General features: G+C 72.2%; 24 protein-coding genes. 15 read left to right on the top strand and 9 right to left on the bottom strand.

Annotated features, from left to right (window positions below):
* The 6 genes from AC08OO_RS07440 to AC08OO_RS07465 all read left to right on the top strand — a co-directional run.
* Window positions 1-1806, top strand: a 1806-nt coding sequence (locus tag AC08OO_RS07440; RefSeq protein ID WP_476618359.1) for an SDR family NAD(P)-dependent oxidoreductase, incomplete at its 5' end; no start/stop codon positions are given.
* Window positions 1799-7003 (top strand): type I polyketide synthase, encoded by a 5205-nt coding sequence (locus AC08OO_RS07445; protein ID WP_476610604.1) that lies wholly within the window; start codon window positions 1799-1801, stop codon window positions 7001-7003. The genes AC08OO_RS07440 and AC08OO_RS07445, both read left to right, overlap by 8 nt.
* A complete protein-coding gene (locus AC08OO_RS07450; RefSeq protein ID WP_476610605.1) occupies window positions 7003-7383 on the top strand; it encodes an acyl carrier protein in 381 nt (126 codons plus the stop codon). Before AC08OO_RS07445 ends, AC08OO_RS07450 begins: the two co-directional genes overlap by 1 nt.
* Before the next feature lie 6 nt (window positions 7384-7389).
* Window positions 7390-8343: an alpha/beta fold hydrolase gene (locus AC08OO_RS07455; protein ID WP_476606427.1), complete on the top strand. Its 954-nt coding sequence runs from the start codon at window positions 7390-7392 to the stop codon at window positions 8341-8343.
* 10 nt (window positions 8344-8353) lie between these two features.
* The gene (locus AC08OO_RS07460; protein WP_476610606.1) at window positions 8354-9544 is read left to right on the top strand and encodes a glycosyltransferase; all 1191 of its coding nucleotides are present in this window, start codon (window positions 8354-8356) and stop codon (window positions 9542-9544) included.
* 61 nt (window positions 9545-9605) lie between these two features.
* Complete coding sequence (locus AC08OO_RS07465; RefSeq protein ID WP_476610607.1) at window positions 9606-11468, top strand: class I SAM-dependent methyltransferase; 1863 nt, start codon at window positions 9606-9608, stop codon at window positions 11466-11468.
* Between the two features lie 77 nt (window positions 11469-11545).
* Here AC08OO_RS07465 and AC08OO_RS07470 read toward each other — a convergent pair whose 3' ends face one another.
* The 3 genes from AC08OO_RS07470 to AC08OO_RS07480 all read right to left on the bottom strand — a co-directional run bounded on the left by AC08OO_RS07470 (window position 11546) and on the right by AC08OO_RS07480 (window position 18392).
* Entirely contained in the window at window positions 11546-12469 is a 924-nt protein-coding gene (locus AC08OO_RS07470; RefSeq protein ID WP_476610608.1) for a type IV toxin-antitoxin system AbiEi family antitoxin domain-containing protein, read from the bottom strand.
* Window positions 12470-12570: 101 nt separating this feature from the next.
* The gene (locus AC08OO_RS07475; protein ID WP_476610609.1) at window positions 12571-14865 is read right to left on the bottom strand and encodes a hypothetical protein; all 2295 of its coding nucleotides are present in this window, start codon (window positions 14863-14865) and stop codon (window positions 12571-12573) included.
* 254 nt (window positions 14866-15119) lie between these two features.
* Window positions 15120-18392, bottom strand: a complete 3273-nt coding sequence (locus tag AC08OO_RS07480; protein ID WP_476618360.1) for an ATP-binding protein — start codon at window positions 18390-18392, stop codon at window positions 15120-15122.
* Window positions 18393-19226: 834 nt separating this feature from the next.
* Between AC08OO_RS07480 and AC08OO_RS07485 the strand changes: the two genes are divergently transcribed.
* On the top strand, window positions 19227-19880 hold the full coding sequence (locus tag AC08OO_RS07485; RefSeq protein ID WP_476618361.1) for a hypothetical protein: 654 nt from the start codon (window positions 19227-19229) through the stop codon (window positions 19878-19880).
* Window positions 19881-19954: 74 nt separating this feature from the next.
* Here AC08OO_RS07485 and gnd read toward each other — a convergent pair whose 3' ends face one another.
* Window positions 19955-20983: a phosphogluconate dehydrogenase (NAD(+)-dependent, decarboxylating) gene (gene gnd / locus AC08OO_RS07490; RefSeq protein ID WP_476610328.1), complete on the bottom strand. Its 1029-nt coding sequence runs from the start codon at window positions 20981-20983 to the stop codon at window positions 19955-19957.
* A gap of 289 nt (window positions 20984-21272) precedes the next feature.
* Here gnd and AC08OO_RS07495 point away from each other — a divergent pair, with 289 nt between their 5' ends.
* Entirely contained in the window at window positions 21273-22772 is a 1500-nt protein-coding gene (locus AC08OO_RS07495; RefSeq protein ID WP_476610326.1) for a dihydrolipoyl dehydrogenase family protein, read from the top strand.
* 93 nt (window positions 22773-22865) lie between these two features.
* Here AC08OO_RS07495 and AC08OO_RS07500 read toward each other — a convergent pair whose 3' ends face one another.
* Window positions 22866-24653 carry a glycerol-3-phosphate dehydrogenase/oxidase gene (locus AC08OO_RS07500; RefSeq protein WP_476610325.1) on the bottom strand — a complete coding sequence of 596 codons (1788 nt, stop codon included), beginning with the start codon at window positions 24651-24653 and terminating at the stop codon, window positions 22866-22868.
* Between the two features lie 261 nt (window positions 24654-24914).
* On the opposite strand from AC08OO_RS07500, the gene AC08OO_RS07505 reads away from it, so the two are divergent.
* A complete protein-coding gene (locus AC08OO_RS07505; protein WP_476610324.1) occupies window positions 24915-26093 on the top strand; it encodes an acyl-CoA dehydrogenase family protein in 1179 nt (392 codons plus the stop codon).
* An 87-nt stretch (window positions 26094-26180) separates the two neighbouring features.
* Window positions 26181-27290: an acyl-CoA dehydrogenase family protein gene (locus AC08OO_RS07510; protein WP_476610323.1), complete on the top strand. Its 1110-nt coding sequence runs from the start codon at window positions 26181-26183 to the stop codon at window positions 27288-27290.
* 56 nt (window positions 27291-27346) lie between these two features.
* Here the strand turns inward: AC08OO_RS07510 and AC08OO_RS07515 are convergent, their stop codons facing one another.
* Both AC08OO_RS07515 and AC08OO_RS07520 read right to left on the bottom strand, forming a co-directional pair.
* Entirely contained in the window at window positions 27347-29032 is a 1686-nt protein-coding gene (locus AC08OO_RS07515; RefSeq protein ID WP_476610322.1) for a glycerol-3-phosphate dehydrogenase/oxidase, read from the bottom strand.
* Window positions 29029-29655 carry a TetR/AcrR family transcriptional regulator gene (locus tag AC08OO_RS07520; protein ID WP_476610321.1) on the bottom strand — a complete coding sequence of 209 codons (627 nt, stop codon included), beginning with the start codon at window positions 29653-29655 and terminating at the stop codon, window positions 29029-29031. The genes AC08OO_RS07515 and AC08OO_RS07520 overlap by 4 nt, the downstream gene beginning before the upstream one ends.
* 169 nt (window positions 29656-29824) lie before the next feature.
* Between AC08OO_RS07520 and AC08OO_RS07525 the strand changes: the two genes are divergently transcribed.
* The 5 genes from AC08OO_RS07525 to AC08OO_RS07545 all read left to right on the top strand — a co-directional run bounded on the left by AC08OO_RS07525 (window position 29825) and on the right by AC08OO_RS07545 (window position 37365).
* Window positions 29825-31462: an FAD-binding oxidoreductase gene (locus AC08OO_RS07525; RefSeq protein ID WP_476610320.1), complete on the top strand. Its 1638-nt coding sequence runs from the start codon at window positions 29825-29827 to the stop codon at window positions 31460-31462.
* A 55-nt stretch (window positions 31463-31517) separates the two neighbouring features.
* Window positions 31518-31673: a hypothetical protein gene (locus tag AC08OO_RS07530; RefSeq protein WP_476606958.1), complete on the top strand. Its 156-nt coding sequence runs from the start codon at window positions 31518-31520 to the stop codon at window positions 31671-31673.
* Between the two features lie 113 nt (window positions 31674-31786).
* Complete coding sequence (locus AC08OO_RS07535) at window positions 31787-32593, top strand: SDR family NAD(P)-dependent oxidoreductase (protein WP_476610319.1); 807 nt, start codon at window positions 31787-31789, stop codon at window positions 32591-32593.
* Window positions 32594-32829: 236 nt separating this feature from the next.
* A complete protein-coding gene (locus AC08OO_RS07540) occupies window positions 32830-33999 on the top strand; it encodes an LmeA family phospholipid-binding protein (RefSeq protein ID WP_476610318.1) in 1170 nt (389 codons plus the stop codon).
* Window positions 34000-34809: 810 nt separating this feature from the next.
* The gene (locus AC08OO_RS07545; protein WP_476610317.1) at window positions 34810-37365 is read left to right on the top strand and encodes an FHA domain-containing protein; all 2556 of its coding nucleotides are present in this window, start codon (window positions 34810-34812) and stop codon (window positions 37363-37365) included.
* 674 nt (window positions 37366-38039) lie between these two features.
* On the opposite strand, the gene AC08OO_RS07550 is transcribed toward AC08OO_RS07545, so the two are convergent.
* Together AC08OO_RS07550 and AC08OO_RS07555 are read right to left on the bottom strand one after the other, a co-directional pair.
* Window positions 38040-40289 (bottom strand): protein kinase domain-containing protein, encoded by a 2250-nt coding sequence (locus AC08OO_RS07550; RefSeq protein ID WP_476610316.1) that lies wholly within the window; start codon window positions 40287-40289, stop codon window positions 38040-38042.
* 616 nt (window positions 40290-40905) lie between these two features.
* Window positions 40906-41946, bottom strand: a complete 1041-nt coding sequence (locus AC08OO_RS07555) for an Acg family FMN-binding oxidoreductase (RefSeq protein ID WP_476610315.1) — start codon at window positions 41944-41946, stop codon at window positions 40906-40908.
* Between the last annotated feature and the right edge of the window lie 229 nt (window positions 41947-42175).

Genomic DNA, 42175 nt, shown 5'->3' on the forward strand with positions numbered 1-42175 from the left:
AGAACTGTCCGCGGCGTCGTCGACTGGATCGTCGCGTCGGTGGATCCGGATGCCGCCGGCGCGGCTGAACCAGCCGAGCCCGCCGGGCCCGGTCGGTCCGCCGGAGTCGCGAAGTCCGGGGGGGCCGGCTCGACAGCCGCGATCCCGCTACGGCGGTTCGTTGTCGAACCGGAGATCGTCCCCGTGCCCTCGACCCCGGAGCCGGTCGGATGTGCCGGGTCGCTGGCCGGGGCCCGCTTCCTTCTCGTCGAGGGCGGCCTCGGGGTCGGACTCGAGCTCGCCACGTTGCTGGAGCAGGCGGGTGCCGAGGCCCGCATCCTCGCTGCCGACGACCGGGGCCTGGTCGGTCAGGTTCGAGCCGGCGCCGGCGCGGACGGCCTGGTGTGGATCGCCTCGATCGATCCCGGTGCCGGCGACCACGCCGTTCTTCCTGCCGCGTTCGCGGCACTGCGGGCCGCGGCCCTCGGCGGCAGCCGGCGGATGCTCGTCGCGACCGGGCACGGCGGGCGCTTCGGTCGCCCGTCGCCCCACGGCACCGGAGCGCTCGCCCCGGGCGACGCCGGGGACGAGGGGATCCAGCTGACCCCGGGGATGGGCCTCGCCGGCCTGGTGCGCACGATCGCCTGGGAGGTTCCCGACATCGCGGTCCGCCTCGTCGACGTCGAACCGAAGGACGAACCGCGTCGGATCGCCGAGAGCCTGCTCGTCGAGCTGCTCACCCCCGGCGGGCCGTCCGTGGTGGGTTACCGTGACGGGGTCCGCGCGACCCCGCGGATCCGGCCGGTGGAGCTGGGCGTCGCGGGCGACGTCGGCGACGTGGGCGTCGCGGGCGACGTGGGCGACGTGGGCTATGCGGGCGAACTGCCCGCCGAGCTTGGTCCCTCCTCGGTGGTGCTGCTCACCGGTGGCGCGCGGGGTATCACGGCGGCCGTCGCAGTGGAGCTCGCCCGGCGCAGCGGCTGCGCCATCGAGCTGATCGGGCGCACCCCACCGCCCACCGGACCGGAGGATCCGGTGACGGCGGATGCGCTTGACGCCCCGGCGCTGCGCCGCGCGCTTGTCGCCACCGGCGTCCGCCGGCCGGCCGAGATCGAGTCCCAGGTGGTCCGGTTGCTCGCCGAGCGGGAGGTGCGCACCACGCTGGAGGTCCTTGGTCGGCTGGCCTCGTCGGTGCGTTACCACGCGATGGACGTGCGTGACGGCGCCGCCGTTGCCTCGGTCGTGGCCGACGTCTACGCCCGCCACGGTCGCCTCGACGGCGTGGTGCACGGCGCGGGCATCCTGGCGGACCGACTCCTGCGGGACAAGACGCCCGAGTCGTTCGACCAGGTGTACCGAACGAAGATCGACGGTGCCCGGGCGCTGCTGGCGGCGCTGCGGGACGATGTCGGCTTCGTCGCCCTGTTCGGGAGTGTCGCGGGCGTCTTCGGCAACCGCGGCCAGGTCGACTACGCCGCCGCGAACGACGCCCTGGACACGCTCGCCGCTGCCTGTGCGGGCCGCTTCGCCGGCCGGGTGGTCAGCGTCGACTGGGGTCCCTGGGGATCCGCGCGGGACTTCGTGGCACGGGCCGGCGGACCGGCCCCCGCGGTGGCCGGGGGCGCGGTGGCCGGGGGCGCGGTGGCCGGTGTGACCGGCGGTGGGATGGTCTCCCCGGAGCTTGCCCGGGAGTACGCGCGCCGTGGCATCGGCCTGATCGATCCCGCCGACGGGGTGGCCGCCCTGCTGCGGGAGCTGGCCGCTCCGGCGGGCACGCCCGCGCAGGTCGTCTACATGTGCGCCTCGGTGGAGTCGTTCGATGCCTGAGCCCGGTGCCGGGCCGGGGGGGCGGTCGGCGTCGGGATCCCGGTCCGCGCCCGGGGGCGGTGCCCCACCCATCGCCCTGGTCGGGATGGCGGCGCTGTTCCCCGGCGCCGGCGACCTCGGCACCTTCTGGGGCAACATCGTCGGGGGTGTCGACGCGATCCGGGAGGTGTCGCCGGAGCGTTTCGACGTTGACGACTACTTCCGCCCCGACCTGTTTCGCCCCGACCCGCCCCGCGGTGACCGTCCCGGTGCCGGACCGGGCGGTGTGGGCAGACCCGGCGGTGTGGGCAGACCCGGCGGTGCCAGCGACGCCTTCTACTGCCGGCGTGGCGGTTTCGTCGAGGAGTTCGCGTCGTTCGATCCGGCCGCGTTCGGCATCATGCCGCTGGCCGTCGACTGGGCCGAACCCGACCAGCTGCTGTCCCTGCGGCTCGCCGCCGAGGCGATCACGGACGCCGGCGGTCCCGAGCGGTTGGGGGACGCCGAGCGTGTCGGGGTGGTGCTCGGCCGCGGCGGCTACGTCGGTCCCGGGGTCGCCAAGCTCGAACAGCGGGTGCGCACCTCCCGCCAGATTGTCACGACGCTGCGCGAGATCCTGCCCGACCTGCCGGCCGAGGCCGTCGAACGGGTCCGGGAGGCGTTCGTCGCCCAGCTCGGACCGCAGCGCCCCGAGGCGTCCATCGGGCTGGTGCCGAACCTCGCAGCCTCCCGCATCGCCAACCGGCTCGACCTGCGCGGACCCGCCTACACCGTGGACGGGGCCTGCGCGTCATCGCTCATCGCCGTCGACATGGCGATGCGTGACCTCGGGTCCGGCCGGACCGACGCGATGATCGTCGGTGGCGCCCACATCGTGCACGAGGCGTCGTTCTGGAGCGTCTTCACCCTGCTGCGGGCGTTGTCCCCGAGTGAGATCATCCGTCCCTTCGACCGGCGGGCCGACGGCATCCTCATCGGCGAGGGCGTCGGCATGGTCGTCCTCAAGCGGCTTGCCGACGCCGAGCGCGACGGTGACCGGATCTACGCGGTGCTGCGGGGATCGGGCACGTCCAGTGACGGCCGGTCCGCCTCGCTGATGGCCCCGGCCGTCGAAGGCCAGACGCTCGCCGTCCGCCGGGCCTGGGCGGATGCCGGGCTCGACCCGACGGCGCCGGGTGCGATCGGCCTCGTCGAGGCGCACGGCACGGCCACCCCCACCGGAGACGCTGTGGAGCTCGCCACCCTCAGCCGGATCTTTGGCACCGCGTCGGGCGGACCGGCCGGGCCGGGTCGGGCGGACATCGGGATCGGTTCCGTCAAGTCCATGATCGGTCACGCGATGCCGGCCGCGGGCGCGGCCGCTCTGATCAAGACCGCGCTGGCGCTGCACCACCGGGTCCTGCCGCCCACGCTGCACTGCGACGAGCCGCATCCGGCGTTCGTGGGCAGCCGGTTCGCGCCGGTGCGCGCCGTCGTCGAGTGGGACGCCCCGGCCGGCGGCGGTCCCCGCCGAGCGGGGGTCAACGCCTTCGGGTTCGGCGGCATCAACGCCCATCTGGTGCTGGAGGAGGCGCCGGCACCCGCGGCGGTGACGGCGGCCCGTACGTTCGCAGCCCCGGCGGTGACCACGGTGGACCGGGCGGCCGACCCGGACGTCGGTCCGGACGCCGAACCGGTGCTGCTGCTCGCCGGGGCCGACGCGGCTGACCTGCTGGCCCAGCTCGACGTCCCGGACGCGGAACTGCTCGCCCGCGACGACGCCGCGACCCCGCCGACCGGTGGGCCGTGGCGGCTGGCCCTGGTCGCGCCGACCGCCCGTCGGCTGGCGCTCGCCCGCACCGTCGTCGAGCGCGGCACCCCCTGGCGGGGACGCAACGACCTGTGGTTCACCCCGGCAGGGATGTTCGCCCCCGCGCGGGCGGGTGGGGACTCCCCGGCGCAGACCGCTTTCCTGTTCTGCGGCTTGGAGGACAAGTTCACCCCGCGGATCGACGATGTCTGCGAACACTTCGGGCTGACGAAGCCGACCCTCGACGACACCGGGATGCTCGGCCGGCATGGCGTCGCGAGCGTTGAGGTCGGCCGGATCCTCGATGTGGCGCTGCGGCGGCTCGGGATCATCCCGGACCTCGTCGGCGGCCACAGCATCGGCGAGTGGAACGCGATGATCTCCTGCGGGCTGATCACCGACGAGTACACCGACGACTTCCTCGCCGGCTTCGACCCGACAGCCCTGGAGGTGCCGGGGGTCGTCTTCGGCGCGCTCGGCTGCGGCGCGCAGCGCGCGACGGAGGTCATCGCCGGGCTCGACGAGGTCGTCGTCTCCCACGACAACTGCCCGCATCAGTCGATCATCTGTGGGCGGGAGGACAGCGTGCGTACCACGCTGGACCGGCTGCGCCGCGACGGCGTGCTGGGCCAGATCCTGCCGTTCCGGTCGGGGTTCCACTCCCCGTTCCTCGAACCGTACCTGGATCCGATGCGGGCGCGGCTCGCCCGCACCACGTTCGTCGAGGCGAGCGTGCCGATCTGGTCGGCGACCACGGTGGCGCCCTACCCGAGCGACCACGACGCCATCCGCGCGCTCGCTCTTCGACATCTGGTCGAACCGGTACGCTTCCGCCAGCTCGTCGAGCGGCTGCGCGAGCGCGGGGTGCGTGCCTTCATCCAGGTCGGAGTGGGCAGCGTCGCGGGATTCGTCGACGACACCCTGCCCGGCAACGACCATCTCTCGTTGGTCACGAATACCGTGAAGCGTCCCGGGCTGGACCAGCTGCGGCGGGTCGCGGCGGCGATGTGGGCGGAAGGCGCCGCGCCCCGGATGGACCTGCTGCCCTGCCGGTCGCGACCCGCGCCGGCGGTGCCGCAGCCCCCCCGGGCGGCCAACGGACCGCACCGCGTCGGCGCCCCGGTGCGGTTGAGCCTCGGCACCCCCCTGATCCGCCTCGGCGGCGGGGCCGGCGACCTGCTCAACCCGGGCAGTGCCGATCGGACCCACCGGAACCCGCCGTCCTGGGCCGGAGGTGCCGTGCCGACGCATCCGGTGATTGCCGAGCTGCGGGCCGCGCTCGCCGAGGCGGACGCGGTGATGTCCACCGTGGTCGACCGCTGGTCGCAAGGGGCGACGCCGGCTCGGGTCCCCCCGCCCGGATCGGGGGGCAGGGCGATCCCGGGCGATGCGACCCCGGGCGGCGTACGGTCGGGCGGCGTGCGCGGTGGTGCTCGGTTCCGCGCCGACGATGGTCCCCGGGGCGGCGGCACGTCCGGCGGTGCCGGCGGAAACGGCGACGCGGGTTCGACGGGTGTCCCTCCTCGCCGCGGCGCGAGCACGGCCGACGGCGGGGCCGGTCGGGGCACGGGCGCCGATCGGACGTCCGCGGTGGGCTGGGTACCCGTGCCCCGTGACAGTCCCGAACCCGGGCCGCGGATGTTCCGGCGACGGCTGTCGCTGGCGTCGATGCCGCACATCGTCGACCACTGCTTCTACCGTCAGCCGCCGGGCTGGGCGGACATATCCGATCTGTTCCCGGTCGTGCCGATGACCGAGGTTCTCGAGCTCATGATCGGCGAGGCCGCCGCGCTGCTGCCGGGCCGGGTGCCGGTCGGTGTCCGAGAGGTCCGGGCGTTGCGCTGGCTCGCGATCGAGCCGGCGGTGGAGGTGTCCATTGCGCTCGCCCCCGCGGGGCCGGACGCGGTGCGGGTGACCGTGGACGGCTACGCCCGCGGCACGGTGCTGTTCGCGGCGGACCACCTGCCGTCGCCCGAGTCGACCGCGATCACCGCCGATCTGTCCGTGGGCCGGACGGGCCCGACGCTGCCCGTCGAGCGGCCCCCGCGGCATCGTGGCAGGGATCTCTACGGGGCCCGGTTCCTCTTCCACGGTCCCGGCTACCAGGGCATCCATCGGATCGAGGCGATCGCCCCGACCGGTATCCGGGGGCGTCTGCGGGTACCGCCGGCGTCTGGCGCCCTGCTCGACAACGTGGGCCAGCTCTTCGGCTACTGGGCGATGGAGCATCTGTCCGACGACTCCCTCCTGCTCCCGCAGTCCCTGGCCGACGTGCAGTTCCACGGCCCGGCGCCGGTGGAGGGCGACCTGGTGGACTGCGTCGTACGGATCCGGCAGGTGGCCGAGCGCACGGTGACCGCGGACATGGAGGTGCGGCGGGCCGACGGACGTGTCTGGGCGGTCATCACCGGGTGGACCGACCGCCGGTTCGCCAACGACGACGTGCTCTGGGCGATGGTGCGTGCGCCGGAGTTGAACACGGTGGCCCAGCCCTCCGGTGAGGGCTGGGTGGTCGCCGTGGACCGCTGGCCCGACGCGGCCTCGCGGGAACTGATCGTGCGCCACTACGCCGATGCCGCCGAGCGTGCCCGGCTCGCCGCGCTCAACCCCAGGGCGGCACGCGGCCGGCTGTTGGGACGGATCGCCGCCCAGGACGCAGTCCGGCGATGGCTGTGGGAACGGGGAGCGGGGCCCGTCTGGGGGATCGAGGTCGGGATCCGTAACGACGACGTGGGTGCCCCGGTCATCACCTCCCTGCCGGCGCGGCCGGGTGTCCCAGCGCTCGACCCCCCGGGGGTGTCGCTCGCCCACAAGCCGGAGCTCGCCGTGGCCTTGGTCGCCGCGGACGGGGAGGTTGGCATCGATCTTGAGCGGATCGTGTCCCGCGCCGCCGGGGTCGAGAAGGCGGCCCTGGCGCCCACCGAACTGCGCCTGCTCGACCGGGTCGCCGGCACCGATCCTCACCGGCGGGCCGTGTGGTTCACCCGGCTGTGGGCGGCGAAGGAGGCGGCGGCGAAGGCCGACGGAACGGGCCTCGCCGGCCGTCCACGTCGGTTCGTCGTGGACGGCCCCCATCCCTTCCCGGGGAAGGCCCATTCCCCGGGAAGGGATGGGCTCGCGTCCTCCCCGGTGGGGGGCACCCCGCCTGACCTGGTCCGGGTCACCGTCTACGGGGATGGTCCCGACGGGTCGGTGCCGGAACGGACCCGGTGGGTGGCCTTGCGTACGGTGGACGCCGCCGGCCGGATTCAGCCGGAACCGACCGGCCCGGCGCCCCGCGAGGGCGGGGTATCGCCGTCGCGGCGTCAGGACGCTGTGGGCGATGACGCCTCCACTGGAAGAGTCGATATCGCTACCGTCAGTTATGTAGTCGCCTGGACCTCCCCCGAGGTCGAGGCGCATGGTCTCCAGAGCCAGAAGGAGTGTTGATGATGTCTGCGCCGAGCACGACGAGGCAGGGTTCTCCCGGCCGGGATCCGGACGACCGCACCGACGCCGTCACGCGGGCCGAGGCCGAGGCCCGGATCCTCGGTGAGGTCACGGAGCTCCTGCGGGAGGTGATCGGGGAGGAGTACGTCGTGGACATGGAGATCACGATGGCCACCTCGTTCAATCAGGATCTCGAGCTGGAGAGCATCGAGTTCGTGGCGCTGGCCGACCGGCTGCGTGGGTGCTACGGCGAGGCGGTGGACTTCGTCGGCCTCCTTGCCGACATGGACGTCGACCAGGTGATCAACATGCGGGTCGGCGAGGTCGTCCGCTTCATCGTCGACAGCCTCCCGACGCTGGCGCCGGCGGGATCGGCCTGAAGGCCCGTGGCTGAGATCATCGCGAACGGGATCCGGCTGCACGTGCAGCGACTGGCGCCCAGGGGCGGAGCGTCCACGGACTCGCCGGTCGTCGTGATGGTGCACGGCATGGTGATGGACAACATCTCCAGCTTCTACTTCACGCTGGGCAACTGCCTCGCCGATGCCGGCTGCGACGTCATCTGCTACGACCTGCGCGGCCACGGGCGCAGCGAGCGGACCCGCAGCGGCTACGAGCTGGCGGACTCGATGGCCGATCTGCTCGGGCTGCTCGACGAGCTCGGGGTGGATCGCCCGGTGCACCTGGTGGGTAACAGTTACGGCGCCACGATGGCGCTGGCTTTCGGGCTGGAGTTCACCTCCCGGGTGGCGAGCCTGACGCTGATCGAGCCGCCGTTCCTGATCGAGGGTCTTGGCGAGGAGATGGCCCGATCGCTGACCCAGATCCTCGTCGCGATGACCGACGAGGAGGTCCAGGAGTGGTTGGACAACGGCGCCGGACGCGTGGCCAGCCGCGCCACCCGGGCCGCGCAGCGGCTGCTGCAGGAGACGACGATCGCCACCGACATGCTGGCGACTCCGCCGTTCTCCACCGAGGCGCTGGCCGCGCTGAACGTCCCGGTGCTCGCGGTGTACGGGGAGAACTCCGACATCATCGGGCAGGCTGCGGGCCTGGCCGCGCTGGTGCCCGAGTGCACCCTGATCGTCCTGGAGCACCACACGCACATGGTGCTGCGGGAGGCCGCGCACTACCTGCGGGACCTGATGCGATGGTGGTTGTTCCGCCGCCAGACGCCGCCGCCGCCCTACGTGCGCGCGAACGGCCGGCGCTTCGCCACCCCGGACTGGGTGACGCAGCGGGTGCCGCCGCCCGATCTCAACGCCGAGCGCCGGCCGGCCCCGATCTCGGCCGACGCGGCAGTTGCGGCCGGCGAGGGGCGTGAAGGGCGAGGGGCGTGAGGAGAGTCTGATGAGCCGCGCGCTGTTCGTGGTGCCGCCCCTGACCGGGCATGTCAACCCGGCGGTCGGGGTCGCCGCCGAGCTGGCCGCCCGTGGTCACGAGGTGGCGCTCGCCGGGTACGCGGGCGTCATCGGATCGTTGATCCCGCCGGAGCTGCCCCTGCTGGCGTTACCCGAGGCGGGCCTGGGCGAGAAGTGGTCCCGGATCCAGGACGCGTCTCGGGCGCTGCGGGGGCCGGCGTCGCTGAAGTTCCTGTGGGAGGACTTCCTGCTCCCGCTCGGCTCGATGATGGCCCCGGCGATCGACAGGATCATCGACGACTTCCAGCCCGACCTGCTCGTCATCGACCAGCAGGCGGTGGGCGCCGCGCTCGTCGCCCGTCGCCGGGGCCTGCGCTGGGCGACCCTCGCGGCGACCTCCGCCGAGTTCGACAATCCTTACGGGGTGCTCGCGGGCCTGGGGCAGTGGGTCGTCGACCGCCTGCGGGAGTTCCAGACCGGGCACGGAGTTCCGCCCGACGAGGCTGCCATCGGGGACCTGCGCTTCTCCGAGGCGTTGACCCTCGTCTTCTCCGTCCGGGAAATGCTGCACAATCCCGGGATCCCGGACTACGCGGTCTTCGTCGGCAGCGCGGTCGGGAAACGGGCCGGCGCGGGCGAGTTCCCCTGGGACTGGCTCGACCCGGCCCGCCGGGCGGTGCTCGTCTCCCTCGGCACGGTGACCCGGGAGGCCGGCGGTCGGTTTCTGCGGGCGGCGGCCGAGGGGCTGCTCGGCCTGCCCGAGCAGGTACAGGTGATCGTCGTCGCCACACCCGGGCTCGTCGACGACCTCGCCGCCGCGGCGCCCGACGACCTGCTGGTCGCGCCGTTCGTGCCGCAGGTCGCGTTACTTCCGCGGTTGTCGGCGGTGGTGTGCCACGCCGGCAACAACACCGTCTGTGAGTCGCTGTCACACGGGGTTCCGCTGGTGGTCGCCCCGGTTCGCGACGATCAGCCGATCATCGGCGAGCAGGTCGTCCGTAACGGGGCCGGGGTGCGCGTCAAGTTCGGCCGGGCCGGACCCACCGCCGTGCGTTCCGCGGTGACGGCCGTGCTGGACGATCCGTCGTACCGGGCCGCCGCCGCCCGGATGCGGGCCGCCTTCGCCGCGGCCGGCGGGGTGGCCGCCGCCGCCGATCACCTTGAGAAGCTGGCGGTCTGATGCTCGGTCTGGCGGTCCGGTGATCGGTCTCGTGGTCTGATGCTCGAACGGTTCTGACGTCGTGCTGACATGGTTGCCGATCCTGGTGTGTGCCGGTCTGGCGATCAACGGTGTGCGGCTGCGCGGTCGGCTGCGTCGTCTCGACACCCTGCCGGCCTCCGGTCGCCCGGTGGACCCCGCGCATGAGTTCCTCGTCGCGACCGGGGTCCGCCTCTCCGACAGCGGCCGACGGGCGGCCAGTTACCACGCCAGCCGGGACCGGCTCGACGTGCTCGACCTCGTCCCGGCGGACCTGACGGCCGAACGGGCGCTCGACCTCGCCCGGATGGTCGACACCCGCACCTACCGGGCCGACCGCTGCGTGCCCGGCCGCGGCGCCTTCCAAGCGCTGCTGGTCCACTCCGAGATTCTCCAGCGGGCTGGGATCACCCGCCGGGACGGTTTCGATCCGGTGGAGCTCGTCGACATCACCGAGCGGCTGAAGACCTTCGCCTCCGGCTCGACGGATCTGGCGGTGCTGCCGGGGCTGCGTGCCGCCCGGGACGACGCGGCGATGCGTGTCCGCGTCCAGCAGCGGGCCTACCGGTTCACCCGGCAGAACCAGCTCTTCCCGTTCGTACCCCAGATCGCCACCGCGATCGGCTTCCATGTGAACCAGCCGTTCGGCCTCGCGGCTATGGCGCTGTTCTGGTTCCAGCCGTTCTTCGTCTGCGCCGGCCGGGTGCCGCTGTCCCCGCGCGATCTCATTCGTTCCCCCATCGTGCGCATCCTCGGCGGGGTGCTGTTCGTGGTCGACTCCGTGCGGGCCGGCCGGGCGCAGGCCGTGAAGGCGGCTGAGGCGAAGGCCGCCGGGCTTCCTCCGGACCCGGTCAAGCATGCGGCCAGGCAGGAGACCGCCGCCAGCCGCGCCTCCTACTCCCAGGACGTCCAGGCCGGCCTCGACCGGTTCCTGCGCCACGACCGGGCCGACTGCCCCTGGTGCGGATCGGTCGAGCTCGCCACCCGGGTGGAGTCGCCGGACCTGCTCCTGCGCAAGCCCGGTTCCTTCCGGCTGGACGGCTGCGAGCGCTGCGGGCATGTCTTCCTCAACCCGTCGTTGAGTCCGGCCGGGCGCGAGTTCTACGACCGGGACCGCTACGACGGCCTGCGCACCGATGTCGCCGAGCAGGTCCTGGCCGCGATCGCCCGCGAGCGGCGCGAGCAGGCTGCCGCCGTCCGACCGTTCGTGGTGCCACGGACCTGGCTGGACGTGGGGACCCGGTACGGTCACTTCGCCAACGCGGCCCGCGAGGTGTGGCCGAGGACGGTGTTTGACGGGCTCGACACCTTTCCCGGCCTGGCCAAGGGCCTGGCGCGCGGCTGGATCGACCACGCCCACTACGGCCGTTTCTCCGACGTCGTCGACAGCCTCGCTGGCCGGTACGACGTCATCAGCATGTTCGACTACCTGGAACGCCGCGACGACCCGTCGGCGGAGCTCGACGCCGTCGCGAAGGCGTTGCCGCCTGGCGGGCACGTCGTCTGCGAGCTGGCCAACGCCGACTGCCGGCAGGCCCGCTGGCTCGGCCGGTTCTGGCCCGGCTGGGCGGTCCCCGAGCGCGCCCACTTCATCCCCGCGGAGAACCTGATCGCCGCGCTGGAGGACCGGGGGCTGCGGCCGGTCGCGGTGCGCTTCGCCGCGGCGCGCCGTCCCGGTGGGCTGACCGGCGCCCTGCTGCTCGCCGTGGCCATGATCGCGCCACGCCCCATGCCGTGGCTGCCCCGGCAGGCCGGCCCGGTCGGCGCGGCCGGCCGCGTCCTGGTGATGCTTGTGGCCAGCCCCCTACTGGGACTGGCCCGCCTCCTCGACCGCCTTGCCGGCCGGTACGCGCACGACGCCCGGCACGCCGGCACCTACCTGATGGTCGCCCGCAAGGAGCTCTGACCTCGGCGGACCGGTTGACCGGAATGTGCGGCGTGGCACAGGGATACGGGACGCGCCGAACGAATGTCCCGCGGAGCTCAGGAGGCCAGCGCCCGCGGAGTGCGCGGCACCGACGCCGACCAGCCGCGGTCACGCAGCGCCCCGCCTACGAGGGAAGCCACCTCGGCCGGGGCGTCCCGCGCCAGGCGTGCCGGCAGACGGATGAGGAGCTGGCCGGTCGGCTCGGCGACGACCGTCGGCCCAGGGACCGTCGCCTGGATCTCCACCCGCACGCGCCACGGCTCGTACCAGACGTCGAGGCGCGCCATCGGCTCGTCTGCGGGCCCGTTGACACTCGGGGTTCCTACCGGCAACCCCCACTGGGCCTCGATGCGACGGTACATGATCTCGGTGAGGTGCGGCGCGTCCCGGCCCAGGTCGTCCAACGTCTCAGTGATCAGCGTCCGGCGGCTGATCGGACCACGCCGGGCCAGCGCGATCCGCAGGCTCGCGACGGTGACGAAACGTTGACGGACAGCGTCAACGAGCAGGCCCTGCGCGTCCGCGCGGGTAGCCGCCCACTCGGCCATGTCGATGACGGACCGGGCGGGGGCCGTCCGCCGGGGCAGGCGGAGGGGATCGATCTCGGTGATGTCGAGCCGAGCGCTGTGCCGCAGAAGCACGCCCGGTGGCGCGGCGATCCGGCGTTCGGTGGGCAGGAGAACCGTCACCGGGCCGGTGCCGTAGCCGTCCAGACCCGCGAGCCCCGCCGCGCAGGCGCCCGCGAGCACCGCGTCCGGGCCGACGGCCTGCAGGGCCCCCCACAGCTCCTGCATCCTCGTCACGGGTGTGGCTGCTGTGATCAGCACGCCGCGGAAGGGTTGCTGCCAGCGACCGTCGTTCAACCGTCGGCGGATCTCGTCGCGGGTGATGCCGGCGTTGATCGCATCGCGTATCGTGATCACGCCGGCCTGCATGGTGGCGATCTCCTGCCAGGAGAGTCGGCCAGGGTTATGGGCCATGAGAAGACGATGACGGTTGTCCGTCTGTTGGGCCAGAACCTTTTTCGGGTTGTGGATAACTTTCGGCTGTCTCCTTCCTGACGGCCGCGTTCCGGACCGGGTCAGCCATGCCCCGGGTGGTGGTCCCCGATGCCGGGAACCCATCCCCGCGCCCCCGGGTGAGTGCTCTGGCCGCCGGGACCGCCGGAGCCGCTGGGACGCGCCTTGGGCGGGACGAGCCGGTAGATCTCCTCGTCGGCCGGCGGTTGTTGGCCGATGCCCGGAAACCCGACGGGCGGGGCAGGCTCGATCCGACGCTGTTCCTCCGCGCCGGTCCGCGCAGGGCCGGCCTGGTCCGTACCGGCCTGGATCATCCCGGCTCCGGCGGTTCCGACGTGGTGACCCGCCAGGGGCGTGGCGGCCGCGTCAGGTACGGACCAGCGGTCGGCCGCGGAGACCCCAGGCAGCAGGACGGTGCCCGGATTGCAGTCCCCCGGCACCACCCGTCCCGCCCCATCGACCGGGTTGACCAGCAGGAACGCGGTCGCCGGCAGGGTCTGGACGGTGGTCGGCTCCACGGTGAACTCGTATACCCGCTGGGAGGTCGTGCCGTCGGTTGTCGAGTCGCTCACCGACGAGTTTGTCGTGCGCTGCCAGGTCTGCGATCGCGACGCCGTCACCGACTCCTGCCATCCGGCGTTCTTCGACGTGTTCTGCAACCAGGGCAGCAGCCGGGTGCCGTCGTAGGTCCGGCCGGTTCCGCCGCTGGTGCCGGTCGTCTCCGAGGTGCCGTCCTGGTAACCGACGCTGTCGCTGTCGCCGGCCGTGAAACTGCGCCCCACCTGGGCCGTCATCTGAGACATGACGAAGCGGTAACCACGCCCGATAAATTCCGCCGCGGTCGCGGCGTCCTTACCGTTCCCCAATCGCATGATGATCGTCGAGCCTCCCTGGCTGCCCAGCACCCGTTCGGCGTCGTCGGCGAGCCGTTCGAAGAGCAGCACGAGCCGCACCCCGGCGAGCTCGGCGTGGCGGGTCAGCCCGGTCAGGACCGCTCGGCCGAGATGGTCCGCCCCGGCGACGACCAGCATGTCCCGGCCGGTCGGCCCGCCCCGCTGGCGGCAACGGAGCTGGTGGAGCACGGTCTGGACGAGGAGCCGGTCCGTGAGTTCCTTGCGGTGGGCGGACGAGTCCCGGCTCGACGTGGCGAGAACCCGCAGCCCGGGTACCGGCCACCAGGCCGTCAGTGGACGGGGCGCGCTGTCGACCCTGGTCGTCGGCACCCTGGTCGTCGACATATCGGCGGCGGCCGCCAACATATGGGCCTCGACCGTCGCGGCCGGTGCCGTCGCGGCCGTGGCTGGTGGTGGCGGGCTGAGCGCCTCCAGCGAGGAACGCAGGTAGCGCAGCTCGTCGGCGATCCGGTCACCGCGGCCGAACGCGTCCATGTGCGCGGTGAGCTCCCCGGCCTCGGCCGTCGACAGCGACGTGGCCGCGCTGCCGTCGTCGAGACCTTCGAGGACGCGCAGGCCCTCGGCGAGACGGCGAATGCTGAGCCGTTCGTACAGAACGACGGCGACGGTGGTGACCAGGTCCGCGTGCAGGGCGCGTCGGTGCGGATCATCGCCGCTCTCCTGGGACATGCCGAACGCGTTGGCGACGAGCTCGCCGGCCTCCCGCGGCCCGAGGCCGTCGAGGAGCGCCACCTCGTCGAGCTGGCGGGGCAGGTCCCAGGACTCCACCGGCCAGCGCGCCTGGCCGGCGAGGCGCGCCAACCCCCCGCCCACCGCCCGCTCGCTGAGATCGACGAGCAGGATGCCGGTGCCGCCGGTGAGCACCGAGCAGCCCGCGGTGGCCAGCAGGCTCGCCCATCCGTCGCCGGTTCCGCCGAACACGTCGATCCTGGGGGTCGCAGCGGGGGCCGAGACGGGATAGAAGACGGCGGTGGCCTCCCGGCGTCGCAGCTCGGCCCGGTCGTGCGCGTCGACCTCGGTCTGCCAGGACGTCAACGCCTGCAGGTGGCGGGTGTACCCGTCGGCCCGGGCCGACGCGGCCCGGGATCGCGTCCGGCCCAGCCGGTAGTGCAGGATCAGCGGAGGCAGGCACGCGACCACGGCGAGCGCGAGTCCCGCCGGGACGAAGAAGAACCCCCCCTCGCCCGCGAGCAGCATGCCGAACACCACGAAGGCCATCGGCAGGACGAGCCTGGTCAGCAGGGCGCGGACGGCATGGTTTCGCCGGGCCGTGAGCGCGGTCAGATCGGGCGATTCGGGCTCCTGCCAGACCGGTTGACGGTCGGCGAGCGGGCTCGGGGCCGATGGACCGGTGTCGACGAACTCCCAGCCCCAACGCTCCCGTGGAACGAAGAGCCCCTGGATCAGCCGGGCCTCAGTCGTGGTTAGCGTGCCCACCCCCATCGCCGACCCTCCGCCGTCCCACTCGCCTGCTCCCGCGTCGCAGCCCACCGTGCCGCTGCCCCGACGGCCGCAGCCCACCGTGCCGCTGCGACTCCCCGCTCCCGATCATCGTGCGCCTGGAAACGATCTCGGCACGCCCGGTGTCAGTACTGGGGCGTTACGTGGCCATTATGGCGCGTGGTGTCCACTCTGTCGCGTTCCGCCGTGCATGTCGGCCCCGCCGTAACGACCCGACGGTCGACGGGCCCGGGCGCTCAGTCCTGCGCTGTCCCGAACGCGGATGCTGTCCCGAACGCGGATGCTGTCCCGATGGACGGGCCGAGGGCGGTGGCCGCCGCGGTGGACTCCGGTGGGGCGCTCCCCGGTCCGCTCGGCGCGGGGCCGACGAGGTCGAAGATCTGAGCGGCCAGCTCGGCCAGTCCCTCGCCGGTGCATGCCTGGTGGAGCGCGTCCGACAGCGAGGTGGCATCCGCCGCGCCGGCGAGTTCCCGGACCGCCACGGTGAGGCCGCTGACCGTCGGATCACCGATGTTGACCTTCTCCCGGCCCGGAGCGTAGAAGGCACCGTTCTTCAGCCGGGTGAGCTGTTCGCCCACGGTCTCGCCCGGCAGGGTCAGGCCGCGCTCGCGCCAGGCCGCGGTGAGCGGATGCGGGCCCGCGCCGGCCCCCCGCCGGCGCACCGCGTCAACCAGCGCCTGCCGGACGTCCTGCCAGCGGTACATGCCCGCGGTCAGGTGCCGGGAGTCGACGGTGTTCGCAGCGTCTGCCGCGTCCGCCGGGGACGGCGGCAGGCCGAGGAGCCGGCGCAGCGTCGCGAGCAGGGCGGCGGTGAAGTCGTCCGGGTCGACGAAGGGGCGCAGCGCGGCGGCGCGGGCGTCCGTCGCCCGGTCGGCGGCATGGGCGAGCGCGCAGTCGAGGATGCGACCCGGCAACGCGGCGAGGGTGGTCCGCAGGGGTTCCGCCGGAGCGAACGGCGCGATCCCGAGCAGATGGGTGAAGCCCATGACCTGGTGCGCGGCCACCGCCTCGACCCACACCACCAGCAGGGGATCGCGGGCCGCGAGGGCGGACGTCTCCGTCTCCTCCAGGGTGCAGGCGGGGCCGGCGACGCAGGCCACGCCGCAGCCGAGGCTGCGCCGTCCGGCCAGGGGCACCCGGTCGTAGCGCGCGAGGCGCGCGCTCTCCCGGTCGTCTCCGGCGACCATCCGGGCCAGCACGGGACGGTCCATGCCGTCCGCGCTCACCGCCGCCACTCCCGCCGGCAGCGCGACGACCAGTTCGGACTGGTCGTCGCGCAGGTTCATTGTCGCGCCGACGGCTTCTCGGTCGTCGGCGGCCGGGAGCCGGTGCATCACCTTCAGTGCGGTGTTCTTGATAACGTCGGGAAGGATCTTCGCTGGGATCTGCTCCACGACAACAAGCCCCTCGCCGTAGGCGCGGATCTCCGCGAGCAGTGAGGCGAACAGGTCGACGGAGGCCGCGGCCGGGCCGTCGGTGACGTTCTTGAGCAGCCGGTGGGCCTCCTCGAGGACCAGGACGTGGCGCAGTCCGCCCGCGCCCGCGGTGGCGTACCGGACCCGCAGATGCTCCACGACGCGGATCAGGACGGCGCCGAGCAGGAACGCCTTGTCCTGGTCGTTGGTGATGTCCTCCAGCTCGAAGACGACGTTGCGCGCCAGCAGGGCGCCGATGTCGATCGGATGCCCGCCCTCGAAGAACCGACCGGGAGAACCCTCTCGCAGGCTACCGATGCGCACGTCGACAAAGCCCCGGACGTCCGCCGTGACCTCCACGCCGTAGCCGATGCTCTCGACCACCCTCGTCGCGGTGCGCTGCAGGTCCCCGAGGGTCGGATATCGCCTGCGCACGTCGACCTTCGGGTCCTCCTCCGGCCCGGTCACCCGGAATCTGGGCCGGTGCGCGGGCTCCGGCCGGTCCAGCACCAGGTTCCATCCCAGGTCCTGGTAACAGACCGTCAGTGCGCGGGCGAGTACCTGGGGGAACGGCTCGTGCGCCTCGAACGCCGCCAGGAACAGGGCCCGGACGAGATCGATGTGGCTCTGCAAGGGAAAGCCGGGCTCGGGTTCCAGCGGGTTCAGTGACGCCGGTGGAGCGTCGAGCCGGCCCGGCCTGATGACGAGCACCTCGGCGAGGCCGGCGAGCCGCCCGGCCATCCGGGCGTACTCGGCCTTGGCCGGCTCCAGGACCAGCCACGGAACGGGCGCCGGAGCACGGGTCAACGACTCCAGCAGCGACCGCACGGTCTGTGACTTCCCGGATCCGGTGGCGCCGCAGACGAAGGCGTGCCGGTTGAGCGTCGCGAGGGGAACCGAGAACGCGCCGGCCGGCATCCAGCCGGCGTCGAGCACGGCGCCGAGCCGAACGGCGCCGGGCGTTCCCCGGGGGTCCGCGGGACCGGACTGGTTCGGACCCTCGGGCGTTACGTCGAAGGCGTGCGGTGTGATCAGGGTGATGCCCGGCAGCTCACGGCCGGGCGGCCGGGCCAGCGCAGCCAGCAGCTCCGCGCTCGCCCGCGGCGAGGGCCGCGGTGAGCCGGCCAGCCCGCCGACCCCGGCTCCGACCCCGCCGAGGGCCCCCGCGAACGAGGTGACCGGGCCGGTCGGACGCAACGTGTAGGGCAGCCGGTCGAGATCGCTGGAGCTGCACAGCAGGGCGGCCAGCGAGACCGCGCCGGCCGGGGTCACCCCACCGACCAGGATCTCCACGTCCCACATGCCGCTCGACGCGCCCCGGCCCAGTTCCCGGTAGCGGGCCTCCGCGCGCTCCAGGTCGAGCCGGGCGCCCTGGTCGTTCTCCCGCCGGCGCAGCACGGGGATCGATCGCGCGAGGTCCGCCCGTTCCTCGGCGAGATGCTCGGGAGGCACCGGCCACGCGAGCACAAGCCAGGCAAACGGGCCGACGAGATGCGCGGCGTAGTCGTCGAACGATCCGCGGCGGGTGTCTGGCGGCCGGGCGTCGGTGCCGGGATCGGCGGCCCACAGGGCATCCGGGAGGCCTTCGCACCGCAGCCAGTAGGGGAAGCCGGCGAGCTGGGCGGGTACGGCGTCCGGTGGCAGCGCCACCGCTGTCGATCCCGGGGGGTACAGCAGCGGAACCGCGGTTGCGTCTGGTGTCGACGTGGCCGTTGCGAGCGACGTGGCCGCCGCGGTCGGGTCTGTCGCGGTCGGGTCTGTCGCGGTCGGGTCTGTCGCGGTCGGGTCTGTCGCGGTCGGGTCCGCTGGGAAGAAGGGCCGGCCGCCGACGAGGAACCGGATGTGCGCCTCACCCGGGCCCCGTAGCCAGGCGACGGCGATTCCCGGCCGGGCTGCTCCCGGCACCGGGTACGGGCCGCCGCGAGTCGACGCACCGGAGACGGTGGGTTCGTGGCCGGGCCCGAGCGAGGTCAACTGCGCGTGCGCGCCGACGAGGGCGGCGAAGAGCGCGGCCGGTACGGGATCGGGCCGGTCGGGTGTGTCGGGTCGCCGAGGGGCGGTGAGGATGCGGTGGAACCGGAAACCGGCGAGCACGATCGGAGGGGCCTATTCGTGCCGGCCGCGCTGGGAACGGCTGCCGGCCGCCCGTACCACCATGCGGGCTCCTCGTGGTCTTCGTCTCGTCTCTCCGTGAACATACTTCTGATCATCGGTGCCGATGTGGCAATCTATCACCCTCCGCTGGGCATTGGATCCGGATCGTGTCCATCGTTGCTCGAAGTATCCGAATTCCGAGATCGGGGAGGAGTGAGGGTCGAACATGGAGGCATGGACTGCTGTCTTCGATCGTCACGGTCCCGGGCGCATGGACTCCCGTCGCCGTGATCGCGGTCTGCGGGTGTCGTGGGCCGACGCACCGGCGGCTGCCGCGGGATACCTCCCCAGGTCGGGGTACCTCGCCGGGCTGGGCGACCTCGCCAGGCCGGCGTGAATGATACGTATTGTCATCGCCGGTGCATCATGGCCGCAGCCGGATGGCACGGGCGTGGCGGCAGCCGGGGGTGGCAAGGGTCACGGGGGTGGCAAGGGTCAACAGTGCGTCGCCGCCTCGCCCGTGGCGTCGTCCCGGAAGTCGGAGGCATGGCCGGTCATCGCAGGAATCGCCGCCGGACCGAGACGCGTACGAGCCCCCCGCGGGGTCGCTCGGTCGCGGTCGGTGCCGCCGCGGTGGGTGTGACGTTGGTCGTGGGGGCGGCCAGTGCACTTCATCTCAGCAGTCCCGCTTCGGACCCGGACTCCTCGCATGACCTGTCGGTGTCCGTACCGTCCGGGCCGAGGGGCGCAGCCCGGCTCGGACGCACATCCGGGCTCGGTCCCACCTCCGAAGCACGCCCGGCGGGCGTGGGTGGGCCGGTGAGGACGAGCCGGATGGCCGGCACCGGCGCGGACGGCAGGGCGGGGCCCGCCTCCGACCTCACCGCGATCCCCGGGGTCGGACCGGTGATGATGACGAAGATTCCGCAGGCCGCCCGGCAGGTGATCGTGGTGAGCGGCATCGACCGGAATGCGGACACCAACAACGTGACGCTGTGGGAACGGGCCGATCCCGGCTCCGCCTGGAAGACCTACGGAGCCCCGCTGATCGGCCGCAACGGCGCCGATGGCTGGACGTACGACCATCGGGAGGGCGATCTGCGCAGCCCGATCGGCGTGTTCGGTCTCACCGCCGCCGGTGGCAAGCTCGCCGATCCGGGCACCGGTCTGCCCTACGAGTATCGCCCGTCGTTCTACCGGGCGACGGGTCCGCGGGGCGAGCCGATGCCCGATGCGTTCAACTATGTGGTCGCCATCGACTACAACCGACTGCCCGGGTATCCGCCGTCGGACCCGACCCGTCCGCTGGGCCCGCAGATCGGCGGGGACATCTGGCTGCATGTCGACCACAGATCGCCGACGCGGGGCTGCATCGCGGTGGAACAGGACGCCCTCGTGGCCATTCTCCGTTGGCTGACCCCGATGGCCCATCCCATGATCGTTATGGGAGACGCGGCGGATCTCGGCGCCGACAACGTGCGCCCCTGAGCCCCTTTCCTTGCCTATCCAGAGAGATAAATCGAGCACAAAAGCCTCTGGATAGGCAAGGAAGCCGACGAGGCTCAGCCGGCCGGCTTCTCCGCGTGCTGTTCCGCGTGCCCACCGAACTGCTTGCGCATCGCCGACAACAGCTTGTCGGCGAACAGGCCCTCCCCGCGCGAACTGAACCGCTCGTAGAGGGACGCCGTCAGCACATGGGCGGGAACGCCCTCCTCCACGGCGGCCAGCACCGTCCAACGTCCTTCCCCGGAGTCGGACACCCGGCCGCTGAACTCGGTGAGTCCGGGATCCTCCTGCAGCGCGGCGGCGGTGAGGTCGAGCAGCCAGGAACTGACCACGCTGCCCCGCCGCCACACCTCGGCGATCGCGGTGGTGTCGAGGTCGTACTGGTAGTACTCCGGGTTGCCCAGCGGGGCGGTCTCGGCGTTGTGCTCGGCGGACGTCGTGCCGATGTTCGCCTTGTCGAGCACCGCGAACCCCTCGGCGAAGGCGGCCATCATGCCGTACTCGATGCCGTTGTGCACCATCTTGACGAAGTGACCGGCGCCGTTCGGGCCGCAGTACAGGTATCCCTTCTCGGCCTGGGTGATCTCGCCGGTCCGGCCCGGGGTCCGCGGGATGGTGCCGACGCCGGGTGCGATCGTCTCGAACAGCGGCTCCAGGCGGGCCACGACCCCCGGTTCGCCGCCGATCATCAGACAGAAGCCGCGTTCCAGTCCGAACACCCCCCCGGAGGTGCCGACGTCGACGTAGTGGATGCCCCGCTCGACGAGCGACGCGGCACGCAGGATGTCATCCCGGTAGTAGGAGTTGCCGCCGTCGATGATCACGTCGTCCGGCGCGAAGTGCTCGGCCAGGGCCGAGACGGTCTCACCGGTCAGCCCGGCGGGCACCATGATCCAGGCAGCCCGGGGTGGACGCAGGGCCGCGGCGAACTCGGCGAGGCTCCGCGTCTCCGTGGCGCCCTCCGCAGCCAGGGCCTTGACGGCCTCGGGGTTGACGTCGTAGACCACGCATTCGTGACCACCGCGGATCAGCCGGCGCACCAGGTTGGCACCCATCCGGCCGAGTCCGATCATCCCGAGCTGCATCTTCATCTCTCCGCTGGTTCGTCTCGATGGCCCGCTCCGGCGTGTCGCCGGGACGGGCCCGGCCCGGCGCTCCTGACGCCATTCTCCGTGCTGCATCCGTGCTTCCCCGTCCGTGGTGCACGTGCTTCTCGTCTCCGGGCCGGCGCCCGCGCCGGCCCGGCCACGGACCGTCCGGACCGGGACCCCGAAAGTTCCCGATGATCTTCGGTTGGCGTGGATCGAGCGGCAGATTGTGACGAGTAGCGACGGAGGGCTTGTGAGCGAGCCGGGTAGGGCAGGGGAGGCGGCCATGGATGCCGACGTGGACGTGATCGTGCTCGGCGCCGGGCCCGCGGGCGAGAACGTCGCCGGCCGCTGTGCCGACGCTGGTCTGTCCGTCATCGTCGTCGAACGCGAGCTCGTCGGCGGGGAGTGCAGCTACTGGGGCTGTATCCCGAGCAAGACCCTCTTGCGGCCGGGGGAGGTGCTGGCGGCGGCCCGCCGCGTTCCCGGCGCGGCGTCGGCGGTCACCGGACCCGTCGACGTCGCCGCGGCGTTCGCCCGGCGAGACTGGATGGTGGGCGACTACTCCGATTCCTCCCAGGTGCCCTGGCTGGTCGACAAGGGCGTCGAGTTGGTGCGCGGGACCGGGCGCCTGGCGGGGCCCGCCGGCCGGGTCGCGGTGACGCTGCTGGACGGCACCCGCCGGGTGCTGACCGCGTCCCGAGCCGTGGTCGTGGCCACCGGGACGCGGGCCACTGTTCCACCGATCCCCGGCCTCGCCGACGCCGAACCGTGGGACAACCGGACCGCGACCGGCGCGCGGAAGGTCCCGCACCGCCTCGTGGTGCTTGGCGGCGGCGCCGTGGGGGTGGAACTGGCCCAGGCCTTCCGCCGGCTCGGTAGCGCGGAGGTGACCTTGATCGAGGGGTCACCCCGGCTGCTCGTCCGGGAGGAGGAGTTCGTCGGCGAGCAGTTGCGGGCCGCCTTCGAGGCGGCCGGCATCACGGTGCGGCTCGGAAGCCGGGCGGTCGAGGTCCGCCGGGCCCGGACGGGACCGGACGGCCCGGCCGGGCCGGTGACCGTCACGGTGGAGTCGGCTGAGTCGGCTGAGTCGGCTGAGTCGGCTGAGTCGGGTGAGTCGGGTGAGTCGGGTGAGCGGCGGCCGCGCCGCGATGCCGTGGTCGCCGACGAGATTCTGGTCGCCGTCGGGCGCACCCCGGCGACCGGCGATCTGGGCCTGGAGACAGTGGGCCTGCAACCCGGGCGGTTCATCGAGGTCGACGACCGGCTCCGCGCGGTCGGCGTGGCGGGGGACTGGCTCTACGCGGTCGGCGACGTCTGCGGCCGCGCGCTGCTCACCCACATGGGCAAGTACCAGGCCCGGCTGGCGGCCGACGTCATCACTGGCCGCCGGGACCTCGCCGGCGCTCCCGTGCGCGGCCTGGCCGACCCGGCGGCCGTCCCGCGGGTGACCTTCACCGATCCGCAGGTCAGCGCGGTCGGACTGACCGAGCGGGCCGCGCGGGAGGCCGGGATCGCCGTGCGGGCCGTGAGCGTGCCGACCGGATCGGTGGCCGGCGCGTCGGTGCGGGGGGAGGAGATCACGGGCACGTCGAAGATCGTCGTGGACGAGGCCCGCCGGGTGCTCGTGGGAGCGACCTTCACCGGTCCGGACACCCAGGAGATGGTGCACGCGGCCACGATCGCGATCGTCGGAGAGGTGCCGTTGGAGCGGCTGTGGCACGCGGTCCCGTCGTTCCCGACAGTCAGCGAGGTCTGGCTGCGACTGTTGGAGGTATACGGATGACGTCGTTGCGTGGACGTCGTTGCGTGGACGTCGTTGCGCGGACCGCGGCACCGAACCGCCTGGGCGGGGCCGCGGATCGGGTTGGCCGAGCCTTCAGGGTGGTCCGCCGGTCGCAGCCGGGGCGCGGTGGTTCGTCCGGCCCAGCCGGCGCACGTCGGGCGCGCCGAGCCGGGCCGCGTCGGCGGTCGCGTCGTCGGCTTGCCGCTGCGAGGCACGTTCGGCCTCCACCCGGGCGAGGTAGTGCGCGACCTCGCGGGCGCGGGTCGCCTGGTCCCAGCCGAGCACGGGGGCGATGAGATCGGCCACGTGCTCGGCGGCCTCCACCCCCCGGTCGATGGTCTCGATCGAGACGCGGGTCCGCCGGGTGAGCACGTCCTCCAGGTGCAGCGCCCCCTCGTGGGAGGCCGCGTAAACCGCCTCCGCGGCCAGGTAGGTCGATGCCCCGCGCAGCGGCTGGGCGAGATCCGGCCGCGTCTCGATGAGGTCCAGAAGCTCCTCGGTGAGGGTGCCGTAGCGGTGCAGGAGGTGCTCGATCCAGCCGACGTGCAGCCCCGCGCGGCGGGCGAGGGTCTCCCGGGCGTTCCACAGCGCGGGGAACCCGTCCGCGCCGAGCAACGGGATCTTCTCGGTGCACGACGGCGGCACCGCCCGGTTCATGCCGTGCACGGCCGCGTCGACGGCGTCGGCGGCCATCACCCGGTAGGTCGTGTACTTCCCGCCGGCGACCATCGTCAGCCCGGAGAGGGGGCTGACCACGGCATGCTCGCGGGACAGCCGCGAGGTGTCCTCGGACTCCCCGGCGAGCAGCGGGCGCAGCCCGGCGTACACCCCGGTGATGTCCGCCGCCGTGAGCGGCGTGCGCAGCACCCGGTTGACCGTGCCGAGCAGGTAGTCGATGTCGGCGCTGCTGGCCGCCGGATGGGCGAGGTCGAGGCTCCAGTCGGTGTCGGTGGTGCCGATGATCCAGTGGCTGCCCCACGGGATGACGAACAGCACGCTCTTCTCGGTGCGCAGGATCAGGCCGGTGACGCCATGGATGCGGTCGCGGGGCACGACGATGTGCACTCCCTTGGAGGCCCGGACCGACAGCTGGCCACGCCCGCCTACCATCGCCTGGATCTCGTCGGTCCACACCCCGGCGGCGTTGATCGTCTGGCGGGCCCGCAGCTCGATCTCGGCGCCCGACTCGAGGTCACGCACCCGCACGCCGGCGACCCGGTCGCCCTCCCGCAGGAAGCCGGTGACCCGCGCGCTGGTCGCGATGAGCGCCCCGTAGCGAGCAGCGGTCCGCGCGACGAACACGGTGTGCCGTGCATCGTCGACCTGGCCGTCCCAGTACTGGATCGCGCCGACGAGGGCGTCCGGGCGCAGCGACGGGAACTCCCGCAGCGCAGCCTTGCGGGTCAGGTGCCGGTGATGGGGCATGGTGGCGTCGCCGCCCGGCCCGACGCGGGCCAGCCCCTGCCCGAGGGTGTCGTAGAGCAGCACGCCACTGCCGATGTAGGCACGTTCCCAACCGTGGCGGGTCAACGGCAGCAGGAACGGGATGGCCCGGACCAGATGGGGCGCGAGCGTGTCCAGCATGAGGGACCGCTCCCGCAGCGCCTCCCGGACCAGCGGGGCGTTGAGCTGCTCGAGATACCGCAGCCCGCCGTGGATGAGCTTGCTCGACCGGCTGGACGTGCCGGCGGCGAGGTCGCGCGCCTCGACCAGGGCGACGGACAGGCCCCGGGTCACCGCGTCCAGCGCCACCCCCGTACCGGTGACCCCGCCGCCGATCACGGCCACATCCACCGGATCCGCTCCCATCCGGCGCAGTGCCTCGGCGCGGCCGACCTGGTCGAGCCGGGCGGTCGGGGTTCCGTGTCTGGTCGGCGTCATCGCCAGTTGCTTCCTCTCCTGCGAACGTCCTCGCGTCCCGTCGCCGTGATCGCCCGGGACGCTCCGGCGGCTCGCCACCCATCGTGCCGGCTGTCGGTGTCCGGTGTCCGGCGCCCGGGCGCGGGATCGCTGAACGTCCATGAACGTCTGTGAACGTCCGGCCGGGGCGTGGTGGGATGCGAGTGCGACCGTCCCGGGATCCCGCGTAAGGCGACCAGATGGGCGACCAGACGGAGGTCAACACCAGATGGAGGTCAACGCATGGACCTGACCCACCCGCCGGCCGAGGAACGGTTCCGTGCCGAGTTGCGGGCCTGGCTCGCCGAGAACATCCCCGCCGCCTGGACGGAGCCCGGGTTCTGGGCCGGTGTGGGGGAGGCCGAGGGCTTCGACCTGCGGCGGGACTGGGAACGGCGCAAGGCGCTCGCGGGCTTCGCCGGGATCGACTGGCCGGTGGAGTACGGCGGCCGGGGCGGTACCCCGGGGATGCGGGCCATCTACGACCAGGAGACGCAGCTCGCCCGGGCGCCGCGCTCGGTCAACACGCTGGGCCTGGCCTTCCTCGCGCCGACGGTGATGACGGTCGGGACGCCCGAGCAGAAGCGCGACATCCTCGGGCCGATGCTGCGCAACGAGGTGATCTGGTGCCAGGGCTTCTCGGAACCCGGCGCGGGCTCCGACCTCGCGGCGCTGCGTACGTCCGGGGTGCTCGACGGGGACGAGTACGTGGTCAACGGGCAGAAGGTCTGGACGACGTTCGCGAACCGCGGCGACAAGATCTTCACCCTGGTCCGGACCGAGCCCGGCAGCCGGCGCCATCACGGCATCTCGCTGCTGCTCATCGACATGCACGCTCCCGGGGTGGAGGTCCGGCCGATCCGGCAGATGAGCGGCGTCAGCGAGTTCGGCGAGGTCTTCCTCACCGACGTGCGGGTGGCGGCGTCGGAGTGCCTGGGCGGGATCGGCAACGGCTGGGCGACGGCGATGCTTCTGCTGTCGTTCGAGCGCGGCGCGTCCGGGATCAGTCAGTACACCGGCTTCCGGCGCAGCTACGACGAGATCGTCCGGGTCGCCCGGGCGCTCGGGCGCGACACCGACCCGGTGCTGCGCCAGGAGCTGGGCCGGCGCATGGTCGAGCTCGAATGCCTGCGCTACCACTCGATGCACGTCCTCACCCAGGTAGAGCAGGGCCATGACCTGGGGGCCGAGTCGTCGATCACCAAACTGCAGTGGTCGGAGACGTACCAGGACCTGTTCGAGACCTTTGATGCGCTGCTCGGCGCCGATGTGGCGCTCACCCACCCCACCGCGGACCTCGATCTGACGACGCTGCGGCAGGAGAGCTTCTGGACCCGCTCCGTCACCATCTGGGGTGGATCCTCGCAGGTACAGCGCACGATCGTCGCGGAGCGGGTCCTCGGCCTGCCACGCAGATCATGATCATGGTCGCGATTCGGGCCCGTGCCCGTGCCCGCTCCTGTTCATCCCGCTGATCCCGCCTCGCCCCGCCTCCGGAGGTCCGAGCCCGTGTTCTTCGCCCTCACCGACGAGCAGCGCGCGCTCGCCGCCACCGTCCGGGACTTCCTGGCCGACCGCTTCGATCTGACCGCCGTCCGCGCGGTCTTCACCGATCCCGACGGTGACGGGCACCCCCCCGAGCTGTGGAAGGCGATCGGCGAACAGGGCTGGCTCGCGGTGTGCGTGCCCGCGCGGTTCGACGGTCTCGGGCTCGGGTTGCTCGACGCACAGATCATCGCGCGGGCGTTCGGAGCGGGGGTGATCCCGGGGCCCTGGCTGCCGACCGTGCTCGCGGGCGAGGCGGTGCGGCTCGCCGGCTCGGCGGACCAGGCGGCGGCGGTGCTCGCCCCCCTCGCCGCCGGGGACCTGGTGGCCACCGTGGCGCTGCGGGGCCCGGGCGGGGGATACGACCGTACCGGCATCGCGGTCCGCGCGACCGCGGGCGGTCGGCTGGGCGGTGTCGCGTCCGGCGTCGAGTATCTCGAGGTCGCCGGGCTCGTGGTGGTCGCTGCCGTCGACCCCGCCGGGGTCGGGCTCTATCTGCTCGATCCGCGTGGCCCGGGGGTGACGGTCACCACCCAGCGCGGCTTCGACGGCACCACCCGGCTGGCCTCGCTGTCTCTGGCCGACGCGCCCGCGACCCGGCTGCCGGCCTCCGACCCCGCGGTCGCCGCGGACCTGGTCCGTCGTGGCGCACTGCTCACGGCCGCGGACCTCGTCGGTGTCGCGCGAGCCGCGCTGACCCGGACCGTCGCCCACGACATCGATCGGGTGCAGTTCGGCCGGCCGGTCGGTTCGTTCCAGGCGCTCGCGCACCATCTCGCCGATCTGCATGTCGCTGTCACGATGGCCGAGCATGCGGTGCTGTACGCGGCGCACGCGCTCGACACTGCCCTGCCCGACGCGGAGCTGGCGCTCGCGGTGGCGAAGAGCAAGGCCAACCAGGCCGCCGGGGAGGCCACCGCGGCGATGATCCAGTACCACGGGGGGATCGGCTACACCTGGGAGCATGACGCGCACTTCTTTTACAAGCGGGCCAAACGCCAGATTCCTGCTTTTGGTGACACCCCTGCGCATCTGGAGCGCATCGCGGTGCTGACCGTCGACGCATTGCCCTGACCGCACCCGGTCCCGCAGCACTCGCAGCGGTGCTGGTTCCTCGGCGGTGCTGGTCCTCAGCGCGTCAGCGTATGGTCGAACAGCTGCCGGGCCGGGCCCAGGGCCGCCCGGCGGTCGGCGGGAGCCAGCCCGATGCGCGTCCGGCGATCCAGCAGGTCCGCCGGGTCGAGCGCGCCTTCGTCCCGCACCGCGAACAGCAGCTCCGCGCCGGTGACCGGCGTCCCCTCGGCGACGGGTGCCAGCAGGTCGGGGTCGCCGTCGGCCAGGGCCAGCACCCTCGGTGCCTCCGTCCCGTACCGCTCGACCAGACGGCGCGGCGCGGCCACCGTGGCGAGGACCGATCGAGGTGCCGCACCGACCAGGCCGAGCCGCCGGGTACGGCAGGGGCCGGCGTCGAGGTCGCCCACCGCGACGGCGGCGTCCACCGCGTCGGCGGCCATCCGTCGATAGGTCGTCAGTTTGCCGCCGACCACCGTGACCAGGCCGCCCGGGTCGGTCCGCACCAGGTGCCGTCGGGAGAGATCGGCGGTGCGGGCGGCGCTGGTACGGGTGGCGGCGCTGGTACGGGTGGCGGCGCTGTGGGGAACGACGGTGTGGTCGGTGGCGGTGTGGTCGGTGGCGGTGTCGAGCAGTGGGCGCAGGCCCGCGAAGGCGCCCAGCCGGTCCGCCGGGTCGATGGGGGTGGCCAGCACGTTCGAGACGATGCCCAGCAGCTGCGCGATCTCGTCCTCGTCGGGCACCGGGACGTCGACGACCTCCTCGACCGGCACGTCGGTCAACCCGACGTAGACGCGGCCGTCGTCCTGGGGCAGCATCAGCGCGAACCGGTTCCGTTCACCCGGCATCGGCAGGGACAGCGCCGCGCGGGTCCCGGCCAGGACGGTGGAGCGCAGCACGAGGTGGGTGCCGCGGCTCGGCCGCAGCCGGATCCCCGGAGCCAGGGCCGGCGCCCACACACCGGTGGCATTGACCACCGTCCGCGCACGCAGGGTGATCCGGGTACCGGTGAGGGTGTCCACCGCGGTCGCCTCGATCCCACGACAACCGTGCCGGCTCGGGCCGCGGGGTCCGCCGTCGAGGCCACCGCCGTCGAGGCCGGTCACCCGCAGCCGGGTCAGGATCCGGGCGCCGAATCCGGCTGCGGTCCGGGCCAGCGCGACTACGAGACGGGCGTCGTCGACGAGCTGGCCGTCCCAGTGCAGCACCCCGCCGCGCAGTCCGGCTTCCCGGAGCGCGGGAGCCACCCCGAGCGTCTCCACGGCGGTCAGCCGGCGTGGGCCGGGCAGGACCGCGCGGGGCGTGCCCGCGCCGCGGCGCAGCAGGTCGCCGAGCCACACCCCGGCCTGGACCAGCGCGGCGTTCGACCGCGGTACTCCCGGGGTCAGCGGGGTGAGTATGGGCAGCGCCCGCACGAGATGGGGCGCGGTGTGCCGCATCAGGATGTCGCGCTCGATGGCGCTCTCCCGCGCCAGCGCCACATCTCCGGTGGCCAGGTAACGCAGCCCGCCGTGAACGAGTTTGGAACTCCATCGGCTCGTGCCGAAGGCGAGGTCGTGCGCCTCGGCGAGGACGACGGACAGGCCGCGGGAGGCGGCGTCCAGGGCCACCCCAGCCCCGGTGACCCCACCGCCGATCACCAGCAGGTCCACCGGGCCGCCAGCCGCGACGGCGGCCAGTTCCCGTTCCCGCCGTCCGGCGTTCAACGAGGTCGCCGTGGTCGGCGGGAGCGCCGGAACCGTCATGGTGATCCCCCAGTGCTCTCCTTGACCGGCTCCGGCGCGAGGTAGCCGCGCAGGAGCCGGCGCAGTTCGGCGGTCCGGGTCGCAGCGGGGACACCGCAGCCGAGGGCCTCGGCGGACAGGACGAAGGACTGCACGACGAGCAGGACCGTGAAGGCCAGCGCCGACGGGTCCGCGGGCCGCACGGCGCCGTTCGCCGCGGCGGTGCGGAACTGGCTCGTCAGCAGGTCCAGGATCATCTGTTGGGTGGCGCCACGTCGCTCGATCAGGTACGGGATCAGCAGCTCGGGATCCGTGTCGATGATCCGCAGATAGAGCGGGTTGGTGCGGAACGCCTCCACCGTCGCGATGATGTGCTCGACGAGATCGTCGGCCAGCCCGCCGTCCGGAGGCCCGCCGTCCGGCCCGGCCTGGGCCATGGCCGACGCGGCCGTCACAACCTGGGTCCACTCGCGCGTCATCACATCACCGACCAGTGAGCGCAGGTCCGGCCAGCGTCGATAGAGGGTCATCCGGCTCACTCCGGCGCGGCGCGCTACCTCGGTCATGGTGGTCCGCCGGACCCCGACCGCCAGCAGGGATGCCTTGGCCGCGTCGAGGACGGCCTCCTCGCCTGCGAGAGCCATCCGGCAGCCCTTCCTCCGGCCCGTCGCCACGGGCGCGGGGAGCGGCGCCGCCGCGCGGGATGTGTCATCGTAGGACGAGACCTTGTGACAATGTGACGTTGGCTGTCCCACTGTCTCGTGGGAGATTCTACCGAGGCACCACCGGAGCGGACAGGCGGTACGCACGCCGATGACGAGCACCGACGAGGCCCACGAGAAAGCCCGTGAGATCCTCCTGACCGAATCTGTCTGGTGGGGCTGGGGCCCCGCCGAGGCGCATGACCCACTGCCCGATTCCACCCGCCTTCTGCTGGCTCGGCTCGGCATTCCCGCCTGTCCTCGCCCGCCCGTCCCGCTCGCCGAGGTACGCCTGCCCGCGTCGCGGCTGCCGGATCCGGCCCGGGCCGCGCTCGCGGCGGTCGTTGGGGACGGCGAGGTCCGGGTGGACGATGTCGCGCGCATCCGGCACTGCCGGGGCCGCTCGACGACCGATCTGTTGCGCCTGCGGGCCGGGGACGCCTCCGCCGCGCCCGACGCGGTCGTCCGGCCCGCCGATCATGACGAGGTGCTCGGCGTGCTGCGGGTCGCGACCAGAGAGCACCTCGTGGTCGTGCCGTTCGGGGGCGGTACCTCGGTCGTCGGCGGCCTTGCGCCGCCCGAGCGTGGCGACCGTGCCGTCGTCGCCCTCGACCTCGCCCGGCTGGACCGGCTCGGCCGGGTGGATCCCGACTCCGGCACCGCGGAGCTCGGCGCCGGGCTGCGGGGCCCCCGGGCCGAGGCGTTGCTGGCCGAGCACGGTCTCACACTCGGGCACGTCCCCCAGTCCTGGGAGTATGCCACCATCGGTGGCTACGCGGCGACCAGATCCAGCGGCCAGGCGTCCGGGGGCTACGGCCGGTTCGACGAACTGGTCGTCGGCCTGCGGGTGGCCACGCCGGTGGGTGGCTGGGAGCTCGGCCGCGCCCCGGCGTCGGCCGCTGGACCGGACCTGCGGGAGCTGCTACTCGGCTCCGAGGGAGCCTTCGGGGTGATCACCCAGGTCGTCGTCCGGGTCCGGCCGCTGCCGGCCCGGCGCGGCTACGAGGCCTGGTCGGTGCCCGACTTCGCGACCGGCACCCGGCTGCTGCGCTCACTCGCCGCCGGCGACCTGCGGCCGACGGTATGCCGGTTGTCCGACGAGACGGAGACCGTCGCGGGGCTCGCGCGGCCGACCCGGTCGGGCGGCGAGCGCGGGGGTGGCGCCGTCGGCTGCTACCTGGTGACCGGCTACGAAGGCGACGATCGCGCGGTGGAACAGCGTTCCGCGGCGGTCGCCGCTGTCCTGCTCGCCGGGGGCGCCAGGCGGCTCGGCGCGGCGGCCGGCCAGGACTGGGAGCAGAGTCGGTTCCGGGCGCCCTACCTGCGCGACGCGCTGCTGGACCAGGGCATCTTCGCCGAGACCCTGGAAACGGCGGGATTCTGGACGGCGCTGCCCGGGCTGTACGCGGCCGTCCGAGACGCGCTCACCACGACGCTGGCCGCCGCCGGCCTGGCACCGGTCGTCATGTGCCACATTTCTCATCTGTACGCCACGGGGGCTTCGCTCTACTTCACCGTCGTCTGCGGCGAGGGCGACGACCCGATCGGGAGCTGGCGGGCGGCCAAGGCCGCGGCCACGGACGCGGTCGTCGCCACGGGCGGCACGATCACCCACCACCACGCGGTCGGAACGGAGCACCGGCCCTGGCTCGACGCCGAGATCGGCGATCTCGGCGTCGAGGTGCTCCGGGCGGTCAAACGGACGCTGGACCCGGCCGGCATCCTCAACCCCGGGGTTCTCGTCGTCTGAGGGCACTACCGGGCGCACCGGGTCGACCCGGGGGGAGCCCGGGTAGACCAAGGGTGTGGAGACCATTGCCGCCTGTGTGGTTGTCCTGCTCTTCCTGCTGATTCCGGTGGTCATCGTCGGTGCGGCCCTGGGCTGGGCCTACCACCGTTGCGCGCCGCTGCGGGCCCGGGCGGCCGTCGAGGCCGCCCGGGAGCAGCGGGCCCACCCCTGAAGACCGGGGTCGCGGCGGCTCGGAGCGGCCGACCGGCTCCGCCCGGCCCGATCAGGCCGGGCGGAGCGTCGATCCCCGGGATGTCCGGACAGCGTCTCCGTCAGGATGAAGCCATGAGCACCGGACCGTGCGAGCCGGCTCCGGGTCACCCCGGCGGGCCGGGCGGTGGCGTCGACCGTGATCGTGACCGTGCCGGGGACCGTGCCGGGGACCCGGAGTTCGCCCCGGCGACCCGCGGCCTCGTCGTCGTGGGACCGGGGGCGAGCTTCGGTTCCGACCTGTTGCGCCGGTTCGGCCGGGAGGGGTTCGCCCTGGGGGTCGTCTCCCGGTCTGCCGACACGCTGACCCGGGTGAGAGACGAGCTCGCCGAGGACGGCCTGGCGGTGCACGGCGCCGTCGCCGACGTCACCGACCAGCCGGCTCTCACCACGGCCATCCAGCGGGTGGCGGCCGACGTCGGGGGGCTGACGGCGCTCGTCTACAACGCCAAGCTCAGCATCCGCGGCGGCGCCCTCACGGTGAAGGCCGAGACGATGAACCAGACCCTTGCGGTGAACGTCACGGGCGCGCTCACCGCGGTGCAGGTGGCGGCAGACCTCCTCGTGGACCGGCCGGCCGCGACCATCCTGTTGACCACGGCCGGATCGCGCACCGAGCCGGTGGCCGGCCGGTTCGCGCTGGCGATCGGCAAGGCAGGCCTCGCCGCCCTCGCCGATGCGGTACGGCCGATGCTGGCCGCGCGGGGTGTCCGGCTGCGCACGGTGGTTCTCGACGGCAGGGTGGACGCCGCGGGCCCGCTACGTCCGGGGGTGGTCGCGGACCACTTCTGGCAGGCGTTCGCCGCCCCGCGCGGCGACGTTTTCCGGCTCGCACCGGACAGACGGGCCACTCCGGTGGCGCAGCTCCCGCTGGAGGTGTGAGCTGGTGGCGGCTGGCAGATCATGCTCCGGGCGGCGATCGATGGCATCTGGTTTGCCCGGTCTGGTCGGTCAAGTCGGGAATCCAACACCGATGTCGCACGGATAGATCGGACCCGCGGCCGTGTGGAAGGCACGGAGCATGCGACGATCCGGCAGGGCCAGGCACAGGACAACAGCCAGGCGGACATCGACAGGGCGACGGCGTGCTCCGGCGCAGCATGGCAGGAGATGGACCGGTGAACGACGGACGTGACGGTGACGGGCAGCAGCCTGCGGACAGCACCCATGGGATGCCTCCGGACGGTGATGGGACGCGGCCCGCGAACCAGAACAGGCCGGCCCGTCCGGGCGCCCCGGTGGGACCACCGCCGCCTGCGGACTCGTTCCGGCCGGCGCGGCCGGTCGCGCCGACCCGGAGGGGCGACCGGCCGACGGGTTATGAGCCGCCGGCCGGTTATGAGCCGTGGGCCGGCTCCGGCGCTCAGGGTGGCTACGACGGCACCACGGTCCTGGGCGCGGCGCCCGGGACCATGGGGATGGGGAACATCACCGCAGGCGAGGGCGGCGGATCCCACGATCGGCTGCCCGGCGCCGTCGGCGGGGGTGGTAAGGGCCCGGATGGATTCGCCGGGGCGCCAAGCGGCGGCACGCCCGCCGTGCCCGCCAAGCCGCGTCGTCGGCGCCGGAAACTGCTCATCGCGCTGGTCGCCCTGATCGTCCTGTTCGTCGTGGGCGACCGGGTCAGCGTGGTGATAGCCAAGGATCAGATGCGCAAGCAGGTCGAGGCCGGCGTAGCCGAGAACATCAAGCCGGGTGATCCTGTCCCGACGGTCAAGAGCGTGAGCATCGGCGGATTCCCGTTCCTTACCCAGGTCCTGTTCGGAAAGTTCACCAACATCGGAGTAGAGATCGAGGGCATCCCGACGCCGGGTCCGAAGATCTCGTCGGTGAAGGCCAATCTGAAGGGTGTACACGTACCGCTCGGTGATGCCATCACCGACAATGTCGGGCAGGTGCCCGTCGATCGCGTGCGGGCCACTGTGGGCATGACCTACAACGACCTCAACGCCTACCTCGCCGGGCAGCAGGTGCAGGTGGAGCCGGTCGACGGAGGAAAGAAGATCGAGGTGACTGGCACCGTCAACGTGCCGGTGCTGGGTACCCAGCAGGTCGGTGGGATCACGACGTTCGAGGTCCGGGACAACATGCTCACCCTGGTGCCGAGCGAGGTGAAGCTCACCGGAGCTGTGAACCTCGGATTCAGCGTCCCCGGAGAACTCCTGCCGTCCATCCCGATCCCGATCTCCGGTCTGCCATTCAACCTCCGCATCGTCGAGGCATCCACGAACGCGACCGGTCTCTCACTCACCGCGACTGCCGAGGACGTGGTGCTCCCGGCGTCCTGAGTCCTGAGCGGCGGCCCTGAGTCCTGACATGATTTCCGCCACAGTTGTGCCAGTCCGGAATGCCTCGCGCGCGGTGGTCGAGCCGTACCGACCGCACTCCCCCCGGTCGGGGCCCGGATCGGATACGGTCGAGGCCGCCCGTGGCCCCTCTCTTCCCGGACTACGTCCTTCCCGGAGTGCGTCGACCTGTCGACGATCGTTCGACGCGCGGCACCTCCCGGCGTTTCATCAGCCGATTTTCGGTGGTCGTCCGTTGGCTGATCGTCCGCTTTCGTGGCGTGCGTCCCGGGTGCCGCCGAGGCCTGCGGTCGCTGGTCGGGTCGGCGACAGATGCCACTGTCGGGGACCGTCGGCCGTCATTCTCATAGGGTGCCGGACGGGGGGCATGCGTCATCGTCATCACTTCCGGGGCACGGTCACCGAGCTTTCGCGACACGGTCACCGAGACGATCTGATCACCCAAGGTGACGCGGCCCGGAAGGTTTCGAGCAGGGCAACCGGTAAATCGACCGATCATGAGGCGGCAGGAACCCGAGAGATGCCCGGAAGTCGACGCGACGGCAACGATCGCCGTTCAGCTGGTGGTAAATCGTCACCCGGGGTGGATCAAGGTCATCCCTCGACGCTACGATCGGGCATCCGGCGTGATCGGGCGGCCCGAGTAGCCGCGCGACGTGGTGACCCGGCACGCCATGGTGGCACCGCAGTACCTGGTAAAACCGCACAGCGTAGTGACACCGCACAACGTAGTGACAAGGTGGAGTTCGGCGGGACATCCCGGCCAGCGTCCCGTCGCGAAGGGGGAAACACGTGCAGACGACCTTCCTGAGAGTCGTCACCGAGGCCGGTGCGGCCACCGTGCCGGCCGAGGCGCAGTTCATCGTCGGCCGTGCCCGGACCGCCGACTACGTCATAGCGGACAGTCGGGTCTCCCGTCGCCATCTCCTCCTTGAGCAGACCGGCAGCGGGTGGGTTGTTCGGGACATCAGTTCCAACGGCACCTGGATCGACGGGCAGCGCATGCCCGAGACCGTCCCGGTGCACGGTGAGGTGAGGCTTCGTCTCGGCACTCCGACCGGGCCCGAGGTCGTCATCCATCCCCAGGTGCCGGAAGGCCGCAGGCCGCTGGACGAGCCGGAGTACGACCCCGGTTACGACATGCAGACGATGCTGCCCAATGCCGCCGGTTACTCTCCGCCGCGGCCCACGGGCTCCTCGCGAGGTGGGCGCGGGACCTCGCATCAGGGGCCGACCGATCCGTCCCAGCGTGGGCACGACTACGACGACCAGGGCCAGGGCGAACGGGTGAGTGGCGTCACCAGCCTCGAGCAGGAGCACGAGCGGCGAACCACCTATCGGCTGCGCCCGGGCACGATGTCGATCGGCCGTGCCCGCGACAATGACATCGTCATTACCGACCTGCTCGCCTCCCGCCGGCACGCCGAGCTCTACATCGGCCGGTCCGGACTGCAGATCGCCGACCTCGACTCCGCAAACGGCGTGTTCGTCAACGGTCGTCGGATCAACCGGGCGCCCGTCGGCCAGGGCGACGTCATCGCCGTCGGTCACCACGTCTTCCAGCTTGAGGGCGACCAACTCGTCGAGTACATCGACTCCGGTGACGTCAGCTTCGAGGCCGACGCCCTGAACGTCTGGGCCGGTCAGAAGCAGCTCATGCACGACATGACGTTCAAGCTGCCCGGCCGGGCGCTGCTGGGCGTCGTCGGGCCGTCCGGGGCGGGCAAGTCGACGCTGCTCAACGCGCTCACCGGCTTCCGCCCCGCGGACAAGGGCACCGTGCGCTACGCCGGCCGGGACCTCTACTCCGAGTACGACGAACTGCGGCGCCGGATCGGCTACGTGCCGCAGGAGGACCTGCTGCACACCTCGCTCACCGTCCGCAAGGCGCTCGAATTCGGCGCCGAGCTGCGCTTCCCGCCGGACGTCACGAAGGCGGAGCGGCGCACCCGGGTCGATGAGGTGCTCGCCGAGCTGGGTCTCACCCAGCACGCCAACACCCAGGTCTCCCGGCTGTCCGGCGGCCAGCGCAAGCGGACCTCGGTGGCCTTGGAGCTGCTGACCCGGCCGACCCTGCTCTACCTCGACGAGCCGACCTCCGGCCTCGACCCGGGCATGGACAAGAACGTCATGGAGTCGCTGCGCAAGCTCGCGGACGACGGCCGGACGGTCATCGTGGTCACCCACAGCGTCGCCCAACTCGACCTGTGCGACTACATCCTCGTCCTCGCTCCCGGCGGCTACGTGGCCTACTTCGGTCCGCCGCAGGACGCGCTGCCCTTCTTCGGTAAGCGGGACTACCCGGACGTCTTCCTCACTCTGGAGGCGACGCCGGGGGCCGAGTCGGCCGCCAAGTTCCGCAACTCGCGCTACTACGTGCCCGCCTCGATCACCGCTCCGTCGGCCCGGCCGGCTCCCGAGGAGCTGCCGTCCCTGCGGCAGCAGTCGGTGATCTCGCAGCTCGTGACGCTGAGCCGACGAACAATGGCCGTCGTCGCATCCGACAAGTCATACCTGCGGCTCATCATCGCCTTCCCGTTCCTGCTCGGGCTGATACCCAGGGCCATCGGCGGGAACTTTGATCTCACGGCCGAACAGGCCAAACAGTTCTCGCCGAACTCGGATGCCCCGACAGTTCTTTTGATCATGGTTCTCTGCGCCTGTTTCATGGGCATGGCGAACTCGGTCAGAGAGATCGTCAAGGAACGGGCGATCTACCGAAGAGAGAGAGCCATCGGTCTGTCCCGGACCGCGTATGTCGGTTCGAAGATCCTCGTTCTTATCGTGATCACTGTCGCCCAGGCGATCCCGTTCACGTTGATCGGTCTTGCCGGGCGAACGCCGGACAAGGGTGTCGTGCTCGGGAACGCCCTGCTCGAACTGCTCATCGCCGTGATCGTGGTCTCGCTTGCGTCGGCCATGCTCGGGCTGGTGATCTCGGCGATGGTCGACAACGCGGACAAGACCATGCCGCTCCTGGTGTTGATCACCATGGCCCAGCTCATCTTCAGCGGTGGTATCGTGCCGGTGAAGGGCACGCCCGGTCTGGAGCAGATCAGCTACATCGCGCCGGCCCGCTGGGGCTTCGCGTCGATGGCCTCGGTCGGTGACCTGAACCGCATCACCCTGGCCGGCGTGCTGCGGCCGGACAACCAGAAGCCGGTGAACCCGAAGGTCGTTGACGACCCCTTCTTCGACCACAGCGCTTCGGCGTACCTCACCGACATCGTCGCCGGTCTCGTCGTCGGCGTCTTTCTCGTGATCATCACCTCCCTCCTGATCCGCCGGATGGACCCGAAGACCGTCAAACGCGCCGCCGCCGCACCGGTCAGCGGCGCACCCCGCTAGGCCCCTTGCCTATCCAGAGGGATAAACGGGCACAAAAGCCTCTGGGCAGGCAAGGAAGTCGGGAGCCTCGGGCGCCGTCCGTCCCGGCTTCCCCGGGACGGACGGCGGGGATTCACGCTTCGGCAGAGCCACCCGCGCGGGATCGGAGAAGTGCCATCCGGACGACTTCCGTCGTCCTCGCAGCTCCCGTCGTGACATCGCGCCAGACGCTGACGAAGTCCCCCTTCGCCGGGCAGCGCGACATCGACGGGTTCGTCGGGCCGCCAGCGGGAGAGGGCGGGAAGGCCGTGCAGTCGGGCCGCAGTACGTCCGCAGATCGTCCCTGCGACGATCGACAGCGCCGCTCGGGCAGGGCCCGGATTTCGTCCCGAACGGGCGGCATGGGCAACGTGCCCCGCACCGGGGAGGTCCAGCCGTGCCTGCGTCTACGAACGCTGATCGTTTGGTCCGACATCCCGAGCTGCCGGGCATGTCTACGGGTGATCATGCCGTCCTGCCTGCGGGCGAGTGCGACGGCCTTCTCGTAGGACTGGGTCACGTCCCCAGCGTCGATCACGGTTCGAGTATCCTGCCGGGCTCGTCCGCGATCTGTGCATAACTGACTCCTCTCACCGGCTTCCTTGCCTGTCCAGAGGCTTTTGTGCCTGATTTATCCCGCTGGATAGGCAAGGAGCTCAGCCGGCGTTCCAACGGGCGTGGCCGTTGAACCCGCCGGTAGTGGTGAGCTTGCGGTCACCATCGTTCAGATCGTCCGGATTCAGAACGTAGAGCTGCCGGTCATCGGGGTTCGTGGGATTGCGCTGCCCGCTGAAGGCGATGCGACCGTCCGGCGCGTAGGCCGGGTCCTGGTCGTCCCCGTGCACCCGGGTGAGCTGCCGGGCGTCGGTGCCGTCCGAGTTCATCTCGAAGATCTCCAGATCGCCGTTCTTCGCCCGGGTGAAAGCGATCTTCCTGCTGTCCGGGGACCAGACCGGGTCCGAGTCCCCGTTACCCTGATCCTGCGTGATCGGGGTCGGCTGGGCATCCGGTTGGGTCGGGATCACCACGATGAAGCCGCGGTTGCCACCGGTATTGTTCGACCAGTAGGCGATCCGCTCGCCATCCGGCGACCAGGCGGGGTCGGTCGCCTGCGGCTTCGCGTTGAGCCGTCGCACGCTCGAGCCGTCCAGTTTCACCACATACAGGCCGGGGTTCAGCGTTCCGGTCTGATCCGTGGTGGAACGGACGACCAGGAAGCCGCCGTCGGGGGAGAGTGAGGGCCGGGCGTCGTCCGCGATCGTCAGCTTGGCGGCCGGGCCTGAGGTGAACAGCTGTACAGGTTTCCCGGAGCCATCGGCGGCGATCGCCTGCAGCGTATTCGGGCTGCCCTTCTTGAAGTAGACGATCGTCTTGCGATCGCTGCTGATCGCGGGCAGCATCTCCTGGTCCGGACCGGTGACGATCGGCTTGTCGTTCGCGAGCGGCCCGTTGTCCGTGACCTGCCCGGTGAACAGGTCGTAGTTGCCGTTGCGGTTGGACGCGTAGACGAGGGTGTCCTTGCCAAGCGGCTGGGCCGCACTGGGCAGCGTGAAGGCCGTCGATTGGGCCGATTGGGTCGATTGGGCCGATTGGGTCGATTGGGCCGATTGGGCCGATTGGGTCGATGTGGCCGGAGCCCCGGAGACGGTGGCCGGATTGGCCGCATCGGTCCCGGAGCCGCCGTCACCACCCGCGCTGAGGGCGAATACTCCCGCGAGGATCGCGCCGACGACCACGACACCCCCACCGACGAGCAGCGGGGTGCGGTTCCTGCTCCTGCCCGCGCCGCCCTGCCGGCCGGGGCCATCGGCTCCACTGTCCCCGGGACCCCCGGGACCCCCGGCGCTGGCGGGTAGCCGGGTCGGGGCGTCCTGGTCGACGGTGTAACCGCTGCTGACGGGGGCCGCTGCCGTCGCGGGGAATCCGGCCCCGTGGGGCCCGGTGCTGCCTGTGGCCGGGCTGCCTGTGGCCGGGGCGCCCGGGCCGGGCACCGGCAGCTTCCAGCCCTGCAGGACGTTCGTGACGTCCTGCGGGTTGACGGCGGCGGCGGCGTCCGGGCCGGTGCCCGACGGGTCGCCGAGCAGGCGCAGCATGAGCTGCTGGGCGCTTGGGCGGGTACTCGGGTCCTTGCGCATCGCGTGCCAGACGATCGGGCGCAGCGCCGGGTCGACGTCGTCGAGTTGCGGTTCCTCGTGTAGGGCGCGGTAGAGCAGCACCTGCGCCGAGGCCTCACCGAAGGGGTAGTGCCCGGTGGCGGCGAAGGCGACGAGGCCACCCCATGCCCAGATATCGACCGCCGAGGTGATCGGCCGGCTCTCGATCTGCTCCGGGGACATGAACGCCGGCGTCCCGAGCTGCTGGAGATCGCCGGTGAGGTTGCTGCCGGCGTCCACCGCCCGGGCGATACCGAAGTCGATCACCCGGGGGCCAAACGGTGAGAGGATGACGTTCGCGGGCTTGAGGTCGCGGTGCACGATCCCGGCGCTGTGGATGGCGGTGAGCGCCGCGGCCACGCCGACCGCGAGTTGTTCGAGGTTGGCATCGGCGAGCGGGCCGTTGCGCTGGACGTACCGGGCGAGGGTCTCGCCCTCGATGAACTCGGTGACCAGGTAGGGCCACTCGGCGTCCGGATCGGCGTCGAGCACCTCGGCGGTGCAGACCCGGGCGACTCGCCGGGCGGTCTCGGCCTCCAGCCGGAACCGGGCTCGGAACTCGGGGTTTCCGACGGCCTCGTTCCGGATCACCTTGATGGCGACGAGCCGGCCCTTCCCGGAGCGGCCCAGATAGACCATGCCCATTCCACCCTGACCGAGTTTGCCCAGCAGCGTGTACGAGCCGAGCTCGTGGGGGTCGTCCGGGCCAAGGGGGGCGGATCGTGCCGCCACACCCGCATCCGATGACATCATCGACCTGTACCCCCACCCGCCGCGTGCCGACCGCGGCCTCGCCCGGGAACGCCGCGCAGGTCGCGGGCCCGCCGGTGGACGCGCACCGACTCTTGATCCATCATGGAATTTCCCGATCAACCATTACGGTCAACCGCTGGGAAAATCTTAGGCGAGAGTGACCGGGCACCGGGCCGTCGGGGCCCCAATAGCCCCCGCCACCTCGATGTCAACGCAGTGACAGGCATTCGGCGCCCGCGTGGCCTCCGTCATCCGGTCACGTCCTGCCACCTCGTCGGCCGGGGGCCGACCAGGGTACGGTCGGGATCTGACCGGGGCTGGCCAAGGTCCGGGCGGGGGAGTCTCCCGGGAACGCCGCGTCGCGTCCCCGGGAACCCCCGAGTCACGGCCGAGCCGTCGCGGACCTCGCGGCACCTCCGATTGCCGGTCGGTCCACCGGCGACCCGGTCTGGTCCCGATCAAAGCGGCTGGCGGCCCACGCAACCCCGTATCTGTGCGGCTTTCGCCAAATGTGTCAGGAAGGGACGTGAACGGCTGAACGTGAACGGCTGAACGTGAACGGCTGAACGTGAACGGCTGAACGTGAACGGCTGACCGCGCATGGCCGGCCATGGTGCTACGCCCGATCATTCGACCCGACGACCTCCAGGACCTCGTCAACGTCCCGGCGGGGAGTGGGGCCGAGCGGTTGCGCACCCGGCTCGGGATAGCCGGCCCGCAGGATCATCTGGACGTGCCCGAGACCGCTGGTGGTGCCGCGGAACTGCTCCCGCATGCCCTCGACGTCGATCGCCTGCGACATCGGCGACGAGGCGAGACTGAGCAAGGTGGCGGTGAGCAGCACACGTTGCATCGCCTGCCCGGCGCGCAGCCGGTCGGCGGTCGTGTCCGCATCGGTGCCGATGATCAGGATGCCGGGCCGTTCCACATCCGTCTCGTCCAGCACGGTCCCCGCCTCGCCGACCACGTCGAGGTCCCGCATCGGAAACTCGGACTGGCGCGGGGCGTCGGTGTGGACGACTGCGCTGCGCGGGATGCCGTCGGCCGACGTGGACCCCGTTCGACTCCACGAGGCCAGTTCCTCCCGGTAGGCCGCGTTGTGCGCCTCGATCCAGTCCGCCCGGGACAGCAGGACGCTGACCTGGACGCGCAGCTCCGGGTCGATCGGCGCGGTAAGCCAGCAGCCCTCCGCCTCGGCCGCGGCACGCAGGCGGCTGATTACCTCGGTCGGCAACGGCTGGTCGTCGAACGGCCGGCGATCGGTGTGCCGCCGCGGGATGGCATCGGCCAACGCCCGCTCGTCGTCCTCGGTAGGCTGATGGCCGATCACCGAGATGGTGGCGAGCGGAGCGGAGCGGAAGTCGTCAACGCCGTCGGGTAGCGGCTCCACCACGGGGACCTCGCCGCGGGCCCGCAGCGCCAGCCGGGCGTTGAACAGCGCCGCTCCGCAGCTCAACAGCATCTGCCGGCCCTCGGGATCGGCGACCTTGAGCTGGCGGGTGCTGTCGGCGAGAAGGGCGAGCCGGCCTGCCTCCAGGCGCCAGCGCCACGGCTGCGTGTTATGGATGGACGGCGCCGCGGCGGATGCGGCGACCACCTCCCGAGCCAGGTCGGGAGTCAGGGGAACCAGCGCGGACCGTACTGCTTTGGTGGGCATCTCAGCCTCCCTTCTCTCAAGTGTCTACCCCCAGCCTGCCCTCCCGACCGGGTGGAGGGCACGTGCCGAGGGGAACAGCCGGGGGCGGACCAACGGCAGGCAGGCGGAAGCCGGGCGTCGGGTAGCGAGGCGTCGGGTGGCGGGCCCGAGACACCGCCGCGGACGTGGTGGGTGGGTACCGCCCCGCCGGGGCGGCATGGACGGGGCGGCATGGACGGGGGGCATGGAC

This window comes from Frankia sp. CeCAU1, from assembly GCF_977971845.1.

Bases quoted from the DNA above. Each gene is read 5' to 3' on its own strand.
- AC08OO_RS07555 (WP_476610315.1), bottom strand. From the start codon at position 41,946: ATGCCCACCAAAGCAGTACGGTCCGCGCTGGTTCCCCTGACTCCCGAC.
- AC08OO_RS07495 (WP_476610326.1), top strand. From the start codon at position 21,273: ATGGATGCCGACGTGGACGTGATCGTGCTCGGCGCCGGGCCCGCGGGC.
- gnd (WP_476610328.1), bottom strand. From the start codon at position 20,983: ATGCAGCTCGGGATGATCGGACTCGGCCGGATGGGTGCCAACCTGGTG.
- AC08OO_RS07550 (WP_476610316.1), bottom strand. From the start codon at position 40,289: ATGATGTCATCGGATGCGGGTGTGGCGGCACGATCCGCCCCCCTTGGC.
- AC08OO_RS07445 (WP_476610604.1), top strand. From the start codon at position 1,799: ATGCCTGAGCCCGGTGCCGGGCCGGGGGGGCGGTCGGCGTCGGGATCC.
- AC08OO_RS07460 (WP_476610606.1), top strand. From the start codon at position 8,354: ATGAGCCGCGCGCTGTTCGTGGTGCCGCCCCTGACCGGGCATGTCAAC.
- AC08OO_RS07450 (WP_476610605.1), top strand. From the start codon at position 7,003: ATGATGTCTGCGCCGAGCACGACGAGGCAGGGTTCTCCCGGCCGGGAT.
- AC08OO_RS07500 (WP_476610325.1), bottom strand. From the start codon at position 24,653: ATGACGCCGACCAGACACGGAACCCCGACCGCCCGGCTCGACCAGGTC.
- AC08OO_RS07520 (WP_476610321.1), bottom strand. From the start codon at position 29,655: ATGGCTCTCGCAGGCGAGGAGGCCGTCCTCGACGCGGCCAAGGCATCC.
- AC08OO_RS07515 (WP_476610322.1), bottom strand. From the start codon at position 29,032: ATGACGGTTCCGGCGCTCCCGCCGACCACGGCGACCTCGTTGAACGCC.
- AC08OO_RS07535 (WP_476610319.1), top strand. From the start codon at position 31,787: ATGAGCACCGGACCGTGCGAGCCGGCTCCGGGTCACCCCGGCGGGCCG.
- AC08OO_RS07485 (WP_476618361.1), top strand. From the start codon at position 19,227: ATGGCCGGCACCGGCGCGGACGGCAGGGCGGGGCCCGCCTCCGACCTC.
- AC08OO_RS07525 (WP_476610320.1), top strand. From the start codon at position 29,825: ATGACGAGCACCGACGAGGCCCACGAGAAAGCCCGTGAGATCCTCCTG.
- AC08OO_RS07505 (WP_476610324.1), top strand. From the start codon at position 24,915: ATGGACCTGACCCACCCGCCGGCCGAGGAACGGTTCCGTGCCGAGTTG.
- AC08OO_RS07475 (WP_476610609.1), bottom strand. From the start codon at position 14,865: ATGGGGGTGGGCACGCTAACCACGACTGAGGCCCGGCTGATCCAGGGG.
- AC08OO_RS07470 (WP_476610608.1), bottom strand. From the start codon at position 12,469: ATGGCCCATAACCCTGGCCGACTCTCCTGGCAGGAGATCGCCACCATG.